The sequence below is a fragment of the Paenibacillus sp. GYB006 genome (assembly GCF_036577645.1).
Classification (GTDB): Bacteria; Bacillota; Bacilli; order Paenibacillales; family Paenibacillaceae; genus Paenibacillus.
The window spans coordinates 1-56,349 of sequence record NZ_JARBDA010000016.1; the positions used below are offsets into that span (position 1 = coordinate 1).

A 56,349-nucleotide genomic window follows, 5' to 3' on the forward strand; every position below is an offset into this window, starting at 1 on the left:
CACCCGTCCGCCGCTAAGTCTCAGAGAAGCAAGCTTCTCATTGACTCCGCTCGACTTGCATGTATTAGGCACGCCGCCAGCGTTCGTCCTGAGCCAGGATCAAACTCTCCAATAAAGTTATTGAAAATAGCGATAAGCTCATTTAGAAAATGCTGACGAGAACTTAAAATCCTCTATTCAATTTGTTATGACCAACAAATTGAATTTGTATTAATTCACTCACGAGTTTCACTTGCGTAAAACTCCTCGTTGTTCAGTTTTCAAAGATCAAATTCATTCGTTTAACTTCGTGTTCATCACCGTTTGTTAATTTCAGCGGCGACTTTTATAATATATCATGTTCTCTTCATTAATGCAAGACTTTTTTTCGAAGTTTTTTTTCGAAGTCTTTTCGACATCCTGTTGACCAGAATGTTTACTTGAAAGGAACGAGTTATAATTTATCATATTTTTGCTAACTGAGTCAATACCCTTTTATAAAAAAGTTTCATATTCTTTATCAAGTTCTCTTAACCCTTTATTACCAATAACAGCCCTCTCTAACCTGCCTCTATATAGTAGGATATATAAAACAAAATCCCCTTCCAATCCATTTAGAATAAATGGACCGAAGGGAGCATTTATATCCACATCATTATTTAAATTGTGAAATACGTGCATTTCTCGCATACTTAGATAGTTCTTTTGCAGGTGCAAATCTTGCATACATACGGAAGACTGTTTTATAACGGTTAGCTATAGCATATCGGATTTCACGATCCAGCCTAGAATCACCGAGATCAAGCAACATCTCATCGAGTTCTTTGCGAATCACATAATCTAGTTCTTTACATTCCTTTTCATTAAACAGCATTCCGAGCATCACAATACTCCTTCATCATGTTTTTTATCTGCCTTACAAGATGTTTTATTGTTATGCTCATGTTTTGCCAAAAATATGAATTAAATCTTAAATTACTTTACAAGCGCGAATGTTATCGTGCTTTCAATTATGGCAGCAATGAACAAGAGAATAACAATCCAAACTGAAGCCGTACCGGTTTGTCTTATAAAGGACCGTAAGTCTGTAGTTCGATTACGAGTTCTCTTCATTCCCTTGCCTAAGGATTTAATGATAAGTACGCCAAACTTTAGACCGAACGCACATGCAACGATAATAGCTGGAATTTCTATAATTCCGTGCGGCAGCAACCCTTTTACGACCACATCGTACATACTTACCCCCTGTTGCCATGATAAATGCAGTAAAAAGCCTAAAACTCCCCCGTTAATAACAAGAAAAATGACAGGGACCACCCCTGCTAGTGCTCCAGCAAATATTACAAGTACGGCCTTCGTAGCATTATTCCAAAATATAAACGTAAAAAAGTTCCACTGCACATTGTCCCCTTGCTGTAACTGCTCACTGATTTCTCTTAACCCGCTGATTTGCTGAATCATGATTTCTTGCAAAGCTCCCGTGCTAATCCAACCAAGGACTCCTCCAACCAGAAAAATGATGGCCGCTGCCCACACGTAATTTGATAACGATTTAAGATCTTTAATAAAGGTTTGTAAATGAAACATGTTGTCCCCCTCTTTCTATGATCAATGTAAGGCTTAGGTTGCTTGTCATATGTACAAGGTACGAGCATACATATAAAAGTAAACGAATTGGTAAATGGAAGGAGCATCGATTATGAATTCATACTTCTATGTCTTAAATGGCCGAAAGATCAAGAAATTTCTCATTGTTTTCGCTGCAGCAATCTTCACTCTTGGAATCATCTACGTGGAGACAGAAAATGTATCCGTATTCTCCGAAGGTGGAGGTTCTCCAACGGCGGTTTACAGTGTTCCCACAGAGAAAAAATTAATCGCCCTGACGTTTGATATCAGCTGGGGGGATAAACGCACTGAACCGATTCTAAAGGTACTTGAAGATAAAAAAGTACAAAAGGCTACTTTTTTCCTGTCCGCCCCTTGGTCAAAAACACACCCTGATATGGTTACAACAATTAGAGATGCAGGCTTTGAAATTGGCAGCCATGGATATAAACATGTGAATTACAGTAGTTTAACGGAAGAAGAAATCCAAAAGCAAATTACAACAGCCCACTCTATTTTAACCGATGTATCGGGAAAAGAACCGAACTTACTCCGTCTTCCAAACGGTGATTTTGATAAGCGAGTACTTCGCATTGCAGATAACCTTAATTATCAGGTTGTTCAGTGGGATACCGATTCCCTGGATTGGAAGAATCCTGGGGTTGATCAAATTGTGAATCGTGTTGTCAGTAAAGCTCATCCCGGTGATATTGTTCTTCTCCATGCCAGTGACTCTGTAAAACAAACTCATGAAGCATTACCTATTATTATTGATCAGCTTCGTCAAAAAGGATATGAGTTCGTGACTGTATCCGAATTAATTAATCAGTCTAATGTAAAAGGTACCGAAGTACGCGACCAAGCCTTTATAGACCAACAAATTGAAGATGCAGCGGGACTGTAAACAAAAAGAGCTAACGCTTAAGTTAGCTCTTTTGCTTTGGAATCCGTTCTTGATACAATTCGGTGAAGCATGAGAATCTGATATGTATTACAAGCAAGAAGCGGAATCACGGTAAATGTGGTAGCTGCATTTTCCCCAATATTTAAAACACCGATGGTCTCCACTATGGTTAAAGCAATCATGAAAAATAAAGTGGGTATTAGGGCATTACTATTCGTAGCTTTTACTTTAAAATATGCGGTTACAAGTGCGGTCGCTAAAATAATGAAACTAAGCAGCATATCAGTAAACCCTGTTTTACTATTATCCATAAATATACGGAAGAACATTAATTCCAGTAAGGCAAGAATCGTTAGAGCCAACTGAATGTAATTCCATGTTTTTATAGAAAATGTGCCTCTCCCCATATAATTAAGGATTAAGTAAGCGAAAAAGCCAAGCTGTGAGTAGACACTAATCATCATACCTGCTCCGAATAAAATAAGTAGATACAATAGGAAATCTGCTGTACTTGATGGCTTGTATTCCCCCGTGGTGAGTATAAGTCCTGTTAATAATGACGCGATCCCACCGATACATAGGGTTTGCCAAAATAAATTAAACCATTTCCTTAAATTCAAAACTTTTCCACCTCCAAGTGTTTATTTTACCAACGATCTCTAAAAAACACCATGGCTTTACAGACATAATTCCCTTACTTGCCCCACATACTACATTCAGTTATTGAGACAAAGGGGATGTGAAACAATTGAAGTGGCATAGCATTAAATGTTTATGTATTGCAGGAGGTCTGGCTTTATTTTTATCCGGTTGCGGGTCTGATAATCCAAGTTCTGCTCCGCAGGGGAGTTATAAAGAAACAAAGACAATGGTCATAGATATTCTAAAAAGTGATGAAGGTAAAAAAGCTCTGGAAGAAGCTCTTCTCGGAGAACGTAGTTCGGGTCAAAGTTCATCCAGCGAAGTAGGTTCGGGAAGTAATTCAAGTGTCTCAGGGAATACATCTAAAGGGTTAGGAATAAGAATGCTCACTTCACAGAGCTCTTCCGATGAAATCAGAGTGGCCGTTAAAGACACCTTGTCTTCTCCTGAGTATAAAAAGGTATTCGAGGAAATTATGAAAGATCCTAAATTTGCTGGGGATTTTGCTAAAGTAGTCAATTCCCAAAGTAAACAAATTCATATGGAACTTATTAAAGATCCCTCCTATCAAAAATCAATGGAAGATATCTTAAAATCGCCGGAAATGACTAAAATGTTATTACAACTAACCCAAACGGCAGATTATCGTAAACAGACCATGAGTGTTATGCAGGAAGCCATGCAAAATCCTATTTTTCGGATGGAAGTTATGGAGCTGCTAAAGTCAGTCGTCAAAGAAGAACTTCAGCCTAAACAAAGCGAAGGTGCTGGAGGAGATCAAGAAAAGAAAGACCAATCCAAGAACCAAGGCGGTAAAAAGGAAGAAGGCGGCAGTAGTAGTGGTGGTGGTGAGGGCAGTGGTAACGGCAGTTAACTAATCATTACTTCGATGTATTATTTAGAAAAAACAAGGCCAAGCGAAGCGCTTGGCCTTTTGAATATAATCGTACAATGATTTTCTGTAATTACCGAGAAATTTTAGCTTGTAATTAAATGTTTGGCCACTTCATCATATATCTTACCGATCTCTGTATTTTCCTTATACACTGAAGGCGAAAAATCCGGTTCAGATATATGATTATCCGGAGAACCCAATGGGATTTGAGCAAGGAGTTCCGTGTGCAAGCTTTCTGCTAGTCGGCCTCCTCCACCTCTTCCAAATACATAATCTTTTGTACCGCATGCACTGCACTCGTAGTAAGCCATATTTTCTATTACTCCAAGGAGTTCGTGATTGGTTTGGATGGCCATAGCCCCTGCTCTGGCAGCAACAAATGCGGCAGTGGCATGCGGTGTCGTTACTATAATTTCTTTACTTTGCGGAATCATTTGGTGTACGTCAAGCGCGACGTCGCCTGTACCAGGGGGCAAATCAAGGATCATATAATCTAAATCCCCCCAATTTACATCACTAAAAAACTGTCGCAGCATTTTGCCAAGCATCGGCCCTCTCCAAATGACAGGACTGTTCTCTTGTACGAAGAATCCCATAGACATTACCTTCACACCAAAGCGCTCAACCGGCTCAATTACTCCATCTATAAGTACAGGCGCATCTTCAATGCCCATCATATCTGGGACACTAAACCCGTAGATATCCGCATCTATGATTCCTACTTTTTTGCCTTGTCTCGCCAGGGCAACTGCCAAGTTAACAGTCACTGTTGATTTTCCTACTCCTCCTTTACCACTAGCGATAGCTATAAAGGTAACTCCGGATTCGGGATCAAGTAATTCATGAGACTCCATACCAGCCGCGTGTCCTTTTACAAGCACTTCATCATCGGTAGGTTCTGTTTCTCTTGTTGATTTCTGTTCAAAGCTTTGGAGTGACTCTTTTTCAGCATCTGATGCAAGGCGCATTCTTACGTGAACCTCTTTTACGCCTGCTTCCTGAAGAAGAGCTGTGACATTATTTTTTAAAATATTGCGAACGTTTTCATCATCGGTTAAACAAATCAAGGTTAAAGCCACTCTGTCCTCTTTTACCATGACATCCCGAATAAACTGCAAATCTGTAAATAACAGACCGCTAATAGGCTCCTGCAAGGTAGAAAGCACTTCTAGTACTTGATCTCTTGATAACATGATAATTGCACCTCAGCTTTATCTATTGGCATGTATTTCACTCAGATCTTTCTAATACATGTCCATTATATCACTCACCGAGGTGCAGATGGCCTACTTTTTCATTTTCTCACCAGATGTGTATCTTAGAATCCCTTTGTAGACCGAAGCCGCCACTTTGCGCTGATACTCCTCTTCTGCAAGGAGTCTGGATTCCTCGGGATGTGAAAGAAAACCAACTTCTACTAATACCGCTGGCATTTTTAGCGCTTGCAGCAAATATACAGTGTTCACTGTTTTGGCCATTCGGTCTGTGTTCTCGAGGTTTCTTCTAATCTCATCTTGAACAAGCGCAGCAAAATCTGCATTATCTTCATGATTAGGGTAGTAGAATACCTGAGCACCACTCCAGCGGTTTGAAGGAATGCTATTCATATGGATGGTAATAAAAAGATCTGCTTTTTTGTCACTAATCATCTTAACTCGCTGCTTTAAATCTTCCGTTTTCCGTCTTGAGTAAGATTTGGTCTCAGGGGGAGCCAGGTCTACATCTCTTTCTCTTGTCATCACCACTGTGGCACCTGCTTGCTGCAAATAATCACGTAAGTAGAGAGCCACTGCTAAATTGATATCTTTCTCAATAATTCCTTGTTTGCTGACAGCACCCCCATCAGGCCCTCCATGACCGGCATCGAGAGCTATGACCTTACCCGATAGCGGCAAGCTCCATGTACTCCATGTCTTCGATGCCGGGACCTCATACACAGCAATACAGATGAATAGTGCAAGTAAGAGAACACCCATCATCAGTTTTTTCATCGTGCTTACATGGATCCACACCATGAATTTGTTCGAACTCTGTTTATGCATAAAAAAGCCACCTCCGATCCCATAAATGACCATAATGATCTATATGGGACGAGGTGGACAAATATACCGTCGATATGGACAAACTTATGAAATCTAAGACGTAACGTGTTCCGCCATACCTTGAATCAATATTTGGGCCACTTCTGGACGTGTGAATTCAGGTGGCGGACACTTGCCCTCACGGAGAAGTGCTCTTACTTTGGTGCCAGACAAAGTCATATGGTCTTCTTTACTATGCGGGCATGTTTTGGCAGAAGCCATATTGCCACATTTTAAACAGAAAAAGCTATGTTCAAAGAAAAGAGGAGTAATCCCAAGTTCCTCAGATGTAAAGTTAGTAAATATCTCTTGTGCCTCATAGGTACCGTAGTAGTCTCCTACTCCAGCATGATCCCGACCAACGATAAAATGAGTACATCCATAGTTTTTGCGTACAATCGCGTGGAAAATAGCCTCTCTAGGGCCCGCATAACGCATTGCTGCTGGAAAGACACCTAAAAAGGTACGATCGGCAGGATAATAGTTCTCAAGAAGCGCTAGATAACTGTTCATACGGACATCAGCGGGAACGTCATCTGATTTTGTTTCACCTACCAGCGGATTAAGGAATAATGCATCTACAATCTCCATAGCGCTTTTTTGAATGTACTCATGGGCACGGTGAACAGGGTTGCGTGTTTGGAAACCAACAATCGTTTTCCATCCATTTTGTTGAAAAAGTTGTCGTGTTTGCTCGGGGTCAAAGTAGAACTCATTAAATTTAGCTGGTTGTTTACGGTTTAACAAGAAGATGGGACCGCCAATATAAAAGACAGAACGCTCAAACAATTTTTTTACCCCTGGATGTTCCTGATCATTTGTCTTATAAACATTCTTCGCTTCTTTATCATGATCAACTTCATAAATGCTCTCTATCGTGAGGGTACCGTATATAACATTGTCATCTTGACCTGTAAGTGCAATGGTCTCACCAACTTGGAGGGTTTGTGCCGTATCTCGATCAACGTCAAGTGTAATAGGTATACTCCAAACGGTGCCATCCGAAAGTCTCATTCCTTCAATCACTGACTGATAGTCTGCTTCATTCATAAAGCCCGTAAGCGGAGAAAAAGCTCCTACCCCTATGAGATCAAGATCAGAAATGGTCCAGTTGCTAATGGGTAATTGTCTTAATTTCTCAGCTTTTTGAAGTATTTCTTCCCGATTCCTATCTTCTACAATTCGATTCACTAATGTACCACCGTGAGGTAATATCGACGCCATGATCCCATCTCCCTATCGTCATATACACTTTAGCAATATAATAAATATTTATTTATGAAGTCCGCATTCGGTCTTATCATTGCCTGACCAGCGACCTGCGCGCGGGTCTTCCCCTGGCATTACTTGTCTAGTGCACTGCTCACAGCCGATACTAGGGTAGTTCTGATCATGCAATGCATTATAAATCAAATTGTTATCTTTAATGTAATTCCATACATCCTCATTCGTCCATCCAGCAATCGGGTTGAATTTCATAAGTCCAAATTTCGTGTCATACTCTACCTTCTTAGAGTTAGCACGAGTTGACGCTTGATCTCGGCGAATTCCAGTAATCCAAGCATCGTATTGAGATAAAATACGCGTAAGCGGTTCTACTTTGCGAATATTACAGCAAGCGTTAGGATCTGAATTCCATAGCTCTGGACTATGAGTAGCTGCTTGTTCCTCTGGTGTCAGCTTGGGAGAAACACGGACAAAATCAATATGATAGCGTGCTACAAGTCGATCCCTTGTTTCATATGTCTCTTTAAAGTGAAAGTCTGTATCAAGATAGAAGATATCGGTAGAAGGACTGATTTTTTGTATCATATCCACTAAAACAACATCTTCCGCACCAAAACTACATGCAAAAGTAATGTTCGGAAATGTCTCAACAGCATATCGAATAATCTCTTCAGGAGAAGCATCTTCCAGTTCAATTGCCTTGTCTCTTGCCAACTCTTCTTTTTCTAACAGATTCACAATGAAGACCTCCCACAAGGGTATATTTTTTACACTAAACCGATATATATGATATGAATTACAATTAAGTATAAATATTTCCAGTTATATGTCAATGCTATTTCCAAGGTAAACTGTCAGAATTAATATAAATGATTCATATTCCACTTATATTCCTACGATGTGAATCAAATTCATAACTCATGAAAACAGTAATTTGTAACTATATATAAACAAATAGAACCGTTTGGTCTATATATAGTCCTAATAAAAGCAACCAAAGAAAATATGAAATTGATTCTGTATACAACAAAAAAGCCCTCTCTTCCGAAGAAGAAAGGACTTTTGATCCGAACAGATTAACGTTTGGAGAACTGAGGTGCGCGACGAGCCGCTTTAAGACCGTATTTTTTACGTTCTTTCATACGTGGGTCACGTGTTAAGAAGCCAGCTTTTTTCAAGCTTCCACGGTACTCAGGATCTACTTTAAGAAGTGCACGGGCGATACCGTGACGAATTGCTCCTGCTTGACCAGTAATACCGCCACCGTGAGCAATAACGAGAATATCGTAGTTGCTAGTAGTTTCAGTCAGTTCAAGTGGTTGTTTAACGATCAGTTTGAGTGTTTCCAAACCGCCGAAATAATCGTTGATATCACGTTTGTTAATGACAATGCGTCCTTCACCCGGTACAAGGCGAACACGAGCTACCGAATGTTTACGACGACCTGTCCCATAGTATTGTACTTGTGCCATGAAACTGTCCTCCTTTTAATTATCCGCGAAGTTCGTAAACTTCAGGTTTTTGTGCTGCATGTGGATGTTCAGCGCCAGCATATGCTTTCAATCTAAGTTTCATTTGGTTACCCATACGAGTTTTAGGAAGCATGCCGTGTACAGCAAGTTCGATCATACGTTCAGGTTTGTTTTTCACCATGTCTTTTGCAACAGTGACTTTAAGGCCACCTGGGTGCATGGAATGACGATAGTATTTTTTGTTGTCCATTTTCTTACCTGTAAGAACAATTTTCTCAGCGTTGATGACAACAACGAAATCACCAGTGTCAACGTGTGGAGTAAATTGTGGCTTATGTTTACCGCGGATCAAAGCCGCAGCTTCGCTCGCCAAACGGCCAAGCGTTTTGCCTTCAGCGTCAATGATGTGCCAGTTACGCTCTACTTCATTAGGCTTAGCCATATAAGTGGTACGCATGAAAAGATCCTCCTTTAAATATCGCGTTCATAATACGCATAAATAGTTATCATTTATATTCGTTAAAAGTTGCTGTTAGTTTGATGGATTTACGTGTGTTGCATATCGTTTACTTAAATGGGGCTGTGGGAAAGCCATTAAGAAAACACAACTTATATATTACACGATTAAATGCTACTTCGCAAGACATTATCGCAGGTTTTTTTTAGGAGATGTTCATACTCTACATTCCATAACATTAAACCCTTGCTAACCGCTGTTGGGCCAGCAGCAGAACGGTCCTGTGCAGCTAGGATATGTTTCATATCCTCAGGCTGACGTTTCCCTTCTCCTATTTCCAGGAGCGTACCGATAATAATCCGCACCATATGCTGAAGAAAACCATTACCGGTCAAATAGATATGAATAATACCTTGATCTCGCGGATGATCCACTCTGCACATGGAAGTGTCGTGGTCCATTCGCGCTTCATATAAAGTCCTGACATGGGAATCCTTCGTTGAATGCCTAGATGCGAAAGAAGTAAAGTCGTGTGTACCTAGTAAGTACGGTAAACTTTCATTCATTGCCTTAATATCGAGCTTACCTGGATGGTGTAACTGTATCCGGCGATTAAATAAATCTGCAAATTGATTAGCATTAATTGTATAGCGATAAGTCTTTCTTTTGGCAGATCGCCGGGAATGAAATGAGAGTGGTACTTCGTATGCATCTGTTATAAGGATGTCGTCAGGAAGTCTTGTGTTAAGAGCCATGCACCAGCGCTCAAGAGGAATCTTGGACTCTGTGTGAAAGTGAAACACTTGCCCTCTTGCATGGACCCCAGCATCAGTACGTCCCGAGGCATGGATTTTGATTTCCTCTCCAGTCAGATAGTTAATCGATTTTTCGATGACATCCTGTATTGTGTTGCCTATGGGCTGTGTTTGGAAACCAAAGTAATCCGTTCCATCATAATTTACACGCATACAAATATTCCGCATTATTCTCACCTCATCATACCATACTAATCACAGCAACCACTCGTAATGACAGCATCACAATGAAAAAGAGCTCCTCTCGGAGCTCCTCCCCAAACTACAGCGCAGCACTAGCGAAAAAAAGGGGCAGTTCAGAACCTAGATCCTGTCCACCCTTCCTTCACTCTCGCCTAATATTACACGCGGTCTACTAATTCCAAGTAAACCATAGGTGCAGAATCACCGCGACGAGGTCCCAGTTTCATGATACGAGTGTATCCACCTGGACGCTCAGTGTAACGTGGTGCAATATCGCTGAACAGTTTTTGAATTGCATCCTGTTCACCATCAATTGTTTCACGGCGCACATATGCAGCAACTTGACGACGTGCGTGCAAATCACCTTTTTTAGCTTTAGTGATCAGTTTTTCAGCGATAGAACGAACTTCTTTCGCTTTCGCTTCCGTCGTTTGAATGCGCTCATACAAGAACAGATCCGTTACGAGGTCACGGAACAATGCTTTACGAGCACTGGAGTTACGACCCAACTTTTGGTATGCCATGTTTTCCCCTCCTTCACTTCAAGCAATCGTATTGCTATTCTTCTGTACGAAGACCCAAACCAAGCTCTTCGAGCTTCTCTTGCACTTCTTCTAAAGATTTACGACCCAGGTTACGTACCTTCATCATGTCCTCTTCAGTTTTCGTTGTAAGTTCTTGAACCGTGTTGATACCAGCACGTTTCAAGCAGTTATAGGATCGAACAGATAGATCGAGCTCTTCGATCGTCATTTCGAGTACTTTTTCTTTTTTGTCTTCCTCTTTTTCGACCATGATTTCTGCATCTTTCGCTTCGTCTGTTAGACCCACAAAGAGCAGTACATGTTCAGTCAAGATTTTAGCGCCAAGACTTACAGCTTCTTCTGGACGAATGCTGCCATCAGTCCAAATTTCAAGCGTAAGCTTATCGTAGTTTGTTACTTGACCTACACGCGTATTTTCAACACCGTAGTTGACACGCGCAATCGGGGTATAGATCGAATCCACAGGGATGACGCCGATCGGCTGATCATCGCGTTTATTCCGATCTGCCTGGACGTAGCCGCGACCGCGATTGGCATAAATACGCATGTGAAGTCTCGAACCTGGACCAAGAGTAGCGATATGAAGATCCGGATTAAGGATTTCAACATCACTATCCGCACGGATATCTCCGGCTGTAACAGCCCCTTCACCTTCAGCATCAATCTCAAGAATCTTCTCTTCATCAGAGTGAATCTTCAAAGACAAAGCTTTAAGGTTCAGAATGATTTCCGTAACGTCTTCCATTACGCCAGGAACTGTAGCAAACTCGTGCAACACTCCATCGATTTGCACCGATGTAACTGCCGCACCTGGAAGTGAGGAAAGCAAGATACGGCGAAGCGAGTTACCCAGCGTCGTACCATATCCGCGTTCCAGCGGTTCTACCACAAATTTGCCATAAGTGCCATCATCGTTGACGTCTACCGTCTCAATTTTTGGCTTTTCGATTTCTATCACTGCAATACCCCTCCTTCAAAACGTCGGTCCGATATGAAATATTTACCTTATCTAGTGTTACCATGTAGTATGCCTAAACAACCATTATTAACAGATTGTGCCGGATTATACCACACGAAGGGGGCAAATCTCATTAGACACGACGACGTTTTGGAGGACGGCATCCGTTATGTGGCACAGGAGTTACGTCTTTGATCAGGTTAACTTCAAGACCAGCAGCTTGCAAAGAGCGGATCGCTGCTTCACGGCCAGCACCTGGACCTTTAACCATAACTTCAACTGATTTCATGCCGTGTTCCATTGCTGCTTTAGCTGCAGTTTCTGCTGCCATTTGAGCTGCGAATGGAGTCGACTTACGGGAACCTCTAAATCCAAGACCGCCGGAGCTTGCCCAAGAGATAGCGTTACCGTGTGGATCCGTAATAGTAACAATTGTGTTATTGAACGTGGAACGAATATGAGCCACGCCAGATTCAATATTTTTACGGTCACGACGTTTAGTACGTACGACTTTTTTCGGTTTAGCCATTGTAGATTATCCTCCCTTCTTATTTCTTTTTGTTTGCTACAGTACGACGAGGACCTTTACGCGTACGAGCATTTGTTTTAGTACGTTGTCCACGAACTGGAAGTCCACGACGGTGACGAACACCACGGTAACATCCGATCTCAGTCAAACGTTTAATATTTAAAGAAATTTCTCGACGAAGGTCACCTTCTACCTTAACCGTTTTGTCGATACTTTCACGTAATTTGCTCACTTCATCTTCCGTAAGATCACGGACACGAGTATTCGGACTAATGCCTGTTTCGCTCAAAATTTTCTTGGAAGTCGTTGAACCGATTCCGAAAATATATGTCAAGGCGATCTCAACGCGTTTATCACGTGGCAAATCCACACCAGCTATACGAGCCATTTTACGCTACACCCCCTTCTATTAACCTTGTTTTTGTTTGTGTTTCGGATTTTCGCAGATGACCATTACATTACCTTTGCGGCGAATGACTTTGCATTTCTCGCAGATAGGTTTTACAGAAGGTCTTACCTTCATGTTGATTACCTCCTCAAAGTTTTACGATGAGTAAAACTGACTTCGAAAGCATGCTAACAGCCAGATAATACACAATCTATCTACATAGCGTACACTAGATTATGATACCATGCAAAGCTGATATAAACCTTCATCGTTATTTCAGAAAATAAGCCTTACTATTTACGATAAGTTATACGCCCTTTTGATAGGTCATAAGGCGATAACTGAACAACCACTTTATCTCCTGTCAGAATGCGGATAAAGTGCATCCGCAGTTTGCCGGAAACGTGAGCTAGAATTTGATGACCATTCTCAAGCTCTACTTTGAACGTTGCGTTGGGAAGCGGCTCAAGAACCGTTCCTTCCACTTCAATGACATCTTCTTTGGCCACAGTTAGTCTCCTTTCTCTTCAGCTTTGAACTTCGCCTACATTTAAGAACTGCTGAACTGCATAACGCAGTTTTCCGTTCGTTACCCGTCCAACTTCGTTTAAGCTGTTCACAACCTCGCTGCTAATCATCGGCTGGGGTTCCAGGTGAAGAAGGTTCTTCTTCTTTCGTCCGTCAAACTTACGTTTGTATCCGTCAGCAATATACACGAACCTGTTGTCCTCAACAGCAATGACTACTGCAATCTGACCGGCATCTCTGCCGCGAAGTATTTTTACGATCTGTCCGACTTGTGGGATCTTTTGATTCATCGTCTCATCACCTACGCATCTCGCTTTCGTAAAAATTACATCCTGTCTGGTTAAGAACAAAAGAAAGTTCTTGAGCACACAGCACATTGTCATACGACATTGTATACAGCCGAACATTGTTCGACGCTTCATGCACTCTTCGTTCATCGACTGAAGTACAAATACTGGCAGGAAAACCGTTATAACCTGTGAAAGACGGCACAGCCCCTTGACTGCGATTATGTTGATCAGTCATTTGGTCAAGTTCTCCGGACAAAACCCGAGCAATACCGTGAATTGCAGGATCAGCCTGCACTGATGTGCGAGTTAATCTTGCATCACAGTTTGATCCCAGTTCTGCATCGGACTTACAAATGATCATTACCATTAACCTCGCAGTAAGGATACGATCTCTTGCGACACCGCATGAATTTCCTGTTCCCCGTCGATTTGACGCAGAAGACCTTTGTTCTCATAAAACGTGAGGAGTGGTGCAGTTTTGTTGATATATTCGTCAAGACGTGTACCTACGCTCTCTTCATTATCATCAGAACGTTGATACAATTCGCCGCCGCATTTATCACAAATGCCTTCCTGTTTAGGAGGGTTAAAAACAACATGATACGTAGCACCGCAATTTTTACACAAGCGACGTCCTGTTAGACGAGCAAGAAGTTTGTCACGGTCTACTTTCAAGTTGATGACATGGTCCAAACCAGTATTAAGTCGATTTAGGATACCGTCAAGCGCTTCTGCTTGAGAAATAGTTCTTGGAAATCCATCCAATAGAAACCCTTTCTTGCAGTCAGGCTGCTGTAGGCGTTCTTCAACAATACCGATTGTTACATCGTCTGGTACAAGCAGTCCTTGATCCATGTATTCTTTAGCTTTCATCCCGATAGGAGTTCCCTGTTTGATCGCTAAGCGAAATGCATCGCCTGTTGAAATGTGAGGAATGCTGAATTCATTTACAATTGCTTCTGCTTGCGTCCCTTTCCCTGCCCCAGGAGGGCCCATGAATAAAATGTTCACGTTATGTCACTCCCTCCAAGACTATCCCTTCAACAAGAAACAGCACAATAGGTGCCGGTTCTGGCAACAATCAAACAAATGATTAGCTGCTTTCAATACCGGAACCTATGGCTACTTATTGATGAAACCTTTGTAATGGCGTTTAATCAATTGACTTTCGATTTGTTTGGTCGTATCCAGTGCTACACCGATTACGATCAGCATGGATGTACCTGCAAGTTGTGCAACTTGCGGCAAACCAGAAAGTGAACCTAAGAATACAGGTAGAACGGAGATGACAGCCAAGAACAAAGCTCCGGTCATAGTCAAACGAGTCATGACACGGGACAAGTATTTCTCAGTTGCTTTACCCGGGCGAATGCCTGGGATGTAACCACCATTCTTTTTCATGTTATCGGCCATTTGTTGCGGGTTCATCTGCACGAAAGTGTAGAAGAACGTAAAACCGATAATCATAAGTACATAGAGTACCATACCTAGCGGTTTGTCATAAGACAAATTAGCAGTTACCCAAGTAGCCCAGCCATAATTGGTCCAAAATGAAGCAATAATGACAGGGAACTGAAGAAGTGATACAGCAAAAATGACTGGGATAACACCTGCCGCATTGATCTTCAGCGGAATATGAGTGTTTTGTCCACCATACATTTTGTTACCTACAACACGTTTAGCATATTGAACCGGAATCTTCCGAATCGCCTGCTGGATGTAAATAACCCCTACTACTGTTAACAGGAGAACCAGTACCACAATGATCACTTTAAGTGCATTCATGAATACTTGATCAGCCTGGATAAATTCAGATTCAATTGTTGTACGGATTACATTCGGAATCGTTGAGACGATACCTGCGAAGATAATGATGGAAATCCCGTTACCAATACCTTTTTCAGTAATCTGCTCACCGAGCCACATGAGGAATGAAGTACCTGCAGTCAACACAATTGCAATGATAACATAGTCAATGAATGTCGCATTCGGTATCATTTCCTGTCCATACAACCGATTAAAACTGAGTGAAGTACCAAAAGCCTGGATTAACCCCAAAATTACTGTACCATAACGTGTAAGCTGCGCAAGTTTTTTCTTACCATGCTCACCTTGTTTAGCCCATTCCGCTAGTTTCGGAATAACATCCATCGACAGAAGCTGTACAATGATGGAAGCTGTAATATATGGCATAATCCCGAGCGCAAAAATCGAAAATTGGAACAACGCTCCGCCCGAGAATGTGTTCAGAAGACCAAACAATTCTCTGCCTTGCGAATCTGCCGCAGTGAATACTTCTTTGTTAACTCCGGGAACCGGAACAAAGGAGCCAATGCGATAGATTATCAGAACAAAGAGAGTGAATAAAATCCGTTTACGCAGATCTTCAACTCGCCATATATTCTTTAAGGATGTGAGCATTAGATCACCTCGGTTTTACCGCCGGCAGCCTCGATTTTCTCTACCGCAGATTGAGAGAACTTGTTAGCTTTAACTGTCAACTTCACAGTAATATCGCCATTACCCAGAATTTTGATTCCGGATTTTGTGTTTTTCACAATACCCGAATTAACCAAAATTTCTGGAGTTACTTCTGTACCTGCTTCAAAACTGTTCAGATCTTGAAGATTCACAACCGCATACTCTTTACGAGTAGGATTTGTGAAACCGCGTTTTGGCAGACGACGATACAATGGGTTTTGTCCACCCTCGAAGCCTGGACGTACACCACCGCCAGAGCGAGAGTTTTGACCTTTATGACCGCGACCTGAAGTTTTACCCATACCGCTGGAAGTACCGCGTCCAACGCGTTTGCGTTCTTTGCGGGATCCAGGTGCTGGAGAAAGTTCATGTAACTTCATCGTTCGTTGCACCTCCTTAATGATTTGTGGGACAAGTCCCTTACGTATTACTCTTGGATTTCTTTAACAGAAACCATGTGACTTACTTTGTTCACCATACCGCGGATAGCAGCATTATCGTTATGAACCACAGTTTGGTTGATCTTACGAAGACCGAGTGTGTTAACAGTCGCTCTTTGTGACTCATTACGTCCGATCAAACTGCGAACGAGGGTAATTTCCAATTTAGCCATGAGATTCCCTCCTTAGCCCCGAAGCTCTTCGACAGTTTTTCCACGCAATTTCGCTACATCTTCAGCGCGTTTCAAGCGGGACAAACCTTCCAAGGTCGCATTGACCATGTTCATGGAATTCGAAGAACCCAGTGATTTTGTCAAAATGTCACCTACACCAGCAAGTTCCAAAACGGCACGTACTGGTCCACCAGCGATAACTCCAGTACCTTCAGAAGCTGGTTTCAAAAGAACACGGCCAGCGCCGAACTTACCAGTGATCGTGTGAGGAATAGATGTTCCTACGATTGGCACATAAATCAGATTTTTCTTAGCATCATCAATACCTTTGCGAATCGCATCAGGTACTTCGCCAGCTTTACCAATACCAGCTCCAACCCAGCCGTTGCCATCGCCGACAACAACTAGTGCGCTGAAGCTGAAACGGCGTCCGCCTTTTACTACTTTAGCTACGCGATTAATATTTACAACTCTTTCAGTGAGTTCTAAAGTGTTAGGATCTACACGCAAGTCGTTAACCTCCTTTTAAAAATATCTTAGAATTCAAGCCCTGCTTCACGAGCAGTATCAGCTAATGCTTGAACACGTCCATGATAAAGGTAGCCACCACGATCGAAAACGATGTTAGTGTATCCTTTTTCTTTTGCACGTTTAGCAACGAGTTCGCCGACTTTACGAGCCGCTTCTACGTTACCACCGTTACTGATTTCGCCACTGATTGCTTTATCTACTGTTGATGCGGATACCAGGGTTACACCTGCTACATCATCGATCAATTGAGCGTAGATATGCTTGGATGAACGGAATACGTTCAAACGTGGACGTTCAGCTGTTCCAGAAATTTTACCACGAACACGGATATGTCTTTTCAGACGCACTTTGTTCTTATCTTGTTTAGTAATCATCTTCGTTTCACTCCCTTCAGTTTGCCTTTAACGCTTCATATTAAGACGCACAGGGTATATTAGAAACACGAGCATATCGCCACCATATAATAGGGACGAGGGAAAAACGGTAAGAAAACTTATTTCTTCTTACCGGCTTTACCTTCCTTACGGATAATGCGCTCGCCTTCATATTTAATCCCTTTACCTTTGTAAGGCTCAGGTTCGCGAACAGAACGGATCTCAGCTGCATATGCACCTACACGCTCTTTATTGATACCGCGAACGATGATTTTTGTGTTCGTAGGAACATCAAACTCAATGCCCGGCTCCGGAGTGATTTCTACCGGATGGGAGTAACCTACGTTCAGTACGATCTTATCTCCAGATTTGCTTGCACGATATCCGACCCCAACCAGCTCTAGAGATTTTTCGAAACCTTCAGTTACACCACTTACCATGTTACTAACTACGGAACGAGTAGTACCGTGTAGGGAACGATGGAGTTTGTTGTCAGAAGGACGAGTTACAAGAATTTCATTATTTTCAACAGTTACCTTCATATCTTTATGAAGTTCACGTGTGAGAGTACCTTTAGGACCTTTAACCGTAATAACGGTGTCATTCAAAGTGACTTCTACGCCACTTGGTACAGTAATTGGTTTGCGACCAATACGGGACATGTGTTGCACCTCCTTGTTTTGTGACTTATATTACCAAACGTAGCAGATAACTTCGCCGCCAGATTTTGCTTGGCGAGCTTCTTTATCTGTCATTACGCCTTTGGAAGTAGAAATGATCGCGATTCCGAGACCGCCAAGTACGCGAGGTACTTCATTGCTCTTCGTGTAAACACGTAGACCTGGTTTACTGATTCTTTTCAGACCAGTAATAACACGCTCGTTGTTTTGTCCGTATTTCAAGAAGATACGGATGATTCCTTGTTTGTTATCATCCACATATTCAGCATCACGGATGAAACCTTCACGCTTCAGGATTTCAGCGATTTGTTTTTTCATCGTCGAAGCAGGCATTTCTACCGTTTCGTGACGAACTGTGTTCGCATTACGAATGCGAGTAAGCATATCTGCAATTGGATCAGACATAGTCATTGTGTGTAACCTCCTTCCCGTTCAGGACTTTTTACCAGCTTGCTTTTTTCACGCCAGGGATCTGGCCTTTATAAGCTAATTCACGGAAACAAATTCTGCAAATTTTAAACTTCTGTAATACAGAATGTGGACGACCACAACGTTCGCAACGAGTATAAGCACGAACTTTAAACTTCGGAGCACGTTGTTGTTTAACTTTCATTGAAGTTTTTGCCACTTAGCCTGACACCTCCTAAATAATTTCGGAGAATTCGGGGTCTGTCAAAGACTCCCGGATACTTTAAATTCTTACTTTGCGAAAGGCATTCCGAGTTGAGTAAGCAATTCGCGAGACTCTTCATCGGTTTTAGCCGTAGTTACGATTACGATATCCATACCGCGGACTTTGTCCACTTTATCATACTCAATCTCAGGGAAGATGAGTTGCTCTTTAAGACCAAGTGTGTAGTTACCACGACCATCAAACGCTTTGTTTGATACCCCTTGGAAGTCACGTACACGAGGAAGAGTAATGTTGAACAATTTATCAAGGAAGTGGTACATACGCTCGCCGCGCAATGTCACTTTAACCCCGATTGGCATGTTCTCACGCAGTTTAAAACCAGCGATTGATTTTTTAGCTTTTGTAATTACTGGTTTTTGACCAGAAATCAGCTGCAAATCATTCACAGCGGAATCAAGCACTTTGGAGTTTTGGACAGCGTCACCCACCCCCATGTTGATAACCACTTTCTCGATTTTAGGAACTTGCATTACTGAGCTATATTCAAACTTCTGCACCAAAGCAGGAGTTATTTCATTTAGGAAACGTTCTTTCAATCTTGCCATGAATTATGGACCTCCTTTCTCATTCGGTTACATTAGTCGATCGATTCTCCGGAACGTTTAGCAACGCGTACTTTTTTGCCGTTGTCTAAAACTTTGTAACCAATACGGGTTACGTTTCCGCTCTTCGGATCAATATGCATCACGTTCGATACATGGATTGGAGCTTCTTTCTCGATGATGCCGCCTTGCGGATTAAGCTGGTTAGGCTTTTGGTGTTTTTTAACGAGGTTAACACCTTCTACAAGAACACGGTTTTCACGAGGGTAAGCTGCGATGACACGGCCTTTTTTGCCTTTGTCTTTACCGCTGATCACCATAACAGTGTCGTCTTTTTTGACGTGCAACTTGTTGTTATGAGATTCCAAGACCTTTTTCACTTTTGCCATTTCGTACACCTCCTATGACTTGCGTGAACAAGCTATAAATCAATCCTCAGAAGGATTAAGTTGTGATATTAGATAACTTCTGGAGCCAAGGAAACGATTTTCATGTAGTCTTTTTCGCGAAGTTCGCGAGCAACTGGTCCGAAAATACGAGTACCACGAGGGCTTCTGTCTTCTTTAACTACCACTGCTGCATTCTCATCAAATGCGATGTAAGATCCATCTTTACGACGAACAGAACGTTTTGTACGAACCACAACTGCTCTTACCACATCACCTTTTTTGACAACGCCGCCTGGTGTTGCTTGTTTGACAGAACAAACGATAAGGTCTCCGATTGAAGCTGTACGACTACGTCCCGTACCACCCAGTACGCGGATACACATCAGTTCCTTCGCACCAGAGTTGTCTGCTACAGTCAAACGTGTAAATGGTTGAATCATCTTGTTTTCCTCCTTTCAGCCAAGCTGAAAATCATTAAATGATAATCGCTTTTTCCACGACTTCAACAAGTCTCCAGTTCTTGTCTTTCGACAAAGGACGAGTTTCCATGATTTTAACAACATCACCAATTTTAGCAGTGTTATTTTCATCATGTGCTTTGAACTTTTTAGTGTACTTGATGCGTTTATGGTACAAATCATGCTTTTTGTAAGTTTCTACAGCAACCACAATTGTTTTATCCATTTTGTCACTAACCACTTTACCGACTTGCACTTTACGTGCGTTGCGTTCTTCGCTCATTGTTGGGCCTCCTTCCTCAATTAAAGACGGATTGTCCATCCGGTACTATATATTAGCTAATCCCAAGTTCTCTTTCACGGATGATCGTCTTAGCACGTGCAATTTCTCTACGTACGTCACGAATACGAGTTGGGTTATCAAGCTGACCGGTAGCGAGTTGAAAGCGGAGGTTAAAGAGTTCTTCTTTAAATCCGGCAATCTTTTGCTCAATTTCAGCAGTGGTTAGGTTGCGGAATTCACTAGCCTTCATTTACTTCACCACCCAATTCTTCACGTTTCACAAACTTCGTTTTGATTGGCAGCTTGTGAGCAGCCAGACGCATTGCTTCGCGAGCAACATCTTCTGGTACACCAGAAAGTTCAAACATGATCTTTCCTGGTTTAACTACAGCAACCCATTTCTCAACGTTACCTTTACCACTACCCATACGAACCTCTAGAGGCTTTTGAGTGATTGGTTTATCAGGGAAAATTTTAATCCAAACTTTACCACCACGTTTGATATAACGAGTCATCGCGATACGAGCAGCCTCGATCTGACGGTTCGTAATCCACGCTGGCTCAGTAGCTTGCAAGCCATATTCACCAAAGTTCAGTGTAGTACCGCCTTTAGCTTGGCCTTTCATGTGTCCGCGTTGTTGCTTGCGGTGTTTAACACGTTTTGGTACCAACATGATTAGTTGCCTCCTTCCTTAGCAGCTTTCTTAGCCGTAGGAAGAACCTCTCCACGATAGATCCATACTTTAACGCCCAGACGGCCGTAAGTAGTATGAGCTTCAGCTGTACCGTAGTCAATGTCGGCACGAAGCGTATGCAGTGGAACAGTTCCTTCGCTGTAGCCTTCAGAACGTGCGATCTCAGCTCCGCCAAGACGTCCGCCTACTTGTGTTTTAATTCCTTTTGCACCAGAGCGCATAGTTCTTTGAATTGCTTGTTTCAGAGCACGACGGAAAGAAACACGGCGTTCCAATTGTTGTGCAATGCTTTCAGCTACAAGAATTGCGTCAAGATCTGGTTGTTTAATTTCAGAAATGTTGATGTGAACTTTTTTACCGCCTGCAATCTTCGTGATTTGACCACGGAGAATTTCAACTTCGGATCCACCTTTACCGATAACCATTCCTGGTTTAGCAGTATGGATCGTTACATTGACACGGTTAGCCGCTCTCTCGATTTCAATACGAGATACTGCGGAGTCTTTCAATTTATTTTTCAGGTATTCACGAATTTTTACGTCTTCAAGCAAAAGATCACCGAAATCTTTGCCTGCGTACCATTTGGATTCCCAGTCACGGATAACTCCGATACGGAGCCCGATGGGATTTACCTTTTGTCCCACACGTTTTCCCTCCTTATTTTTCGGATACCACCAAAGTAATGTGGCTGGTGCGTTTATTGATACGACTTGCACGTCCCATTGCACGAGGGCGGAAACGTTTCATAGTCGGTCCTTGGTTTACATAAGCTTGTGAGATAACCAGATTGTTAATATCCAAAGAGTAATTGTGCTCTGCATTTGCAATAGCAGAGTTGAGCAATTTCTCAACTACTGGAGAAGCGGATTTTGGAGTGTGACGCAGAATTGCGATCGCCTCGCCCACTTGCTTACCACGAATTAAGTCAACAACAAGTTGAACTTTACGAGGAGCAATCCGAACAAACTTGGCATGTGCTTTTGCTTCCATTGTTTAACCTCCTCTCAAACATTAGCGCTTGATCATTTATCTTCTTGTTTTCTTATCGTCTGCTGCATGACCTTTGTAAGTACGCGTAGGAGCGAACTCACCCAGTTTGTGTCCAACCATATCTTCCGTTACATATACAGGAACGTGTTTACGGCCGTCATACACACCAAACGTATGTCCAATGAATTGCGGGAAAATTGTAGAGCGACGGGACCAAGTTTTGATCACTAGTTTCTTCCCGGACTCGTTCATATCTTCAACTTTTTTCATCAGGTGTCCATCAACAAATGGCCCTTTTTTTAGACTGCGACTCATGTGTAAATCCTCCCTTCATCCAATGTTCTCGTTCATTCACGATCGCGCGCGCGAAGTTATGCACAGTGATGTGTATTACTTCGTGCGGCGGCGAACGATGTATTTGTCAGAAGCTTTGTTTTTCTTACGTGTTTTGTATCCAAGAGTTGGTTTGCCCCAAGGAGACATTGGCGATTTACGACCGATTGGAGCTTTACCTTCACCACCACCGTGTGGGTGATCGTTAGGGTTCATTACTACCCCGCGAACTTCTGGACGTTTTCCGAGCCAGCGACTACGGCCTGCTTTACCGATTTTAATCAATTCGTGATCTTGGTTACCAACGGATCCGATCGTAGCGCGGCAAACTTTAAGAATGCGGCGAACTTCACCAGATGACAAACGAACAGTCACGTATTTTTCTTCTTTACCAAGAAGTTGTGCTTCTGTACCAGCTGCGCGAACCAATTGGCCACCTTTACCTGGTTGAAGCTCAATGTTATGAATAACAGTACCTACTGGGATATTTTCAAGAGGTAAAGCATTACCTGTTTTGATATCTGCAGTTGGTCCAGATTCGATTTGATCTCCTACTTTAAGTCCTTTTGGAGCGATGATGTAACGTTTCTCACCATCTGCGTAGTGGATCAGAGCAATATTTGAAGTCCGGTTAGGGTCGTACTCGATTGTAGCAACGCGGCCCGGTATTCCATCTTTAGTACGTTTAAAGTCAATAATACGATATTTACGTTTGTGTCCGCCGCCATGGTGACGAACCGTAATTTTACCTTGGTTGTTGCGGCCTGCTGTTTTGCTCAGCGGAGCAAGCAACGATTTCTCAGGCTGGTTAGTCGTAATTTCTTCGAAAGTGGATACGGACATATTACGTCTAGCCGGAGATGTCGGTTTGTACTTTTTAATTGGCACTGAATTTCCCTCCTTACTTTAGCAGTTTCTTATACAGATTCAAAGAACTCAAGTGCTTTGCTGTCTGGAGCGAGAGTTACGAAAGCTTTTTTCCACTCTGGAGTGTAGCCAGAGTAACGGCCGTAACGTTTCAACTTACCAGGCACGCGAAGTGTGTTCACGTTTTTCACTTTAACGTTGAAGATCTCTTCAACAGCAGCTTTGATTTCTGTTTTATTTGCACGAATATCTACTTCGAAAACATATTTCAAATCAGCCATCATATCAGCTGTACGCTCAGTAATTACTGGACGTTTAATGATATCACGAGGATTTTTCATTACGCAAGAACCTCCTCTACCATCTGTACTGCTTCTTTTGTAATGATCAGTTTGTCGTACGTAAGTACGTCAAGAACATTAATGCCGTCAGCCGCAACAAATTTCACACCAGGAATATTTCTCGCGGAAAGAGCAACATTATCATCATAGCCTGAACCAACGATCAAAGCTTTGCGATCTACTTTAAGATTGTTCAAAATAGCTGCAAATTCTTTAGTTTTCGGTGCGTTCAGCGTAAGAGCATCCAGAACGATGATTTCGTTGTCGATTACTTTAGAAGACAATGCGGATTTGATCGCCAGACGACGAACTTTTTTAGGTAGTTTGAAAGCGTAACTGCGCGGAGTTGGACCGAATACAGTACCACCACCTACCCATTGTGGTGCACGGATCGAACCTTGACGTGCGCGACCTGTACCTTTTTGTTTCCAAGGTTTACGTCCACCGCCACGTACTTCAGAACGTCCTTTTACTTTGTGTGTACCTTGACGAAGGGAAGCGCGTTGCATAACAACAGCATCATGAAGAACGTGAGTGTTCGGCTCAATTCCGAATACTGCGTCATTCAATTCAACTTCTCCTACTTGGCTACCACTGACATTATAAAGTGCTACTTTTGGCATTTTGTGTTCCTCCTTTCCTTAGGTGATTATTTCTTCACCGATTCTTTAATTTTAACGAAGCTGTTTTTCGGTCCAGGAATAGAACCTTTAACAAGCAATACATTACGTTCAGCGTCTACTTTAATTACTTCAAGACGTTGAATTGTAATTGTTTCGTGTCCCATGTGTCCTGGAAGGTGTTTACCTTTAGGTACACGGTTCGCTTGAATGGAACCCATGGAACCTGGTCCTCTGTGGTAACGGGAACCGTGAGACATTGGGCCTGTTCTTTGTCCCCAACGTTTGATAACACCGGCAAAACCTTTACCTTTAGAAATACCAGTTACGTCAACAAATTCGCCTTCTGCGAAGATGTCTGCTTTAATTTCTTGGCCAACCTCGAATCCCGCAAGATCAACACCGCGGAGTTCGCGAACGTAGCGCTTAGGAGCTGTATTAGCTTTTTTCGCATGTCCTGTTTCAGGTTTATTAGCATTTTTTTCTTTCTTATCGGCATAACCTAGTTGCACAGCTTCGTAGCCGTCGTTTTCCAGGTCTTTCTTTTGCAAGACAACAGATGGGCCTGCTTCGATAACCGTTACAGGAATTACGTTACCTTCTGGTGTAAATACTTGCGTCATGCCTAGTTTTTTACCTAAGATACCTTTCATGTTGACACCTCTTTTCCTTCATTAATACAAGTTTGATATTACAATTTAATTTCGATATCTACACCGGACGGTAGATCCAAGCGCATCAAGGCATCCACAGTTTGTGGAGTTGGGTTCACAATGTCGATCAAACGCTTATGTGTACGTTGTTCGAATTGTTCACGAGAATCCTTGTACTTGTGTACCGCACGAAGAATAGTAATGATTTGTTTTTCAGTTGGAAGCGGAATCGGACCGGATACACCTGCACCCGAACGTTTTGCCGTTTCTACAATTTTCTCAGCGGATTGATCAAGAATCCTGTGGTCGTAAGCTTTCAAACGAATACGAATTTTTTGCTTTGCCATTTTAGTCCCTCCTTTTATCGCCCAATTTAATATCGGACATACTCCGTGAAAATTTTCTAACCCACTCTCCCATGGCAAAGGGGCCGGGTGTGTCAGTAACCTCTCACATCATCGCAACGTCACAGAACAACATTCATTATTATATCGAAAACATAGACATAATGCAAGCATTTAAATAAAAGATTCTAAAACCAATCAATCTTATACTACTCTATATCTCGTTCGGCTTTATTCAAATTAATATTGCAGCCTACCCTACTATAGAAATAGAGATGTCTTGTTTCCTTAATCTGTTGTCCCCGAATCACAACTTTACCTATTATATATTAAATTATAAAAAAAGCAAAAGGAAAAAAATGAAAAAAGGACCCAGCCGGAGTTGGCAGGATCCTTTTTTTGCTGTCCAATACAATGTTACTCGTTCCAATACAATGTTGCTCTATTTTTAATTTGACTTAGGAGTCAAATTATTTTTGGATGGATGCTACTGCACCAGCACCAACAGTACGTCCGCCTTCACGGATCGCGAAGCGAGTACCCTCTTCAATAGCGATTGGAGAGATCAGTTGTACTGTAACTTCGATGTTGTCACCAGGCATAACCATTTCAGTACCTTCTGGAAGGTTGATGATACCAGTTACGTCAGTTGTACGGAAGTAGAACTGTGGACGGTATCCAGTGAAGAAAGGTTTGTGACGTCCGCCTTCTTCTTTAGTCAAAACGTATACTTGAGCAGTAAACTCAGTATGCGGATTAACGGAACCTGGTTTGGAAAGAACTTGTCCACGCTCGATTTGGGAGCGGTCTACACCACGAAGCAATGCTCCGATGTTGTCACCAGCTTGAGCGGAATCCAGAAGTTTACGGAACATTTCAACGCCCGTTACAACGGATTTTTTAGTTTCTTCGTGAATACCTACGATTTCGATTTCTTCGCCGACTTTGATAGTACCACGCTCTACACGACCTGTAGCAACAGTACCACGACCAGTGATGGAGAATACATCCTCAACAGGCATCAAGAAAGGTTTGTCAGTGTCGCGCTCTGGATCTGGGATGTAAGTATCGATTTCTTTAAACATCTCAACGATTTTTTGAGCCCACTCACCTTCTGGGTTTTGAAGTGCTTCACGAGCAGATCCACGAGTGATTGGAGTGTCATCACCTGGGAAGTCGTATTCGCTAAGAAGGTCGCGAACTTCCATTTCAACGAGTTCAAGAAGCTCTTCGTCTTCAACCATGTCGCATTTGTTCAAGAATACAACGATGTAAGGTACGCCTACTTGGCGGGACAGAAGGATGTGCTCACGAGTTTGCGGCATAGGGCCGTCAGCTGCGGATACAACCAGGATAGCTCCGTCCATTTGTGCAGCACCAGTGATCATGTTTTTAACATAGTCAGCGTGACCTGGGCAGTCAACGTGTGCATAGTGACGAGCATCAGTTTCATATTCAACGTGTGAAGTAGAGATTGTGATACCGCGTTCGCGCTCTTCTGGAGCTTTATCGATTTGATCGAAAGCGATCGCTGCGCCACCGTAAGTTTTACCCAATACAGTAGTGATTGCAGCAGTCAATGTAGTTTTACCATGGTCAACGTGACCGATAGTACCGATGTTAACGTGTGGTTTAGTACGTTCGAACTTAGCCTTTGCCATTTGAACGTGGCCTCCTTAGAATGGATAGTTTTATATGTTGGCACTGTGTGGATAAGCACCATTAGATTAACATTAACCTTTGGTGCTTTCACACATCAGTTAGTAAAAATTATTCTCCCTTAGTTTTAGCAACAATTTCTTCGGAAATTGTTCTAGGAACTTCTTCATAGTGAGAGAGTTCCATAGAGAACACACCGCGACCTTGTGTACCAGAACGGAGAGTTGTGGAGTAACCGAACATTTCAGAGAGAGGTACCTTAGCACGAATGATTTGCGTACCACCGCGAGAATCCATACCTTCGATTCTACCACGACGGGAATTCAGCATACCCATTACGTCGCCCATGTATTCCTCTGGAACGGTAACTTCAACTTTCATGATTGGCTCAAGCAGGACAGCTTTACACTTGTCTTTAGCTGCTTTAAGTGCCATGGATCCGGCAATTTTAAATGCCATTTCATTGGAATCGACATCATGGTATGAACCATCTACGATTGTAGCTTTAACGTCTACAAGCGGGAATCCTGCAAGGACACCGTTTTTCATAGCTTCTTCAATACCTTGTTGTGCAGGTCCAATGTACTCACGAGGTACGGATCCACCGACTACTTTACTATCAAATTGGTTACCGCTACCCGCTTCGAGCGGTTCGAATTCAACCCATACGTGTCCATATTGACCGCGGCCACCGGACTGACGTACGAATTTACCTTCAACACGCGCTGGTTGACGGAATGTTTCACGGTAAGCAACTTGTGGTTGACCAATGTTAGTATCCACTTTGAACTCACGACGCATACGGTCAATGATAATATCAAGGTGAAGTTCACCCATACCAGCCAAAATAGTTTGTCCTGTTTCTTCATCAGTATGAGCACGAAGAGTTGGATCCTCTTCAGTCAATTTACCTAGAGCAACAGACATCTTATCTTGGTCAGCTTTAGTTTTTGGTTCAACCGCGATTTGAATAACCGGATCTGGGAAGTTCATTGACTCCAAGATAATCGGATTTTTCTCATCACATAGTGTATCACCTGTACCGGTATCTTTCAAACCTACGGCAGACGCAATATCACCGGAGAATACTTCAGTGATTTCTTGACGGCTGTTCGCGTGCATTTGAAGAATACGTCCGATACGTTCGCGTTTTCCTTTTGTTGCATTCAATACGTAAGAACCGGATTGAAGTACACCAGAGTATACGCGGAAGAATGTAAGTTTACCAACATAAGGGTCAGTCATAATCTTAAACGCAAGAGCCGAGAACGCCTCTTCGTCAGAAGATTTACGAACCGCTTCTGTTCCATCTTCCAAATGACCTGTGATCGCAGGAACATCAACAGGAGATGGTAGGTAATCAAGAACAGCATCCAACATAAGTTGAACACCTTTGTTACGATAAGAAGATCCACAGATAACTGGGAAGATCTTAACTTCTACTACACCTTTACGAAGAGCTGCTTTAATCTCAGGAACAGAGATTTCTTCGCCCTCGAGGTATTTCATAGTCAAGTCTTCATCAAGTTCTGCTACTTTCTCGATCAGTTCCATACGAAGTTCTTCAACTTGGTCAGCAAATTCTGCTGGCACATCAGTTTCTTCAACTTCTTTACCAAGATCGTCTTTGAAGATATATGCTTTTTGCTCGATAATGTCAATAATACCAACAAAATCATTTTCAGCTCCGATAGGAAGTTGAATTGCAACAGCATTAGCTTGAAGACGCTCGCGCATATCTTTAACAACGTTAAGATAGTCTGCGCCAATGATATCCATTTTGTTTACATATGCGATACGAGGTACGCCGTAACGATCAGCCTGTCTCCATACAGTTTCAGACTGAGGCTCTACGCCTTCTTTCGCACTGAAAACACCTACTGCTCCGTCCAATACACGAAGGGAACGTTCAACTTCTACTGTGAAGTCAACGTGTCCCGGGGTATCAATGATATTAACGCGGTGACCTTTCCATTGAGCAGTCGTCGCAGCGGAAGTAATCGTGATACCGCGCTCCTGTTCTTGTTCCATCCAGTCCATAGTAGCGGAACCCTCATGGGTTTCACCAATCTTATGAGTACGTCCTGTGTAGAACAAAATCCGCTCAGTGGTAGTTGTCTTACCAGCGTCAATATGCGCCATGATCCCGATATTACGTGTATTTTGCAAGGAGAACTCTCTAGTAGCCATGACTTAGGTCTCCCTTCAAAATGAAGTATATTTTTAAGACTGAAATCCTACCAACGGTAGTGAGCAAATGCTTTATTTGCTTCAGCCATTTTGTGTGTGTCTTCACGTTTTTTAACGGAAGCACCAGTGTTGTTGGAAGCGTCGATAATCTCAGCTGCCAAACGCTCTTCCATTGTTTTCTCACCGCGGCTGCGGGAGTAGTTTACAAGCCAACGTAAACCAAGGGAAGTACGTCTTTCCGGTTTAACCTCGATAGGTACTTGATAGTTAGCACCACCAACACGGCGAGCTTTAACTTCCAGAACCGGCATAATATTTTTGATAGCTGCTTCAAAGACTTCCATAGGATCTTTACCAGTACGTTCTTGAATCAAGTTGAACGCATTGTACAAGATGCTTTGAGCAACACCACGTTTTCCATCAAGCATGATGCGGTTGATCAGGCGAGTTACAAGTTTGCTGTTGTAAACCGGATCAGGCAACACGTCTCTTTTGGTAACAGGACCTTTGCGTGGCATAGATATCCCCCTTTCTTATATGTTTATACTTTTGTTGTTGTTGTTGTTGTTCTGCGACCGAAGCGTCATGCTATCGGTTTACTGACACAATAAGATTAGAAACTAACCTTATGCTTTTTTAGCTTTAGGGCGTTTCGCACCGTATTTAGAACGGGCTTGCATCCGGTTAGCTACACCTGCTGTATCCAAAGCACCACGAACGATATGGTAACGAACCCCTGCAAGGTCCTTTACTTTACCTCCGCGAAGCAATACAACACTGTGCTCTTGTAAGTTATGTCCGATACCCGGGATATAAGCTGTTACCTCGAGACGGTTCGTCAAACGAACACGAGCATATTTACGGAGCGCTGAGTTTGGTTTACGTGGAGTCATTGTACCTACACGAGTACAAACACCACGTTTTTGTGGAGCACTAATGTTAGTGGATTCACGTTTAAGGGCATTATAGCCTTTTTGCAACGCTGGTGATTTAGACTTGTAGACTTTAGCTTGACGTCCTTTACGAACTAGCTGATTAATTGTTGGCATGTTGCCACCCCCTTCCTAGATTCGTCATTCTATTTATAAACCTCACTTTTTAAGTCCACAGACCCAGGCGGTTCATAAAAGAACAAATGAAAAGTTTTTGCCGTATTAGGAAGCTTGAGCATCCAGACAAAAACATCTTCTATAACCTATTGTTTCACAACGGCTACCATTGCCGCTCCTACTTCAATCCCACATGCCTTACCGAGTCGTTCCATCGTGTCAACTAGAGTTAGTTTCACTTGGTGTTTCTCACATAAAGCCTGGATCTTCGAAGTAATCCGCATATCAGCATCTTGCGCCACATAAACCTCAGCAGCAATTCCTGACTCAACCATCTTCATGGTCTGCTTGGTACCGATCTTGACATGAGCATCCTGCAAAAAGTTGTCGTTCGACATTTATCAATACCTCCGAAAAGACATGATAACATGTGACTACTCATGCACCTTTGCTATATTAGCACCTAGGGACATTCGTTGTCAAGAGATTCATATAAATTCTAAGCATTGGAATTGTTATATCCAGAGGAGATCCTAATCTCCTCTAGATATACAATTGGTACGGTCAAGCCGAATTTAGTGTCCTTTCAGACTCCAAAGTTGTGTTACTAGTCTACTGAAACTGTTTCAAGAGCTTCTAGGTTAGATTCGCCATCTTCCGGCTGTGCCAATTTCACACTGCGGTAACGATTCATACCAGTACCAGCAGGGATCAACTTACCAAGAATTACATTCTCTTTCAATCCAAGAAGTTGGTCGACTTTACCTTTAATAGCAGCATCAGTTAAGACACGTGTCGTCTCTTGGAAGGAAGCTGCAGACAAGAAGGAATCCGTTTCAAGGGACGCTTTGGTAATACCAAGAAGTACTGGTTTCGCCACAGCAGGTTCCTTGTCACTAAGAATTGCATCTTTATTAGCTGCTTCGTATTCATGTGTGTCTACAAAAGATCCTGGAAGCAGCGTTGTATCCCCTGCATCCACAATACGGATCTTGCGCAGCATTTGACGAATCATAACTTCAACGTGTTTGTCGTTAATTTCTACACCTTGGTTACGATATACACGTTGTACTTCTTGCAAGATGTAGTTTTGAACTCCACGAACACCTTTGATTCGAAGCATTTCTTTCGGGTCAATAGAACCGTCTGTAAGCTCATCGCCGGCTTCAATTTCCATACCTTCGCTCACGCGCAGGCGGGATCCATAGGTAACAGCATATACTTTCGTTTCTGCTTCCCCTTGGATTTCAATTTCACGGCGGTCTTTTGCTTCACGGATTTCTTTAACAACACCATCAATTTCACTGATTGTTGCTTGACCTTTAGGATTACGCGCCTCAAAGAGCTCTTGGATACGCGGAAGACCTTGTGTAATATCATCTCCGGCAACACCACCGGTATGGAACGTACGCATTGTAAGCTGTGTTCCTGGTTCACCGATGGATTGAGCAGCGATAATACCAACTGCTTCACCAATCTCCACATGTTTACCTGTTGCCAGGTTACGTCCGTAACACTTCTTGCAGACCCCATGACGTGCACGGCAGCTAAGCACAGAGCGAATCTGTAGCTTTTGAACACCGGCAGCAACAATAGCTTCTGCTTTATCCGAATCAATTAGCTCATTACGATTAGCGATAACTTCTCCCGTTTCTGGGTGACGAACCGTTTGGAAACAGTAACGGCCTTCGATACGATCGTATAGATCCTCGATAACCTCTTTACCATCTTGGATACGGCTAACCGTAAATCCTTTGTCCGTTCCACAGTCATCTTCTCGAACAATAACATCCTGTGCTACGTCTACCAGACGACGAGTCAGGTAACCGGAGTCAGCAGTACGAAGCGCTGTATCGGCAAGACCTTTACGCGCACCGTGAGTGGACAAGAAGTACTCGAGTACTGTCAGACCTTCACGGAAATTCGATTTGATTGGGAGCTCGATGATACGTCCAGATGGGTTGGCCATCAGTCCACGCATACCGCCCAGCTGAGTGATCTGTGATTTGTTACCACGTGCTTTAGAGTCCACCATAAGCATAATGGAGTTAAAGCGATCCATGGATTTCATAAGGATATCAGTAATTTCATCTTTTGCTTTGGACCAAATATCAATTACGCGGTCATAACGTTCTTCGTTCGTGATAAGTCCGCGACGATACTGATTCGTAACGACAGCAACTTTTTCATCAGATACACGAAGAATCTCATACTTCTCTTCAGGAATAATAACGTCGGATACACCAACAGTAACCCCTGCACGAGTGGAGTATGTGAAACCGAGTTGCTTGATTTTATCCAAAATAACAGATGTTCTTGTTGTATGATAAACCTCGAAACAACGTGCAATGATGTGACCAAGATACTCTTTACCAACACCATTGGTTTGAGGTGCATTCATGATTGCTTCCTGCAAGTTAGCACCTTTCTCATATACAAAGGAAAACTCAGGTGTACCTTGGATAAGGTTCGCACGAGTTGCATCATTAATATAAGGGAAGCTGCTAGGGAAAATCTCATTAAAGATAATCTTACCGATTGTTGTAATCATCATTGCTTCTTGTTGTTTTTCTGTAAAACTTGTTTTATTCAGAGCTTTAACTGGAATAGCAACACGAGCATGAAGACCAGCGGATCCACGTTGGTAAGCAGAGACTGCTTCGTTAACCGTACGCAGAATCATACCTGTTCCTTTTTCCTCTTTATTATCCATAGTCAGATAGAAAGAGCCCAGGACCATATCCTGAGATGGAGTTACAACCGGCTTACCATCTTTAGGGTTCAAGATGTTACCTGCTGCAAGCATCAAAAGACGTGCTTCAGCTTGCGCTTCAGCAGACAAAGGTACGTGAACGGCCATTTGGTCACCGTCAAAGTCGGCATTATAAGCCGTACATACGAGCGGATGCAAACGAATCGCTTTACCTTCTACAAGAATTGGTTCGAACGCTTGGATACCGAGTCTGTGAAGAGTCGGTGCACGGTTAAGTAATACTGGGTGTTCTTTAATTACTTCTTCAAGAACGTCCCATACTTCCGGACTTACACGCTCAACTTTACGTTTTGCACTCTTGATATTGTGAGCAAGACCTTTGTTCACGAGTTCTTTCATAACAAAAGGTTTAAACAATTCAAGTGCCATATCTTTTGGAAGACCACATTGATACATTTTCAGGTAAGGACCTACAACGATAACAGAACGACCAGAATAGTCAACACGTTTACCGAGCAAGTTCTGACGGAAACGACCTTGTTTACCTTTCAGCATATGGCTGAGAGATTTCAAAGGACGGTTACCAGGACCTGTTACCGGACGACCACGACGGCCATTATCGATAAGAGCATCCACTGCTTCTTGAAGCATCCGTTTTTCGTTTTGAACGATAATATCAGGAGCACCAAGATCCAAAAGGCGTTTCAAACGGTTATTACGGTTAATAACACGACGGTACAGATCATTCAAGTCTGACGTTGCAAAACGTCCACCATCGAGCTGAACCATTGGACGAAGCTCAGGAGGAATGACCGGAAGTACATCCATGATCATCCAGTCCGGCTTATTGCCAGAATTACGGAAAGCTTCAATGACTTCAAGGCGTTTAATCGCACGATTACGACGTTGTCCTTGAGCAGTACGAAGCTCTTCCTTCAAGAATTCAAGTTCTTTTTCAATATCAAGATCTTGAAGTAGTTTTTTTACTGCTTCTGCACCCATGCCTGCATGGAATCCGTAACCGTATTTTTCACGGTAGCTACGATATTCTTTTTCGGACAAAAGTTGTTTTCTTTCCAGAGGAGTTTCACCTGGATCAGTAACAACATATGATGCAAAATAGATGATCTCTTCCAAAGATCTCGGAGACATATCTAGAGCCAGACCCATACGGCTCGGAATGCCTTTGAAATACCAGATGTGTGAAACCGGAGCTGCCAGTTCAATATGCCCCATGCGTTCGCGACGCACTTTAGCGCGAGTTACTTCAACGCCACAACGATCACAAACTACGCCTTTATAACGTACACGTTTGTATTTACCACAGTGACATTCCCAGTCCTTTGTAGGACCAAAAATTTTCTCGCAGAACAGACCTTCTTTTTCCGGTTTCAACGTACGATAGTTAATCGTCTCCGGCTTTTTCACTTCTCCGCGGGACCAAGAGCGAATTTTTTCCGGCGATGCAAGCCCGATTTTCATATATTCGAAATTGTTTACGTCCAACAAGGAGCAACCCTCCTTAACCAAGTCCTAAATTCTAGGTTCTTTCCCCTCTAGCAATCCATAAGACCGCCAAAGGGGAGTAAGAGCCTGATGAAAATTCCGGTATTGAGACAAATGACAATGACTTATTAATAAATTACTCTGCGCCTACTTCTGAACCTTCAAGATTGAGGCTCAGCTTATCGCTCGCAGCATCGTCATCATCATCTGATTCTTTCAAATCAATTTCTTCTTCATCTTTAGTGAGCATCTTAACGTCCATACCAAGGCTTTGAAGCTCTTTAATAAGAACTTTAAAGGATTCTGGAATACCTGGTTCTGGTACATTCTCACCTTTAACGATGGATTCGTAAGTTTTCACACGACCAACCACATCATCTGATTTTACAGTAAGGATTTCTTGAAGCGTGTAGGCAGCACCGTATGCTTCAAGCGCCCATACCTCCATCTCCCCGAAACGTTGTCCACCAAACTGAGCTTTACCACCCAGCGGCTGTTGCGTAACGAGTGAGTAAGGACCTGTAGAACGAGCATGAATTTTATCGTCAACCATGTGGGCAAGTTTGATCATATGCATGACACCAACGGTAACTTCACGTTCGAAGCGATCACCCGTACGGCCATCATATAGAACTGTCTTACCGTTACGTTGCATTCCTGCTTCTTCCATCGTATCAAATACGTCATACTCCGTTGCACCGTCAAATACTGGTGTAGCAACATGAATACCTAGTTGCATTGCAGCCATACCCAAGTGAACTTCAAGAACCTGACCGATGTTCATACGGGATGGTACACCCAGCGGGTTCAGAACAACTTGAACTGGTGTTCCATCAGGAAGGAAAGGCATATCTTCTTCTGGAAGAATACGCGCCACGACCCCTTTGTTACCGTGACGTCCTGCCATTTTATCACCCTCGGAAATTTTCCGTTTTTGAGCGATATAGACACGAACGAGTTGATTCACACCTGGAGGGAGTTCATCACCATTCTCACGAGTAAACACCTTCACATCGACTACAATCCCGTCAGTACCATGAGGAACTCTCAGAGATGTATCACGAACTTCACGAGCCTTCTCACCAAAGATTGCATGAAGGAGACGTTCTTCCGCCGTAAGTTCAGTTACCCCTTTAGGTGTAACTTTACCTACCAAGATATCGCCTGCAGCGATCTCGGCACCGATACGGATAATTCCACGCTCATCCAGATTACGAAGAGCTTCTTCCCCGACATTCGGAATGTCGCGCGTGATTTCTTCTGGTCCAAGTTTCGTGTCACGAGCTTCGGACTCATACTCCTCGATATGGATCGATGTATAAACATCTTCTTTAACGAGTTTCTCACTAAGAAGGATCGCATCCTCATAGTTGTAACCTTCCCAAGTCATAAAGGCTACGACTACGTTACGACCAAGTGCTAGTTCACCCATTTCAGTAGATGGACCATCTGCCAAAATGTCGCCAACCTTAACGCGATCGCCAATTTTAGCAATTGGACGTTGGTTAATGCATGTTCCTTGGTTCGAACGCATAAATTTGTGTAATTTATGTTTAACAAGATCGCCTTTAACTTCTTTACCGTCTACCATTTCAATTTTACGAACCCAAATTTCATTGGCAGAAGATCTTTCAATAATCCCGTCATGTTTGGATACAATACATACACCAGAATCTTTCGCAGCCTTATGTTCCATTCCTGTACCTACTAGCGGTGCTTTAGGAATCAGAAGAGGAACAGCCTGCCGCTGCATGTTAGATCCCATGAGCGCACGGTTGGAGTCATCGTTCTCAAGGAACGGAATGAGCGCCGTTGCAACGGAAACTACTTGTTTAGGCGATACGTCCATATAGTCAACTCGATTATTAGGCATGGTTGTAATGTTATCAGACTGTTTATTATAACGTACAACAACCATATCCTCAGCAAATGAACCGTCATCATTCAGCTTCGCGTTTGCCTGAGCGATAACATAGTTATCTTCCTCGTCAGCTGTAACGTAGCGCACTTGATCAGTAACACGGCCCGTCTTAGGATCTACCCAACGATAAGGAGCCTCAATAAAACCATACTCATTAACGCGAGCAAATGTAGACAAGGAGTTGATCAAACCGATGTTTGGTCCCTCAGGAGTTTCAATTGGACACATACGGCCATAGTGAGATGGATGAACGTCACGCACTTCAAAGCCAGCGCGCTCACGAGTCAAACCACCTGGTCCGAGTGCGGATAAACGACGTTTGTGAGTAAGCTCTCCCAGCGGGTTCGTTTGATCCATAAATTGAGACAACTGAGAACTACCGAAGAATTCTTTAATCGATGCAATTACAGGGCGAATATTAATAAGCGCCTGCGGTGTAATTACATTCGCATCTTGGATAGACATTCTTTCACGAACTACACGTTCCATACGGGAAAGACCAATACGGAATTGATTCTGCAAGAGTTCACCCACAGAACGCAAACGACGGTTACCCAGGTGATCGATATCATCTGTATCACCGATGCCTTGCAGTAAGTTCAAGAAATAACTGATGGAAGAGATAATATCTGCTGGAGTTATGTTCTTCACAGATTTATCAATATTGCTGTTCGCTATCAACTTCACAACTTTTCCATCTTCATTTGGTGAGAATACATCAATCGTTTGAACAGGAATATCATTAGCATCAAGAACACCATTAGCTACATGATAAGTACGTGTTCCAACTCCGTTTTCACTTTCAAGGTAAGGAAGAATCTCATCTAGCAAACGGCGGTCAATAACTTGACCTGCTTCAGCGATGATTTCCCCTGTTGAAGTATCAATCAGAGACTCAGCTAGACGCTGATTGAACAAACGGTTTTTGATGTGAAGCTTTTTATTCATTTTGTAACGACCTACGTTAGCAAGGTCATAACGTTTTGGATCGAAGAAGCGAGCTACAAGCAAGCTCTTTGCATTATCCAATGTTGGCGGTTCGCCTGGACGAAGACGCTCATAAATTTCAATCAGCGCTTTCTCTGTCGAATCCGTATTGTCTTTATCCAGCGTATTTCGGATATACTCGTCATCGCCGAGTAGTTCCAAAATTTCTGCGTCTGTACCGAATCCAAGAGATCTAAGTAGTACGGTAACAGGGATTTTACGAGTACGATCGATACGAACATAGATAATATCCTTCGCATCCATCTCGAGTTCGAGCCATGCACCACGGTTCGGAATCACTGTTGCTGTATAAGATTTCTTTGCATTCTTATCTATTTTAGTGCTGAAATAGACGCTAGGGGAGCGAACCAACTGGCTGACAATAACCCGTTCCGCACCGTTAATGATAAACGTGCCTGTTTCCGTCATCAGCGGGAAATCCCCCATGAATACTTCCTGCTCTTTGACTTCGCCCGTTTCCTTATTAATGAGCCGGACCTTAACCCGAAGTGGTGCGGCATAAGTAACGTCGCGTTCCTTCGCGTCGTCTACCGTATATTTCGGTTCACCGAGACTGTAGTCGATAAATTCCAATACCAGATTACCGGTAAAATCCTGAATAGGCGAGATGTCCTGGAACATTTCGCGCAAACCTTCCTCCAAAAACCATTCGTAAGATTTTTGTTGGATTTCTATCAGGTTCGGAATTTCGAGTATCTCGTTAATTCGTGCATAACTGCGCCGAGTGCGTCGACCATACTGAACAAGATGTCCTGCCAACTTAAACTCACCCCTCAATGTCTACTCACTTTTAAAAATTTCGTTGCGAACCTCTGTTTGTAACCTTATAATGGAACTCATAACAAGATTATCTGATAACAGAGTTGCGTATCCACAAATAAAGAAAAGCCCTTAATTCGAATTTTTTCGATAAAAGAGCAACTTAATTAGTGGATGTCCTCTTCATCCCAGAAAAACCCACTTACGTATAGTTTGCCCAAAATGTACATATTATACGCCGATCTGCACAGAAATATGCCAAAAAAGGCGAAAAAAAGATTGACATTTTTACAAACTAAAGCTAAGTAGGGCATCTTAATACTGACATTCACTAAGAATACCATAACTGATTTGTCAAGTCAATAGTTCAATTGCATTTTTTTGCAATTATATACTTTCCATCTCTTGGTTATTTCTCCGCTCTGAAAATCCGATATCCTTTATCTTTGGTAACTTCCTCTACATATTTGAACATTGAAGAAAGCTTTTCTCTTGCTGAAGGCGCGCCCTGTTTCTTCTGAATCACAATCCACAAAGATCCTCCAACTCTAAGCTGCTCATACGCCTGTTCAAAAATAGAATGCACGATCTCTTTACCTGCTCGAATCGGTGGATTCGTTAGAATGACATCAAACAATTGATTCCGCACCGCTTCAAGACGATCGCTTTGTTTAATCACCGTATTACTACTCACTTGATTTTGAATGGCATTGTGTCTGGCAAGTTCAACAGCTCTTTCATTAATATCAAGCATTGTCACAATCGCATCCGGGACAAGTTTTGCTGCCGTAATACCAATTGGACCGTACCCACAACCAACATCAAGAATTGCTTTGGCACCTGTCAAATCCATTGCATTAATCAGGACCCGACTACCATAATCCACACCATTCTTCGAAAAAACTCCAGCATCACTTGTCAGTTTTAGCGAAAAACCTCTCAAATCTACTGCAAGCATCTGCCGATCATGAGCAGTTTCAGGCTTACTGGAATAGTAGTGATCGGACATGATACAAAACCCCTTCTCTACAAAGTACATTAGCATAATGAAAGATACCGAATATCTTCAATTATTACCAATCATGCCCCTTCATAACAACAAACCCCTTGATTGCTTCAAGGGGTTTGTATGTTAATTTTCCTATTCACTTAAATAGTGAAATGGACTATTTCAATTCAACAGAAGCGCCAACTTCTTCAAGTTTAGCTTTAACTGTTTCAGCTTCTTCTTTGCTTACTTTTTCTTTCAAAGCTTTAGGAGCGTTGTCTACTACTTCTTTAGCTTCTTTCAAGCCAAGACCAGTGATTTCGCGAACTGCTTTGATTACGTTGATTTTGGAAGCACCAGCAGATGTAAGGATTACATCAAATTCTGTTTGCTCAGCAGCTTCAGCACCGCCAGCAGCGCCACCCATAACAGCTACAGGAGCTGCAGCAGTTACGCCAAATTCTTCTTCGATTGCTTTAACAAGATCGTTCAGTTCCAATACAGTCATACCTTTGATTGCTTCCAAGATTTGCTCTTTACTCATGGTTGAACCTCCATTATTTTAATTAGTATTTTATATAGCTTGTTTATTCAAAAAATCAAGCGCCTTGCTCTTCTTTTTGTTCGCCAACTGCTTTAACCGCAAGGGCGAAGTTGCGTACAGGTGCTTGAAGCACGCTGAGGAGCATAGAAAGAAGACCTTCGCGTGAAGGAAGCTCTGCAAGTGCTTGAACTTCTTCAACACTAACTACACGACCTTCAACTACCCCACCTTTAATTTTCAAAGCTTCGTTTTTCTTAGCGAAGTCATTCAAAATTTTGGCTGGAGCAACAACATCATCAGTACTGAATGCAATTGCAGTAGGGCCAGTAAGAACTTCATCAAGCTCAGACAGCTCAGCAGCCGCAGTTGCACGGCGAAGCAATGTGTTTTTCAGTACTTGGAATTCGATTCCCGCATCACGAAGCTGTTTACGCAGCTCAGTTACTTGGGAAACGTTTAGACCACGATAGTCAGCTACAACAGTAGTTGCGCTTTCGCGCAATTTAGCTGTTACTACATCAACCGCTTCTTGTTTTGCTTGGATCACTTTTGCGTTTGCCAAATTGTACACCTCCTGATAGATTTCTTGCAGATCAGCCAAAAGACTGTCCTGCATCCAGCGCCTTCTCCATCATTGAAAGATCAGGGCTGTAAAAACCGCTTATTCGCGGAAGATTTTCCGTAAGATTCACGAATCGGGAAGCATTACGATTCCCGATTCATTTATCCATAAGAAAAGCCTCCGTAGAATCACGAAGGCTTGATAAAGTCATATTGAGCAAAACACTCAAATGATACGTTCTATCATCACACCTCGGTAGGAAATTAAGCTTGTTACAGCACCTACTGTCTACGGTAAGCATATTCGAATTTAATGGTCAGTCACAAGGACTAAACAACTTTATCAGAATAACAGATTCAGATGACATAAGTCAACTGGAATTTATTACTTGAAAGAAGCTGTGTTCACGCGCGCACCAGGTCCCATTGTAGAGGACATGCTGATGTTTTTCAGGTAAACACCTTTTGCAGCAGCTGGTTTTGCACGGTTAAGTGCTTCAACCAAAGCTTTCAGGTTTTCATTCAACTGCTCAGCAGTGAAAGAAGCTTTACCGATTGGCGCATGAATTTGTCCCGCACGATCCAGACGATACTCGATTTTACCAGCCTTAATTTCTTGAACAGCTTTAGTAACATCAAAAGTAACCGTACCAGCTTTCGGGTTAGGCATAAGACCTTTACCACCGAGCAGACGACCCAATTTACCTACTTCACTCATCATGTCAGGTGTAGCTACGCAGACATCAAACTCGAACCAACCTTGTTGGATTTTTGTGATCATATCTTGATCTCCAACGTAGTCTGCTCCAGCTGCTTCCGCCTCTTTCGCTTTTTCACCTTTTGCAAATACCAATACGCGTTGTGTTTTACCTGTACCATGTGGCAAGACAACAACACCACGAACGGCTTGGTCTTGTTTACGAGGGTCTACGCCCAAACGTACTGCAACTTCGATTGTTTCGTCGAATTTAGCAGTAGCTGCCTTTTTGACAAGCTCTACAGCTTCCAAAGGCTCGTAGCTTGCTTCGCTGTCAATCAGCTTAGCAGCTTCAACATATTTCTTACCATGTTTAGCCATGTTTTTTTCCTCCTTTGTGGTTTTAGCGGATATACCTCCCACAACACAGGCTGCGAATCAGCCTGTGCACGAACACTTGTAATTAGTCTTCGATGGTGATACCCATGCTGCGAGCAGTACCCTCTACCATGCGCATTGCGGACTCAACGTTCGCAGCGTTTAGGTCAGGCATTTTTTGCTCAGCAATTTGACGAACAACGTCACGTTTTACAGTTGCGACTTTTTTCGTGTTCGGCTCACCGGATCCTTTTTCAAGTTTAGCAGCTACTTTAAGCAATACTGCTGCCGGTGGAGTTTTAGTGATGAATGTGAAAGAACGATCTTCAAACACCGTAATTTCAACTGGAATGATCAAACCTGCTTGATCAGCAGTACGAGCATTAAATTCTTTACAGAATGCCATGATGTTGACACCTGCTTGACCCAATGCTGGACCTACTGGTGGTGCTGGGTTTGCTTTACCTGCAGGAATTTGCAGTTTTACCATTTTAATTACCTTTTTGGCCATGTAAGACACCTCCTTGCATCAATAGTGGTTAGCGAGCATGTAGCCCTCCCACAGAAACCATAAGCTTGCGCTCTATAATTTTTCCACTTGATCGTAATCGAGCTCAAGCGGGGTTTCCCGTCCAAACATGTTGACGTGAACTTTCAACTTACTCTTCTCAGCCAATATTTCTTCCACGGAGCCCACAAAATTCGCAAAAGGACCAACTTTAATTCGTACGGATTCCTTAATATCGAATTCAATCTTCGGTTTTGGCTCCACAACACCCATATGCTTCAGAATCTGTTCAACTTCATCCGGCAATAGTGGCGTGGGCTTCGAACCAGATCCTGTTGATCCAACAAAACCAGTAACTCCCGGAGTGTTGCGAACAACATACCAAGAATCATCAGTTTGAACCATCTCAACAAGGACATATCCGGGGTAAATTTTACGCATAACGGTTTTTTTCTTACCGTCTTTATTTACCACTTCTTCTTCCATTGGAACAAGAACACGGAATATTTTGTCCTCCATGCCCATGGACTCTACGCGTTTTTCCAAATTGGCTTTGACTTTGTTCTCATACCCTGAATAGGTATGAACGACATACCATCTTTTTTCCATATCAAGCCACCTGGGACCCTTCTTAAATTATCGCTTCAATCACAGCGGAAATACCGATGTCAAGCACCCAAAAATAAAGCGTAATAACAATAACCGTCCCCAAAACAATAAGGGTGTAGTTAGTTAACTCTTTACGATTAGGCCAGCGAACCTTTTTGAGCTCTGCCCAGCTTTCTGAGAAAAAGGAAAACAGAGACTTGAAACTACGTTTCACGCCGACTACACCTCCAAATAACTATCTGGTTTCGCGATGAGAAGTCTGCTCGTTACAAAACTTGCAAAATTTCTTCATCTCCATGCGGTCGGGGTGATTACGCTTGTTTTTAGTCGTTGTGTAATTTCTTTGTTTGCAATTAGTACAAGCCAAAGTAATAATTACCCGCATGATGTGCACCTCCCGAAGACATCCGAACATTATCAGAGTCTCTAAATTGGTTCCTAAAAAAAATAGCGCGAATTTAGGCCTACCTAAAACACTTTATCACAAGGGTATATTCATGTCAATCGAAGAATAGGCTTTAATCTCTGCCTAAAATACCCTTTTCTAGAGTTTCTTACTTCAAGTCTAACTTTTTCTCAGAAAGCTGTTCTTGACACCTCTTGCATATCAGACAGAAAAATGAATGAAATAGAATATATACATCCAATATCTCATGGTCGATAGCTTGGATCGAGCGTACAATCGAAAACGTCAATGTTTATCAGTATGAATCAATCCGCTTTTTTTAAACGCTCTTCCTCTTCTCCAACAAAAAAAGACTCGATCTAGTCTGAGTCCTTCTTCAGAAAACGAGTTAATCTAATTATCTCTTACTTCTAGATATTTCTCAAGTTTTCGTTTTACACGCTGCAATGCATTATCGATCGATTTCACATGACGATTAAGATCCACAGCTATTTCCTGGTAGGATCTTCCGTCCAGGTATAACATAAGCACTTTGCGTTCCAGGTCACTTAGAATCTCAGACATTTTGTCTTCTAATCCAGTAAATTCTTCCTGGTTAATAACAAGTTCTTCCGGATCACTTACTTGTGTGCCACAAATAACATCCATCAAAGTGCGGTCAGATTCTTCATCATAGATCGGTTTATCCAGAGAAATATACGAATTCAGTGGTATATGCTTCTGACGAGTCGCTGTTTTTATAGCCGTAATGATCTGCCTCGTTATACATAACTCAGCAAATGCTTTAAATGATGCCAGCTTGTCCCCTCTGAAATCACGTATCGCTTTGTACAGCCCAATCATTCCTTCTTGAATGATATCTTCTCTATCAGCACCAATTAAAAAGTAAGATCTTGCTTTGGCTCGTACAAAATTACGATACTTGTTGATCAAGTATTCTAGTGCCTCACTGTCGTTGTTATGAACGGCTTGGACAATATCCTCATCACTTAGATAATCAAACTTGGACAACATGATATCTTTGAGGTCAACACTCACTAACAATCCCTCCGGCTGCAACGCAAGGACCCCGTTACCTATCAAAATATAGCCCAAGTATATATGAACATACCTTCCAACGTCAACCACACTTCGCCTAAAAAAGAAAAGAATGATATAAATGTCAAGAGATTCATAATTCTATTGTTATACAAAATGGTAGATTTGATCTCAATCTCTTCTCCATTTTTCGAACATTTTGCGCACTTCGGGTGACAATTTCGAGTCTATTGTGTTTTTGGTTGATTTCTTCTGGTAATCATCTTTTATCTTTCGCCCAAGTTCCTTATCATTCTGTTCCAGCTCGATATAAAGTTCCCGGGCGGATAGACGGAGCGCACCTTGACCAAAAATAACATGCTGCTCCACCATATCACTTGTAGCCACATAGATCTGACGTCTCCGAGAACTAAGCTCACCTACAAGCCTTTCAATACACTCGTCAGCCGTCTCTTTTTCTTTAGTGAAATGCACCTGCACTTTACTCTCTGTGAAAGATTTGCCTAAACCTGGCACTCTATAAGCATCAAAAATGACAATCACTCTTATCCCCGAAAAACCCTGGTAATCGGCCAGCCGTACCAACAGCTTGTCCCGTGCATCCTGCAAATCGGTTCGGGCAAGGGCAGAGAGTTCTTTCCAAGCCCCTATCATGTTATAACCGTCCACGAGAAGCACATCACGGGTATCCTTCATTTTCAGCTAATCCTTATGACTTCCGGGATCTAAGCACTTCGTACATCACTACGCCTGCGGCAACAGAAGCATTCAGGGAGTTGATCTGGCCAGCCATTGGTAACTTCAAAAGAACATCACATTTTTCACGAATAAGCCTTCCCATACCTTTTCCTTCATTGCCGATTACGATAGCGACAGGTCCCGTAAATACACCGTTTCCGAAAACAGACTCTGTTGCTTGCAAGTCGGTTCCCACAACCCATACACCCGCTTCTTTCAGTTCATCAATGGTTTGTGCCAAATTACTTACTCTTGCTACAGGAACATACTCAGCTGCACCGGCAGAAGTTTTAGAAACAGTTGCTGTCACCTGAGCCGAGCGACGTTTCGGAACAATCACGCCATGAGCTCCCGTGCAGTCCGCAGTTCGTAAAATAGAACCTAGATTGTGGGGATCCTCAATCTCATCTAGCAAAACAAGAAAAGGATCTTCTCCTTTATCTCGCGCAGCAGCGAGTAGATCTTCCACATGTGCATATTCATAGGGAGCAGCCTGTGCCACAACACCTTGATGCTGTATGCCAGGAACCATTTGCTCTAACTTACGCTTGTCTACCTGTTGAATAATCACGCCCGCTTTTTTCGCCTCAGCATAGATCGGCAAGGTAAGATGCTTTTGTGCTTGCTCAGCAATCCATATTTTGTTTATCGTTCTTCCGGAACGCAGCGCCTCTATAACCGAGTGCTTACCGGCAATCCATTCTTCTTCCATTTCTCTATATCCTCCTAGCTTCGATACATCATACTTTGACTGTTTAGAAGCTCTATATTTCGTTATAATCGATTATTACTTTTGTGCTTTTCCTTCTTTTTTGGCTTGCTCCATTCTCTGAATGCCAAGAACAATAAGTTCACGGAGTCTTTCTTGATATCCACTCGTGTATAAATACCCGATCAGACATTCAAAAGCGGTAGCGTGTCTATATTCCAAAACATCTGCATTTTTCGGAACACTGGATTTGGCATTTCTACCTTGCCTCACAATATCCGCTTCGGCAGGTAACAATTCTTCCTCAATATACGACAAAATCCTGCTTTGTGCTTTCGCAGATACAAAACTTGTCGCATTTTGATGAAGATGATTGGGACGCAGATTAGATTTTGACAGCAAATATTGTCTGACAGCGACCTCATAAACCGCATCACCTATGTAGGCAAGAGCAATCGGGGGAATAAGTTCCGGCTTACGGGAAGGAGGGTAGGGAAATAACCACCCTTTCTCCCCTTCGCCTCCGTCATAATTCTTCAGTTGTTGGTTCTCACTCATTTGCGCCGCCATCTTACACCTTGTGGTGTATCTTCGATAACAATCCCCATATCTGCCAGCTCATCTCGAATCTCATCAGAACGAGCCCAATCCTTTGCCTTACGAGCTTCCGCACGCTCTTGAATCAGCTTCTCTATATCGGCATGAAGTTCATCTTGCTCTTCGGTATACAGGCGAAGTACCGCATTCATTTCCTCAAACAACGCAAGCATTGCTTCAAGTTCAGCACGGTTAACTACTTCTGCCTGAAGAAGCATATTCGCTTCATTTACCCATTCGAAAACGGCAGTAATCGCATCTGGTGTATTAAAATCATCCTGCATTTTTTCGTGGAATTGATCACGAATTTCTGCGATTTTTGCCTCCCGATCTTGCGGAATCGCTTCGTTAATTGTGACTGTATTCAGACGGTGTTTCATATTATTAACCGCATTGGCGATCCGATCCACACTATTTTCAGCCTGTTCCATAATATCTTCACTGAAATTAAGTGGATTTCGATAATGTGTCGAAAGCATGAAATATCGAATCGCTTCTCTTCTGTACTGCTCACGCAAATCTTTTACAAGGATACCGTTACCGAGTGATTTCGACATTTTCTCGTTATCAATACGGATAAAGCCGTTATGCATCCAGTAATTTGCGAGAGGTTTTCCTGTTAACACTTCGGATTGTGCTACTTCACATTCATGATGCGGGAATTGCAAATCTTGTCCTCCGCCGTGAATATCCAGTGTATCCCCCAAGATGTTACGGGCCATTGCAGAGCATTCAATATGCCAGCCTGGACGACCTTTCCCCCACGGACTATCCCAGAAAATTTCTCCTGGTTTTGCCGCTTTCCACAAAACAAAATCTTGCGGATGTTCTTTACGCTCATCGACTCCAATTCGAATTCCAAACTGAAGTTCATCCAGATTCTGTTTGGACAACTTACCGTAATCCGGGAATTTGTGAGTACGGTAATACACATCGCCGCCTTTTTCATAAGCGACCCCTTCATCCTCAAGTTGCTTAATAAAATCAATGATCAAATTCATATTCTCGGTTACACGAGGATTATGTGTTGCTCTCGGGATCCCTAGACCATCTAGATCTTCGTAGTAGGCTTGAATAAAACGATCCGCTACTTCCGGCACCGTCGTGCCAAGCTGGTCTGCTTTCTTAATCAATTTATCATCCACGTCGGTGAAGTTTACGACATAATTCACATCATTACCAATCACCTCAAGGTAACTGCGAACAACGTCGAAAAAAATCATCGGTCTTGCATTACCAATATGAATATAATCATACACAGTTGGTCCGCAGACGTACATTTTCACTTTCCCTGGTTCCTGAGGAACAAAGGTATCTTTATGCCTTGTGAGCGTATTATAAATTTGAAGCGTCATCAGTCACATTCCTTTCGATCTTTTCCATCATTATATTGTACCACGTTTACGCTTTGTTACCACGAACCACCGGTTCTTTTTCAAGGCAGTCCTGCTCTTGCAGAGATTTCAGCTTTTTCAGCTCTTCCCGCAGTTCATAGATCTCAAGCTGGAGTTCTCGCATGGAGTCAATAACAGGGTCAGGAAGCTGCTGACTTAAACGATCGATTCGTTTGCCATCCTGTTTTACTACTCGTCCTGGTATCCCTACCACTGTGCTATTTGGAGGAATTTCTTTCAGGACAACTGAATTGGCACCAATGTTACTGTAATCTCCTACTTTAAATGAACCAAGCACTTTAGATCCAGATGAAATTACGACATTATTCCCGATCGTCGGATGTCGTTTTCCTTTTTCTTTGCCTGTTCCCCCTAAAGTTACCCCCTGATAGATAACAACATCATCACCAATCTCGCAAGTCTCTCCGATCACCACGCCCATGCCATGATCTATAAAAAGCCTTTCTCCGATCGTAGCACCGGGGTGTATTTCAATCCCTGTCGTAAAACGACTCGCTTGAGAAATGGTTCTCGCCAAGGTAAACCATCCTCTTCGGTAAAAACGGTGAGCCAGTCGGTGAGCCCAGATCGCATGTAAGCCGGAATACGTAAAGATGACCTCAAACCAGCTTCTAGCTGCGGGATCGTTATCAAATACTGCCTGAATATCCGATTTCAATTTTCTAAACATGTCTGTTCCCCTCTTTGGCACCAAGCACCGTCTTAATTTCGAATTGCTTGCAGGTCTATGAAAAAAACGCCTCCGCAGCCCATATAGGCTGCAGAGGCGTCATAAGTCCGCGGTTCCACTCTGCTTAGTTATGTTCTTCATGAGTCCTATGACTAAGGAAGAACATAACTATCTTTGGACGTCCGATAACGAGGACGACGCGTCGCTACCTACCTGCCGTGCCTTGTTTATTGCATACAAGGGGCCAGGTTCGGAAGCGCAGCTCCCAGGCGCATTTCGATCGGCAGATTGTGAGATAACTTCCAGCCTCGAAGGCCCCGGGGCCTTACCTGGTTATCTTCTCTGGTTCACAACCACACCGCCTACTTCTCCTGATCACAGCTATTGAATAATCGTTACATTATTATTTCTTATATCTTAACGAAAAGAACTCATACTGACAAGAACAAGAAACATTCGTTTTGATTACTTTATTACTCTTGTTCTACAATCGTGCATTCAAACGAGAAAGAACCTTTTCACGACCTAGCAAATAAATGGTCTTGTTCAAATCCCGTCCATGCGTCTGACCCGTTAGAGCCACACGAATTGGCATAAAGAGTTGTTTCCCTTTAAAGCCTGTTTCTTTCTGAACCTCTTTAATAAGTGCAGCCATACGGGACGCTGAAAAGTCTTCCTCTACTGCTACTTTATCAGCAAAAGCACGAAGAACAACAGGAACTTGTTCCTCCTCCAGGATTGCAGCAGCATCGCCTTCATATTCCACTTCTTCTTTGAAGAACAAAGCAGATAATTCAACGATATCCGAGGCAGCCGTCATTTGCTCTTGATAGAGAGCTACTAATTCCTTGGCCCAGCTTTCTTGTTCTGGACTAAGTTCAGCAGGCAAGCGTTCTGCTATTTGCAAATGAGGGATGGCAAGTTTAGCAATCCGATCCGTGTCCGCATTTTTGATATACGTATTATTTAAATGAGCCAGTTTGTTTGTATCAAACACAGCCGGGGATTTCGAAAGACGGCTTGGATCAAAGATCTTAATCAGCTCATCTTTGCTGTAAATCTCCTCTTCACCTTCTGGGGACCAGCCTAATAAGGAGATGAAGTTAAACATCGCTTCCGGCAAGTATCCCAGTTTGTCGTACTGCTCAATAAATTGGATGATAGACTCATCCCGCTTACTGAGTTTTTTGTGATTCTCATTCACGATCAGTGTCATATGACCAAAGATCGGAGGTTCCCATCCAAGAGCTTCGTAAATCATGAGCTGTCTTGGTGTATTCGAGATATGATCTTCACCACGCAGAACATGAGAGATCTTCATTAAATAATCATCTACTACAACTGCAAAGTTATACGTAGGAATTCCATCTTTTTTGACAATAACAAAGTCGCCGGACTCTTTTGAATTAAAAGAGATCGTTCCTTTTACCATATCATCAAAAGTATAAACCTTCTCATCCGGTACACGGAAACGCACGCTTGGCACACGGCCTTCTGCTTCAAATGCCTTACGCTGTTCTTCCGTTAAATTCCGATGTTTACCAGAATAGCGCGGAGTTTCTCCACGGGCTGTTTGCTCTTCTCTCTCCTGCTCGAGTTCTTCCTCCGTACAGTAGCAGAAGTAAGCAAGACCACGGTCAATAAGATCCTGCCAGTATTTACGGTAAATATCGAGACGCTCCGTTTGACGGTAAGGACCGTATTCTCCCGGTACATCTACACTTTCATCCCAGTCCATACCGAGCCATTTCAGGTACTTGAGCTGACTTTCTTCTCCACCCTCCACGTTCCGTTTCACATCGGTATCTTCGATACGAATAATAAATTTTCCACCTTGGTTTCTAGCATACAAATAATTAAAAAGCGCCGTTCTGGCATTCCCAATATGTAAATGACCTGTTGGGCTTGGCGCGTAACGCACGCGGACTTCCGTGCTCATAATATCCCCTCCGAATTGTTTATCTCAAGATGATAGCACAGGTTGGATCAGGCAGACAACCGATTGCGCGGCGATTCCTTCTCCTCGTCCTGCAAAACCTAACTGTTCTGTTGTCGTTGCTTTTACATTCACTTGCGATACCTCAGCATGCAGTGCCTTAGCGATAATCTCCGCCATTTGCGGAATATAAGGAGCCATTTTGGGCTTTTGTGCAATAATAGTAGAATCAATATTTCCAAGCTTATAACCGCGTTCTTCTGCAAGTTCCCATACTCGCTCCAGCAACTTCAAGCTGTCAGCATCCTTAAATACAGGATCCGTATCAGGAAAATGTTTACCGATATCCCCCAAGCCTAGTGCGCCGAGGATTGCATCGCTGATCGCATGCAGTAATACATCGGCATCAGAATGACCAATTAAGCCTTTTTCATAAGGAATCGTTACACCGCCGATAATACATGGCCTGCCTTCCACCAACTGATGGACATCAAAACCTTGTCCTACTCGAATCATTGTTCTCTCTCCCCTTTTTGCATAAATGCAGCATAATCTAGATCTTCCGGTGTGGTAATCTTGATATTGGTATAACTGCCCTCTACAATCTTAACCTGTCTTCCCAGACGTTCAACCAGCATAGCATCATCTGTTCCTGCAAAACCTGATTCTATCGCCAGTTTATGCGCCTCTATTACATCCGAAAGACGAAAAGCCTGTGGGGTTTGAATGCTCCACAGACTGCTCCGATCGGGGGTCGCAGTTATCATTCCATCTGTACTTACCTGCTTAATGGTATCTTTGACAGGAACAGCAAGCACTGCAGCTCCAAATTGTTCTGCCGCCTTCATACATGCTTCAATGTGATCTGGCTGGACAAAAGGACGAACGCCATCGTGGATAAGTACATAATCCGTCTCAAGCTTCTGAAGACCCGCATAAACCGAATCTTGTCGTTCCTTCCCTCCTGCAACAACGAAAGTACGATGGTCACGAAGTCCAGATTGCTCAATCCATTCTTCACACCGTTTTACATCGGGCGCACCAGTTACCACAATGATATCTTTAATCATAGGTATGCGGTTAAACACTTCAAGTGTATGTATAAAAATGGGCTTGTCTTGCAGCAGCAGAAACTGTTTGCTCTCACTTGTCTTCATTCGTGAGCCTCTTCCTGCTGCGACAATGACTGCCCCCCATGATTTCGTCATGTACATTAACCCCTGCCTTGTCCGTCATCTGTCAGTATCCAGTGCATGGACACTTACTCTCCATCATAACGCTTTATTGCGCTTTTTCCAACAGTTTCGGCTTGGCAAAAATCATTCGTCCGGCAGAAGTCTGCAGTACACTCGTCACCAGGACTTCCATCATTGTACCGATATACTCGCGTCCGCCTTCAACAACAATCATCGTACCATCATCTAAGTAGGCTACACCTTGACCGTGTTCTTTTCCATCTTTAATAATCTGAACCATAATTTCCTCACCAGGAAGTACAACAGGCTTCACTGCATTAGCAAGATCATTGATATTAAGAACAGAAACACCTTGAAGTTCACATACTTTATTAAGATTAAAATCGTTCGTCACTACTTTTCCTTGCAGGACTTTCGCCAGTTTCACAAGCTTGCTGTCTACCTCAGAGATTTCTTCAAAATCCCCCTCATAGATCAGGACTTTAATCTCCAGTTCTTTCTGGATTTTATTCAAAATGTCGAGTCCTCGGCGGCCCCGATTTCTTTTCAGAAGATCAGAGGAATCCGCAATATGCTGCAGCTCTTCGAGTACAAATTCAGGAATTACAATGGTCCCTTCAATAAATCCGGTTTTACAAATATCAGCGATCCGGCCATCAATAATCACACTCGTATCGAGGATTTTATGTTCTTCAATGCGCCTCTCCTCATTCACTGTACCTGTATTCCATCTTCCTGAAGTCCAGAACGAACCTAAATCTTCTTTTTTGGCAAGACCAACCCGAAGCCCCATATAACCGAATACGAGCATAAGCGCCACTTGAAGTAAGTCCCCCGGTCTGCCAAGCCAGTTAAGCGAAGGATAAAGAAGTAACGAGAACAATAAACCTATACCAAGCCCCAGTGCTCCTGCTGCAAGTTCGCCCATCGGAACCCGTGCGAGTTTAGAGACCCCTTCTTCTACCCGTAGATCAAGAAGCGATCCAAGCATCCTGCTTAACAGAACAAAGAATACAGCACCAATTAACATAAATAATGTTAATGCCAAACCTACTCTGAATGTACTTGTCCCCTCACTTAACCAAGGGATCGTTTGTCCTACTGAATAATAAAGCGCATAACCAGACCATGCTCCGCAAAGCCCCGTGAATATAAAAATAAGCTTTCTCCACACGTCCCTACACCTCCTTAATTGCTTTTCTTTATCCAGTATGAACCAATTTTTTAGGTCCTAATCGTGGTAAGAAGGTATTTTTAACGGTAATTCTATGATTGTTTTTTTCTCTATTATGTAAATCATGGTTGAAAATGGTTTGTCTGCTGACTTATAATAAGTTCAACTGATAACCCGAGGTGAAAATAAAATATGAGCGCATCAAGTTTGCAAACTTTTCAGAACCAAGTATCCGAACTGTTGCTCCGCCACCGAAGTCTAATTGACGTTTTGTCCAAGAATGGACAAGCGGATGCTTCTGTTAACCGGGCTGTTTCTAAAGCCATTACAGACTGTGGTTGTATTGAACTCCATGCGACCAAGCAATCTTACGCTCATAATGGCGATCTAGAAGATGCCAAATCTTCGGTACAGACACATGTACATGGTGATCTGTGTGACCAGTGCAAAGAAGTCATCAGCTCAGAACTTGGACGTAATCTGTTCTACATGTCAGCACTATGCAATCTGCTTAATATTCAGTTAGAAGAAGTGCTTGAAAATGAAGCCAAAAAATGTTCTACACTAGGTATCTTCAACCTCTCCTAATCTCAGAAACCGCTTTTAATCATCACACAGACAATCAATTGACTCAAAGAGTGAATATAAAAAATTAAAAAAGCATTTATCTCTCCATACTAGGAAAGGTAAATGCTTTTTCTTATGATCATTTATTATGATTTCTATTTAAGCCTAAAGAGAAGTTTCATCTCTTTCTCTTTTCTTTTTCTTCTTGCGACTTCGGGCCAGAATAAGATCAATATTATGCGTCATACCATATATGGCATAAAGCACAAGAGGTATAAATACAAACATAGATAGTTGCTCTGAGAATAGTACCGCAAGTGCAATAGAAAAAAGAACAACCAGCGGAGCAATCCATACTGCTTTTTTAGGAAGACCCACTTTTTTCAGGTTAGGATATTTAAGCGAACTTATCATCAAATAAGCAAGCAATAAAGTTGCAATCATCATGAATGGAGCAGAAATGTCTTTACTGAATAAAGACAATGTCGCAAGTACACCGCCCGCAGCAGGAATAGGAAGCCCTGTAAAGTACCCAGGAATCCCAGGCCGTACATTAAAGCGAGCCAGCCTCAAGGCCCCGCATATCGGGAACAGGCACGTTACAATCCAAGCGAGAGCGATAGGAGCCTCCTGGAATGAAACGCTATACATTATATAAGCCGGCGCAGCTCCAAAAGAGATCATATCCGATAAGGAATCAAGCTCTTTACCAAAATCACTTTGAGCATTTAAAGCTCTAGCAATTCGACCATCCAGTCCATCCATCAGCATCGCTACAACAACCATAATCGCTGCTAAACTGTAACGACCCTCGGATGCCAGCAGAATGGCAATCATTCCGAGAGATAGATTACCTAAGGTAAACAAGTTCGGAATTGATTTTGTTATCATCACGTCACCTCGTAAGTGTAACTGTACAATTTTCTTCTAAATTTATAGCTAAACAACTTTACAATTCTACATTTGTCGATCAATAAACATTTGCTCTTGCAGACGCTTCAAGCCATCCTTGATCGTTCGAGCGCGAACTTCACCAATACCGTCCACTTCATCAAGCTCCTCAATCGTAGCCATAATCACATGTGGTAATCTTTCAAATTCTTCAACTAAATTATGAATAATGACATTAGGCAATCTTGGAATTTTGCTTAAAACTCGGTATCCTCTTGGAGCTACTGATTCTTCAGAAGCAGCCGCAGCAGCACCATATCCGAGAAGCCGGCCAATATGATGGGTATCAAGCAACTCATCATCTGTAGATCGTTTTAAGCCGTTAATAATGTCTTTGATCTTCTCATCACTGTTATCTTTGGCATAATCCTTATACAAAAGCCGAGCTTCCTCTTCTGTATTCGCAACAAGTTCTTCCATCTGCATGTTAATCAGACGTCCTTCATTGCCCAGTTCATTGATATAGCGTTTAATTTCCATCTTGATTCTTAGCACCATTTCCACGCGCTGTATTACGTTGATTACTTCAGGAATCGTAACCAATTCTTCAAACTCGGATGCACTCAGATTTGTGAGTGATTGGTTTAAGACTGCTTTATATTTTTCCAAAGTTTGAATCGCTTGATTGGCTTTTGTTAAAATAACTCCAATTTCCTTCAATGCATAACGCAGCGTTCCTTGGTAAAGAGTGATGATATTCCGTCTTTGCGAAATGGAAACAACCAGTTTTCCCGTCTGTTTTGCTACACGTTCTGCCGTACGGTGACGAATACCTGTTTCTGATGAAGAAATGGAGGAATCGGGAATTAACTGCGTATTTGCATACAATATCCGTTTCAAATCTTCGCTAAGAATAATAGCTCCATCCATCTTAGCAAGTTCATATAAATAGTTCGGTGAAAAATCGCAATTAATCGAAAATCCACCATCCACTACTTCCATGACTTCTGGACTGTAGCCGACAACAATCAATGCACCCGTTTTTGCACGCAGGACATTTTCAAGTCCTTCACGAAAAGGCGTTCCGGGTGCAACCAAACGTAACAACTCATTCATTTTATCCAGTTGGCTCGATTCTTTCATCTATTCAATGCCCCCTAATCTAAAGCAGCCGCTAGTGCATCTCCGACCGTATTAATACCGATCAGTTCTATTCCAACAGGATGCTTCCACCCCTTTAAGCTCTTCTCTGGCATAATTACCCGTTTAAACCCAAGTTTCTGCGCTTCTTTGGCTCTTTGTTCCGCTCTTGAAACGCCGCGCACTTCTCCAGTCAAGCCTACTTCTCCAAATATGACATCATAGGGTTTGGTTGGCAAATCGCGAAAACTGGAAGCAATACTTACTGCCATAGCCAAATCGGTTGCCGGTTCATCCAGTTTCACTCCCCCAGCTACATTTAGATAAGCATCTTGATTCTGGAGGAACATTCCTTGTCGCTTCTCAAGGACTGCAATAATCAGTGCCATACGGTTATAATCAACGCCGGTAGCCATTCGCCTAGGTGACGGGAATTGTGTAGCCGAGATCAGTGCCTGAAGTTCGACAAGCATAGGACGAGTTCCTTCCATACTCGCTACAACGGTGGAACCTGCCACTCCTAGCGGTCGCTCAGATAAGAACATTTCTGATGGATTAGCCACTTCTCTTAAGCCTGATTCTCCCATCTCGAAAATCCCGATTTCATTCGTCGAACCAAAACGATTCTTTACCGCACGAAGCAAACGATACGTATGATGACGCTCTCCTTCAAAATAAAGCACACAATCCACCATATGTTCCAGCATTCGAGGACCTGCAATAGAACCCTCTTTAGTAACATGCCCTACCAGAACCGTTGCAATGCCTAACCCTTTCGCAATCCGCATAAACCGTGATGTACATTCTCGTACCTGTGCAACACTTCCGGGAGCACTTGTTATTTCCGGTAAAAAAACGGTCTGAATTGAATCAATTACCAGAAAATGAGGGTCAACCTGACTTACCGCCTCTTCGATCCGTTCCATATTGGTTTCGCTAAGAACATATAGATCAGGAGACAATGCTTCAAGCCGATCGGCTCTTAGTTTGGTTTGTCTAACCGATTCCTCACCCGAAATATACAAGACGCGCAGCCCTGAAGCTGTCATGGCATGAGATGTCTGGAGCAAGAGCGTTGACTTACCAATACCCGGATCCCCACCAACAAGAATCAACGAACCTGGTACTACTCCTCCGCCAAGAACTCGATTCAGTTCCTGAATGCCAGTTAGAATACGCGGTTCTTGGTCACTTTCTATATTTATGATGGGAAGCGGTTTTTCTTTACTATCAAAAAGGGAAGAATTCCTCCCCTGTGTCTTCACAATACTTTCGGTTTCCTCCACCATGGAATTCCATGACTGGCAACCTGGACATTTACCGTACCATTTTGGCGATTCATAACCGCATTCTGTACAGTAAAACTTTGTTTTTACTTTAGCCACTTCACTTC

At 42.7% G+C, this 56,349-nt stretch carries 70 protein-coding genes, 1 rRNA gene, 2 pseudogenes and 1 other annotated feature; of the genes and pseudogenes, 3 read left to right on the forward strand and 70 right to left on the reverse strand.

The genetic code is table 11. The features are described from left to right. From PV403_RS21135 to PV403_RS21145, 3 genes are all read right to left on the reverse strand, one after another. Window positions 1-115, reverse strand: a 16S ribosomal RNA gene (locus PV403_RS21135); the annotation flags it as partial. A 519-nt stretch (window positions 116-634) separates the two neighbouring features. After that, complete coding sequence (locus PV403_RS21140; protein WP_160036639.1) at window positions 635-862, reverse strand: hypothetical protein; 228 nt, start codon at window positions 860-862, stop codon at window positions 635-637. A gap of 92 nt (window positions 863-954) precedes the next feature. Beyond that, window positions 955-1,566 (reverse strand): stage II sporulation protein M, encoded by a 612-nt coding sequence (locus PV403_RS21145; RefSeq protein WP_332085921.1) that lies wholly within the window; start codon window positions 1,564-1,566, stop codon window positions 955-957. 112 nt (window positions 1,567-1,678) lie between these two features. On the opposite strand from PV403_RS21145, the gene pdaB reads away from it, so the two are divergent. Beyond that, window positions 1,679-2,491, forward strand: a complete 813-nt coding sequence (pdaB, locus tag PV403_RS21150; RefSeq protein WP_213535581.1) for a polysaccharide deacetylase family sporulation protein PdaB — start codon at window positions 1,679-1,681, stop codon at window positions 2,489-2,491. Between the two features lie 17 nt (window positions 2,492-2,508). Here the strand turns inward: pdaB and PV403_RS21155 are convergent, their stop codons facing one another. Beyond that, window positions 2,509-3,111, reverse strand: coding sequence for a KinB-signaling pathway activation protein (locus PV403_RS21155; RefSeq protein ID WP_213535582.1), 603 nt, complete (start codon window positions 3,109-3,111; stop codon window positions 2,509-2,511). A gap of 128 nt (window positions 3,112-3,239) precedes the next feature. On the opposite strand from PV403_RS21155, the gene gerD reads away from it, so the two are divergent. Then, on the forward strand, window positions 3,240-4,007 hold the full coding sequence (gene gerD / locus PV403_RS21160) for a spore germination lipoprotein GerD (RefSeq protein ID WP_332085922.1): 768 nt from the start codon (window positions 3,240-3,242) through the stop codon (window positions 4,005-4,007). 104 nt (window positions 4,008-4,111) lie between these two features. Here the strand turns inward: gerD and PV403_RS21165 are convergent, their stop codons facing one another. From PV403_RS21165 to PV403_RS21475, 63 genes and pseudogenes are all read right to left on the reverse strand, one after another. Next, entirely contained in the window at window positions 4,112-5,221 is a 1,110-nt protein-coding gene (locus PV403_RS21165; RefSeq protein ID WP_213535583.1) for an Mrp/NBP35 family ATP-binding protein, read from the reverse strand. A 93-nt stretch (window positions 5,222-5,314) separates the two neighbouring features. Beyond that, window positions 5,315-6,070, reverse strand: a complete 756-nt coding sequence (gene cwlD / locus PV403_RS21170; protein WP_332085923.1) for an N-acetylmuramoyl-L-alanine amidase CwlD — start codon at window positions 6,068-6,070, stop codon at window positions 5,315-5,317. A gap of 93 nt (window positions 6,071-6,163) precedes the next feature. Continuing rightward, a complete protein-coding gene (sat, locus tag PV403_RS21175; protein ID WP_332085924.1) occupies window positions 6,164-7,333 on the reverse strand; it encodes a sulfate adenylyltransferase in 1,170 nt (389 codons plus the stop codon). A gap of 48 nt (window positions 7,334-7,381) precedes the next feature. Beyond that, window positions 7,382-8,074, reverse strand: coding sequence for a phosphoadenylyl-sulfate reductase (locus PV403_RS21180; RefSeq protein WP_332085925.1), 693 nt, complete (start codon window positions 8,072-8,074; stop codon window positions 7,382-7,384). A 338-nt stretch (window positions 8,075-8,412) separates the two neighbouring features. Next, entirely contained in the window at window positions 8,413-8,808 is a 396-nt protein-coding gene (gene rpsI, locus PV403_RS21185; RefSeq protein WP_160036631.1) for a 30S ribosomal protein S9, read from the reverse strand. A 19-nt stretch (window positions 8,809-8,827) separates the two neighbouring features. Next, on the reverse strand, window positions 8,828-9,265 hold the full coding sequence (gene rplM / locus PV403_RS21190) for a 50S ribosomal protein L13 (RefSeq protein WP_160036630.1): 438 nt from the start codon (window positions 9,263-9,265) through the stop codon (window positions 8,828-8,830). Between the two features lie 167 nt (window positions 9,266-9,432). Continuing rightward, window positions 9,433-10,248, reverse strand: coding sequence for a tRNA pseudouridine(38-40) synthase TruA (gene truA, locus PV403_RS21195; RefSeq protein WP_213535590.1), 816 nt, complete (start codon window positions 10,246-10,248; stop codon window positions 9,433-9,435). A 173-nt stretch (window positions 10,249-10,421) separates the two neighbouring features. Next, on the reverse strand, window positions 10,422-10,787 hold the full coding sequence (gene rplQ, locus PV403_RS21200) for a 50S ribosomal protein L17 (RefSeq protein WP_160036628.1): 366 nt from the start codon (window positions 10,785-10,787) through the stop codon (window positions 10,422-10,424). A gap of 34 nt (window positions 10,788-10,821) precedes the next feature. Then, the gene (locus PV403_RS21205) at window positions 10,822-11,766 is read right to left on the reverse strand and encodes a DNA-directed RNA polymerase subunit alpha (RefSeq protein WP_160036627.1); all 945 of its coding nucleotides are present in this window, start codon (window positions 11,764-11,766) and stop codon (window positions 10,822-10,824) included. 133 nt (window positions 11,767-11,899) lie between these two features. Further along, on the reverse strand, window positions 11,900-12,295 hold the full coding sequence (rpsK, locus tag PV403_RS21210; protein ID WP_068537278.1) for a 30S ribosomal protein S11: 396 nt from the start codon (window positions 12,293-12,295) through the stop codon (window positions 11,900-11,902). A gap of 19 nt (window positions 12,296-12,314) precedes the next feature. Further along, on the reverse strand, window positions 12,315-12,683 hold the full coding sequence (rpsM, locus tag PV403_RS21215) for a 30S ribosomal protein S13 (protein WP_160036626.1): 369 nt from the start codon (window positions 12,681-12,683) through the stop codon (window positions 12,315-12,317). 21 nt (window positions 12,684-12,704) lie between these two features. Further along, window positions 12,705-12,818, reverse strand: a complete 114-nt coding sequence (gene rpmJ, locus PV403_RS21220) for a 50S ribosomal protein L36 (protein WP_003333770.1) — start codon at window positions 12,816-12,818, stop codon at window positions 12,705-12,707. Window positions 12,819-12,976: 158 nt separating this feature from the next. Next, window positions 12,977-13,192 (reverse strand): translation initiation factor IF-1, encoded by a 216-nt coding sequence (gene infA / locus PV403_RS21225; protein ID WP_036652996.1) that lies wholly within the window; start codon window positions 13,190-13,192, stop codon window positions 12,977-12,979. Between the two features lie 2 nt (window positions 13,193-13,194). After that, a pseudogene (locus tag PV403_RS21230) lies at window positions 13,195-13,501 on the reverse strand (KOW motif-containing protein). 130 nt (window positions 13,502-13,631) lie between these two features. Beyond that, a pseudogene (locus PV403_RS21235) lies at window positions 13,632-13,862 on the reverse strand (hypothetical protein); the annotation flags it as partial. A 5-nt stretch (window positions 13,863-13,867) separates the two neighbouring features. Continuing rightward, window positions 13,868-14,512 carry an adenylate kinase gene (locus tag PV403_RS21240; protein WP_191804544.1) on the reverse strand — a complete coding sequence of 215 codons (645 nt, stop codon included), beginning with the start codon at window positions 14,510-14,512 and terminating at the stop codon, window positions 13,868-13,870. A gap of 111 nt (window positions 14,513-14,623) precedes the next feature. After that, on the reverse strand, window positions 14,624-15,922 hold the full coding sequence (gene secY, locus PV403_RS21245) for a preprotein translocase subunit SecY (RefSeq protein ID WP_213535592.1): 1,299 nt from the start codon (window positions 15,920-15,922) through the stop codon (window positions 14,624-14,626). Continuing rightward, window positions 15,922-16,362 carry a 50S ribosomal protein L15 gene (gene rplO, locus PV403_RS21250; protein ID WP_213535593.1) on the reverse strand — a complete coding sequence of 147 codons (441 nt, stop codon included), beginning with the start codon at window positions 16,360-16,362 and terminating at the stop codon, window positions 15,922-15,924. The genes secY and rplO overlap by 1 nt, the downstream gene beginning before the upstream one ends. A 47-nt stretch (window positions 16,363-16,409) precedes the next feature. Next, complete coding sequence (gene rpmD / locus PV403_RS21255; RefSeq protein ID WP_160036622.1) at window positions 16,410-16,595, reverse strand: 50S ribosomal protein L30; 186 nt, start codon at window positions 16,593-16,595, stop codon at window positions 16,410-16,412. A gap of 12 nt (window positions 16,596-16,607) precedes the next feature. Next, window positions 16,608-17,105 (reverse strand): 30S ribosomal protein S5, encoded by a 498-nt coding sequence (rpsE, locus tag PV403_RS21260; RefSeq protein ID WP_160036621.1) that lies wholly within the window; start codon window positions 17,103-17,105, stop codon window positions 16,608-16,610. Window positions 17,106-17,131: 26 nt separating this feature from the next. Then, the gene (gene rplR, locus PV403_RS21265) at window positions 17,132-17,500 is read right to left on the reverse strand and encodes a 50S ribosomal protein L18 (RefSeq protein ID WP_332085926.1); all 369 of its coding nucleotides are present in this window, start codon (window positions 17,498-17,500) and stop codon (window positions 17,132-17,134) included. A gap of 119 nt (window positions 17,501-17,619) precedes the next feature. Continuing rightward, a complete protein-coding gene (gene rplF / locus PV403_RS21270) occupies window positions 17,620-18,162 on the reverse strand; it encodes a 50S ribosomal protein L6 (protein ID WP_191804534.1) in 543 nt (180 codons plus the stop codon). A 30-nt stretch (window positions 18,163-18,192) separates the two neighbouring features. Continuing rightward, entirely contained in the window at window positions 18,193-18,591 is a 399-nt protein-coding gene (gene rpsH, locus PV403_RS21275) for a 30S ribosomal protein S8 (RefSeq protein WP_160036618.1), read from the reverse strand. Window positions 18,592-18,622: 31 nt separating this feature from the next. Then, the gene (locus tag PV403_RS21280) at window positions 18,623-18,808 is read right to left on the reverse strand and encodes a type Z 30S ribosomal protein S14 (RefSeq protein ID WP_010348808.1); all 186 of its coding nucleotides are present in this window, start codon (window positions 18,806-18,808) and stop codon (window positions 18,623-18,625) included. A gap of 71 nt (window positions 18,809-18,879) precedes the next feature. Then, complete coding sequence (rplE, locus tag PV403_RS21285; protein ID WP_191804532.1) at window positions 18,880-19,419, reverse strand: 50S ribosomal protein L5; 540 nt, start codon at window positions 19,417-19,419, stop codon at window positions 18,880-18,882. Between the two features lie 32 nt (window positions 19,420-19,451). Then, complete coding sequence (gene rplX / locus PV403_RS21290; RefSeq protein ID WP_076315706.1) at window positions 19,452-19,805, reverse strand: 50S ribosomal protein L24; 354 nt, start codon at window positions 19,803-19,805, stop codon at window positions 19,452-19,454. Window positions 19,806-19,873: 68 nt separating this feature from the next. Further along, a complete protein-coding gene (rplN, locus tag PV403_RS21295; RefSeq protein ID WP_160036616.1) occupies window positions 19,874-20,245 on the reverse strand; it encodes a 50S ribosomal protein L14 in 372 nt (123 codons plus the stop codon). A 34-nt stretch (window positions 20,246-20,279) separates the two neighbouring features. Further along, window positions 20,280-20,546, reverse strand: coding sequence for a 30S ribosomal protein S17 (rpsQ, locus tag PV403_RS21300; RefSeq protein ID WP_160036615.1), 267 nt, complete (start codon window positions 20,544-20,546; stop codon window positions 20,280-20,282). A gap of 52 nt (window positions 20,547-20,598) precedes the next feature. After that, window positions 20,599-20,796 carry a 50S ribosomal protein L29 gene (gene rpmC, locus PV403_RS21305; RefSeq protein WP_160036614.1) on the reverse strand — a complete coding sequence of 66 codons (198 nt, stop codon included), beginning with the start codon at window positions 20,794-20,796 and terminating at the stop codon, window positions 20,599-20,601. Further along, window positions 20,786-21,220: a 50S ribosomal protein L16 gene (rplP, locus tag PV403_RS21310; protein WP_160036613.1), complete on the reverse strand. Its 435-nt coding sequence runs from the start codon at window positions 21,218-21,220 to the stop codon at window positions 20,786-20,788. The genes rpmC and rplP overlap by 11 nt, the downstream gene beginning before the upstream one ends. A 2-nt stretch (window positions 21,221-21,222) precedes the next feature. Continuing rightward, window positions 21,223-21,885: a 30S ribosomal protein S3 gene (gene rpsC / locus PV403_RS21315; RefSeq protein ID WP_160036612.1), complete on the reverse strand. Its 663-nt coding sequence runs from the start codon at window positions 21,883-21,885 to the stop codon at window positions 21,223-21,225. Window positions 21,886-21,898: 13 nt separating this feature from the next. Beyond that, a complete protein-coding gene (gene rplV / locus PV403_RS21320; protein WP_160036611.1) occupies window positions 21,899-22,231 on the reverse strand; it encodes a 50S ribosomal protein L22 in 333 nt (110 codons plus the stop codon). Between the two features lie 36 nt (window positions 22,232-22,267). Beyond that, window positions 22,268-22,546, reverse strand: coding sequence for a 30S ribosomal protein S19 (gene rpsS / locus PV403_RS21325; RefSeq protein WP_160036610.1), 279 nt, complete (start codon window positions 22,544-22,546; stop codon window positions 22,268-22,270). A 75-nt stretch (window positions 22,547-22,621) separates the two neighbouring features. Then, window positions 22,622-23,452 (reverse strand): 50S ribosomal protein L2, encoded by an 831-nt coding sequence (gene rplB, locus PV403_RS21330; RefSeq protein ID WP_213535594.1) that lies wholly within the window; start codon window positions 23,450-23,452, stop codon window positions 22,622-22,624. A 29-nt stretch (window positions 23,453-23,481) separates the two neighbouring features. Beyond that, window positions 23,482-23,772, reverse strand: coding sequence for a 50S ribosomal protein L23 (gene rplW, locus PV403_RS21335; protein ID WP_191804522.1), 291 nt, complete (start codon window positions 23,770-23,772; stop codon window positions 23,482-23,484). Further along, complete coding sequence (gene rplD / locus PV403_RS21340) at window positions 23,772-24,395, reverse strand: 50S ribosomal protein L4 (RefSeq protein WP_160036607.1); 624 nt, start codon at window positions 24,393-24,395, stop codon at window positions 23,772-23,774. Before rplD ends, rplW begins: the two co-directional genes overlap by 1 nt. A gap of 26 nt (window positions 24,396-24,421) precedes the next feature. Continuing rightward, window positions 24,422-25,045: a 50S ribosomal protein L3 gene (gene rplC / locus PV403_RS21345; protein WP_160036606.1), complete on the reverse strand. Its 624-nt coding sequence runs from the start codon at window positions 25,043-25,045 to the stop codon at window positions 24,422-24,424. A 38-nt stretch (window positions 25,046-25,083) separates the two neighbouring features. Then, window positions 25,084-25,392, reverse strand: a complete 309-nt coding sequence (rpsJ, locus tag PV403_RS21350; RefSeq protein WP_017692074.1) for a 30S ribosomal protein S10 — start codon at window positions 25,390-25,392, stop codon at window positions 25,084-25,086. A gap of 467 nt (window positions 25,393-25,859) precedes the next feature. Beyond that, window positions 25,860-27,050 carry an elongation factor Tu gene (gene tuf / locus PV403_RS21355; protein ID WP_160036605.1) on the reverse strand — a complete coding sequence of 397 codons (1,191 nt, stop codon included), beginning with the start codon at window positions 27,048-27,050 and terminating at the stop codon, window positions 25,860-25,862. Between the two features lie 109 nt (window positions 27,051-27,159). Then, window positions 27,160-29,238: an elongation factor G gene (gene fusA / locus PV403_RS21360; protein WP_213535596.1), complete on the reverse strand. Its 2,079-nt coding sequence runs from the start codon at window positions 29,236-29,238 to the stop codon at window positions 27,160-27,162. A gap of 47 nt (window positions 29,239-29,285) precedes the next feature. Further along, a complete protein-coding gene (gene rpsG / locus PV403_RS21365; RefSeq protein WP_047914093.1) occupies window positions 29,286-29,756 on the reverse strand; it encodes a 30S ribosomal protein S7 in 471 nt (156 codons plus the stop codon). A gap of 108 nt (window positions 29,757-29,864) precedes the next feature. Continuing rightward, the gene (gene rpsL / locus PV403_RS21370; protein WP_160036603.1) at window positions 29,865-30,287 is read right to left on the reverse strand and encodes a 30S ribosomal protein S12; all 423 of its coding nucleotides are present in this window, start codon (window positions 30,285-30,287) and stop codon (window positions 29,865-29,867) included. Between the two features lie 146 nt (window positions 30,288-30,433). Beyond that, entirely contained in the window at window positions 30,434-30,685 is a 252-nt protein-coding gene (locus tag PV403_RS21375) for a ribosomal L7Ae/L30e/S12e/Gadd45 family protein (RefSeq protein WP_213535597.1), read from the reverse strand. A 209-nt stretch (window positions 30,686-30,894) separates the two neighbouring features. Beyond that, window positions 30,895-34,509: a DNA-directed RNA polymerase subunit beta' gene (gene rpoC / locus PV403_RS21380; protein WP_213535598.1), complete on the reverse strand. Its 3,615-nt coding sequence runs from the start codon at window positions 34,507-34,509 to the stop codon at window positions 30,895-30,897. Window positions 34,510-34,642: 133 nt separating this feature from the next. Then, on the reverse strand, window positions 34,643-38,194 hold the full coding sequence (rpoB, locus tag PV403_RS21385) for a DNA-directed RNA polymerase subunit beta (protein WP_213535599.1): 3,552 nt from the start codon (window positions 38,192-38,194) through the stop codon (window positions 34,643-34,645). 409 nt (window positions 38,195-38,603) lie between these two features. Further along, window positions 38,604-39,203, reverse strand: coding sequence for a class I SAM-dependent methyltransferase (locus PV403_RS21390; RefSeq protein WP_213535600.1), 600 nt, complete (start codon window positions 39,201-39,203; stop codon window positions 38,604-38,606). Window positions 39,204-39,360: 157 nt separating this feature from the next. Continuing rightward, the gene (rplL, locus tag PV403_RS21395; RefSeq protein WP_160036598.1) at window positions 39,361-39,726 is read right to left on the reverse strand and encodes a 50S ribosomal protein L7/L12; all 366 of its coding nucleotides are present in this window, start codon (window positions 39,724-39,726) and stop codon (window positions 39,361-39,363) included. Window positions 39,727-39,781: 55 nt separating this feature from the next. Further along, entirely contained in the window at window positions 39,782-40,288 is a 507-nt protein-coding gene (gene rplJ, locus PV403_RS21400; protein ID WP_249717793.1) for a 50S ribosomal protein L10, read from the reverse strand. A gap of 161 nt (window positions 40,289-40,449) precedes the next feature. Continuing rightward, window positions 40,450-40,600, reverse strand: a sequence feature (ribosomal protein L10 leader region). Between the two features lie 72 nt (window positions 40,601-40,672). Next, window positions 40,673-41,365, reverse strand: coding sequence for a 50S ribosomal protein L1 (gene rplA / locus PV403_RS21405; RefSeq protein ID WP_160036597.1), 693 nt, complete (start codon window positions 41,363-41,365; stop codon window positions 40,673-40,675). An 82-nt stretch (window positions 41,366-41,447) separates the two neighbouring features. Further along, window positions 41,448-41,873: a 50S ribosomal protein L11 gene (rplK, locus tag PV403_RS21410; RefSeq protein ID WP_213535602.1), complete on the reverse strand. Its 426-nt coding sequence runs from the start codon at window positions 41,871-41,873 to the stop codon at window positions 41,448-41,450. Between the two features lie 72 nt (window positions 41,874-41,945). Next, window positions 41,946-42,479: a transcription termination/antitermination protein NusG gene (gene nusG, locus PV403_RS21415; RefSeq protein ID WP_213535603.1), complete on the reverse strand. Its 534-nt coding sequence runs from the start codon at window positions 42,477-42,479 to the stop codon at window positions 41,946-41,948. A 22-nt stretch (window positions 42,480-42,501) separates the two neighbouring features. Continuing rightward, entirely contained in the window at window positions 42,502-42,693 is a 192-nt protein-coding gene (secE, locus tag PV403_RS21420; protein WP_160036594.1) for a preprotein translocase subunit SecE, read from the reverse strand. 21 nt (window positions 42,694-42,714) lie between these two features. Beyond that, a complete protein-coding gene (rpmG, locus tag PV403_RS21425; RefSeq protein WP_072735843.1) occupies window positions 42,715-42,864 on the reverse strand; it encodes a 50S ribosomal protein L33 in 150 nt (49 codons plus the stop codon). Window positions 42,865-43,278: 414 nt separating this feature from the next. Continuing rightward, window positions 43,279-43,923, reverse strand: a complete 645-nt coding sequence (gene sigH, locus PV403_RS21430; protein ID WP_213535604.1) for an RNA polymerase sporulation sigma factor SigH — start codon at window positions 43,921-43,923, stop codon at window positions 43,279-43,281. 171 nt (window positions 43,924-44,094) lie between these two features. Next, entirely contained in the window at window positions 44,095-44,619 is a 525-nt protein-coding gene (locus PV403_RS21435; protein WP_213535605.1) for an NYN domain-containing protein, read from the reverse strand. Between the two features lie 13 nt (window positions 44,620-44,632). After that, entirely contained in the window at window positions 44,633-45,373 is a 741-nt protein-coding gene (rlmB, locus tag PV403_RS21440) for a 23S rRNA (guanosine(2251)-2'-O)-methyltransferase RlmB (RefSeq protein WP_213535606.1), read from the reverse strand. 75 nt (window positions 45,374-45,448) lie between these two features. Then, window positions 45,449-45,928, reverse strand: coding sequence for a Mini-ribonuclease 3 (locus PV403_RS21445; RefSeq protein ID WP_249717791.1), 480 nt, complete (start codon window positions 45,926-45,928; stop codon window positions 45,449-45,451). Further along, complete coding sequence (gene cysS / locus PV403_RS21450; protein WP_332085927.1) at window positions 45,925-47,322, reverse strand: cysteine--tRNA ligase; 1,398 nt, start codon at window positions 47,320-47,322, stop codon at window positions 45,925-45,927. Before cysS ends, PV403_RS21445 begins: the two co-directional genes overlap by 4 nt. A gap of 46 nt (window positions 47,323-47,368) precedes the next feature. Then, a complete protein-coding gene (cysE, locus tag PV403_RS21455) occupies window positions 47,369-48,052 on the reverse strand; it encodes a serine O-acetyltransferase (protein WP_213535609.1) in 684 nt (227 codons plus the stop codon). 484 nt (window positions 48,053-48,536) lie between these two features. Continuing rightward, a complete protein-coding gene (gltX, locus tag PV403_RS21460; RefSeq protein ID WP_213535610.1) occupies window positions 48,537-49,991 on the reverse strand; it encodes a glutamate--tRNA ligase in 1,455 nt (484 codons plus the stop codon). 24 nt (window positions 49,992-50,015) lie between these two features. Beyond that, window positions 50,016-50,504: a 2-C-methyl-D-erythritol 2,4-cyclodiphosphate synthase gene (gene ispF / locus PV403_RS21465; RefSeq protein ID WP_213535611.1), complete on the reverse strand. Its 489-nt coding sequence runs from the start codon at window positions 50,502-50,504 to the stop codon at window positions 50,016-50,018. Further along, window positions 50,501-51,196 carry a 2-C-methyl-D-erythritol 4-phosphate cytidylyltransferase gene (gene ispD / locus PV403_RS21470; RefSeq protein WP_213535612.1) on the reverse strand — a complete coding sequence of 232 codons (696 nt, stop codon included), beginning with the start codon at window positions 51,194-51,196 and terminating at the stop codon, window positions 50,501-50,503. The genes ispF and ispD overlap by 4 nt, the downstream gene beginning before the upstream one ends. 73 nt (window positions 51,197-51,269) lie before the next feature. Then, on the reverse strand, window positions 51,270-52,358 hold the full coding sequence (locus tag PV403_RS21475) for a PIN/TRAM domain-containing protein (RefSeq protein WP_213535613.1): 1,089 nt from the start codon (window positions 52,356-52,358) through the stop codon (window positions 51,270-51,272). 192 nt (window positions 52,359-52,550) lie between these two features. Between PV403_RS21475 and PV403_RS21480 the strand changes: the two genes are divergently transcribed. After that, complete coding sequence (locus tag PV403_RS21480; protein ID WP_191804476.1) at window positions 52,551-52,946, forward strand: DUF1573 domain-containing protein; 396 nt, start codon at window positions 52,551-52,553, stop codon at window positions 52,944-52,946. A gap of 144 nt (window positions 52,947-53,090) precedes the next feature. On the opposite strand, the gene pssA is transcribed toward PV403_RS21480, so the two are convergent. The 3 genes from pssA to radA form a co-directional block, all read right to left on the reverse strand. Further along, on the reverse strand, window positions 53,091-53,816 hold the full coding sequence (gene pssA / locus PV403_RS21485; RefSeq protein ID WP_332085928.1) for a CDP-diacylglycerol--serine O-phosphatidyltransferase: 726 nt from the start codon (window positions 53,814-53,816) through the stop codon (window positions 53,091-53,093). A 66-nt stretch (window positions 53,817-53,882) separates the two neighbouring features. Continuing rightward, the gene (gene disA, locus PV403_RS21490) at window positions 53,883-54,959 is read right to left on the reverse strand and encodes a DNA integrity scanning diadenylate cyclase DisA (protein ID WP_332085929.1); all 1,077 of its coding nucleotides are present in this window, start codon (window positions 54,957-54,959) and stop codon (window positions 53,883-53,885) included. Between the two features lie 14 nt (window positions 54,960-54,973). Next, the gene (gene radA / locus PV403_RS21495) at window positions 54,974-56,341 is read right to left on the reverse strand and encodes a DNA repair protein RadA (protein ID WP_160036580.1); all 1,368 of its coding nucleotides are present in this window, start codon (window positions 56,339-56,341) and stop codon (window positions 54,974-54,976) included. Window positions 56,342-56,349: the final 8 nt, after the last annotated feature.

Excerpts from the sequence above, each read along its gene's own strand:
- PV403_RS21140 (WP_160036639.1), bottom strand. The coding sequence starts at position 862 with ATGCTCGGAATGCTGTTTAATGAAAAGGAATGTAAAGAACTAGATTAT.
- PV403_RS21145 (WP_332085921.1), bottom strand. The coding sequence starts at position 1,566 with ATGTTTCATTTACAAACCTTTATTAAAGATCTTAAATCGTTATCAAAT.
- pdaB (WP_213535581.1), top strand. The coding sequence starts at position 1,679 with ATGAATTCATACTTCTATGTCTTAAATGGCCGAAAGATCAAGAAATTT.
- PV403_RS21165 (WP_213535583.1), bottom strand. The coding sequence starts at position 5,221 with ATGTTATCAAGAGATCAAGTACTAGAAGTGCTTTCTACCTTGCAGGAG.
- cwlD (WP_332085923.1), bottom strand. The coding sequence starts at position 6,070 with ATGCATAAACAGAGTTCGAACAAATTCATGGTGTGGATCCATGTAAGC.
- sat (WP_332085924.1), bottom strand. The coding sequence starts at position 7,333 with ATGGCGTCGATATTACCTCACGGTGGTACATTAGTGAATCGAATTGTA.
- rpsI (WP_160036631.1), bottom strand. The coding sequence starts at position 8,808 with ATGGCACAAGTACAATACTATGGGACAGGTCGTCGTAAACATTCGGTA.
- rplM (WP_160036630.1), bottom strand. The coding sequence starts at position 9,265 with ATGCGTACCACTTATATGGCTAAGCCTAATGAAGTAGAGCGTAACTGG.
- truA (WP_213535590.1), bottom strand. The coding sequence starts at position 10,248 with ATGCGGAATATTTGTATGCGTGTAAATTATGATGGAACGGATTACTTT.
- rplQ (WP_160036628.1), bottom strand. The coding sequence starts at position 10,787 with ATGGCATACCAAAAGTTGGGTCGTAACTCCAGTGCTCGTAAAGCATTG.
- rpsK (WP_068537278.1), bottom strand. The coding sequence starts at position 12,295 with ATGGCTAAACCGAAAAAAGTCGTACGTACTAAACGTCGTGACCGTAAA.
- rpsM (WP_160036626.1), bottom strand. The coding sequence starts at position 12,683 with ATGGCTCGTATAGCTGGTGTGGATTTGCCACGTGATAAACGCGTTGAG.
- rpmJ (WP_003333770.1), bottom strand. The coding sequence starts at position 12,818 with ATGAAGGTAAGACCTTCTGTAAAACCTATCTGCGAGAAATGCAAAGTC.
- secY (WP_213535592.1), bottom strand. The coding sequence starts at position 15,922 with ATGCTCACATCCTTAAAGAATATATGGCGAGTTGAAGATCTGCGTAAA.
- rplO (WP_213535593.1), bottom strand. The coding sequence starts at position 16,362 with ATGAAGTTACATGAACTTTCTCCAGCACCTGGATCCCGCAAAGAACGC.
- rpmD (WP_160036622.1), bottom strand. The coding sequence starts at position 16,595 with ATGGCTAAATTGGAAATTACCCTCGTTCGCAGTTTGATCGGACGTAAT.
- rplR (WP_332085926.1), bottom strand. The coding sequence starts at position 17,500 with ATGATTACTAAACAAGATAAGAACAAAGTGCGTCTGAAAAGACATATC.
- rplF (WP_191804534.1), bottom strand. The coding sequence starts at position 18,162 with ATGTCCCGTATTGGTCGCAAACCAATTACTGTACCAAGTGGCGTAGAA.
- rpsH (WP_160036618.1), bottom strand. The coding sequence starts at position 18,591 with ATGACTATGTCTGATCCAATTGCAGATATGCTTACTCGCATTCGTAAT.
- rplE (WP_191804532.1), bottom strand. The coding sequence starts at position 19,419 with ATGGCAAGATTGAAAGAACGTTTCCTAAATGAAATAACTCCTGCTTTG.
- rplX (WP_076315706.1), bottom strand. The coding sequence starts at position 19,805 with ATGGCAAAAGTGAAAAAGGTCTTGGAATCTCATAACAACAAGTTGCAC.
- rplN (WP_160036616.1), bottom strand. The coding sequence starts at position 20,245 with ATGATTCAACCATTTACACGTTTGACTGTAGCAGACAACTCTGGTGCG.
- rpsQ (WP_160036615.1), bottom strand. The coding sequence starts at position 20,546 with ATGAGCGAAGAACGCAACGCACGTAAAGTGCAAGTCGGTAAAGTGGTT.
- rpmC (WP_160036614.1), bottom strand. The coding sequence starts at position 20,796 with ATGAAGGCTAGTGAATTCCGCAACCTAACCACTGCTGAAATTGAGCAA.
- rplP (WP_160036613.1), bottom strand. The coding sequence starts at position 21,220 with ATGTTGGTACCAAAACGTGTTAAACACCGCAAGCAACAACGCGGACAC.
- rplV (WP_160036611.1), bottom strand. The coding sequence starts at position 22,231 with ATGGAAGCAAAAGCACATGCCAAGTTTGTTCGGATTGCTCCTCGTAAA.
- rpsS (WP_160036610.1), bottom strand. The coding sequence starts at position 22,546 with ATGAGTCGCAGTCTAAAAAAAGGGCCATTTGTTGATGGACACCTGATG.
- rplW (WP_191804522.1), bottom strand. The coding sequence starts at position 23,772 with ATGAAAAATCCTCGTGATATCATTAAACGTCCAGTAATTACTGAGCGT.
- rplD (WP_160036607.1), bottom strand. The coding sequence starts at position 24,395 with ATGCCAAAAGTAGCACTTTATAATGTCAGTGGTAGCCAAGTAGGAGAA.
- rplC (WP_160036606.1), bottom strand. The coding sequence starts at position 25,045 with ATGAAAGGTATCTTAGGTAAAAAACTAGGCATGACGCAAGTATTTACA.
- rpsJ (WP_017692074.1), bottom strand. The coding sequence starts at position 25,392 with ATGGCAAAGCAAAAAATTCGTATTCGTTTGAAAGCTTACGACCACAGG.
- tuf (WP_160036605.1), bottom strand. The coding sequence starts at position 27,050 with ATGGCAAAGGCTAAGTTCGAACGTACTAAACCACACGTTAACATCGGT.
- fusA (WP_213535596.1), bottom strand. The coding sequence starts at position 29,238 with ATGGCTACTAGAGAGTTCTCCTTGCAAAATACACGTAATATCGGGATC.
- rpsG (WP_047914093.1), bottom strand. The coding sequence starts at position 29,756 with ATGCCACGCAAAGGTCCTGTTACCAAAAGAGACGTGTTGCCTGATCCG.
- rpsL (WP_160036603.1), bottom strand. The coding sequence starts at position 30,287 with ATGCCAACAATTAATCAGCTAGTTCGTAAAGGACGTCAAGCTAAAGTC.
- PV403_RS21375 (WP_213535597.1), bottom strand. The coding sequence starts at position 30,685 with ATGTCGAACGACAACTTTTTGCAGGATGCTCATGTCAAGATCGGTACC.
- PV403_RS21390 (WP_213535600.1), bottom strand. The coding sequence starts at position 39,203 with ATGTCCGATCACTACTATTCCAGTAAGCCTGAAACTGCTCATGATCGG.
- rplL (WP_160036598.1), bottom strand. The coding sequence starts at position 39,726 with ATGAGTAAAGAGCAAATCTTGGAAGCAATCAAAGGTATGACTGTATTG.
- rplA (WP_160036597.1), bottom strand. The coding sequence starts at position 41,365 with ATGGCTAAACATGGTAAGAAATATGTTGAAGCTGCTAAGCTGATTGAC.
- rplK (WP_213535602.1), bottom strand. The coding sequence starts at position 41,873 with ATGGCCAAAAAGGTAATTAAAATGGTAAAACTGCAAATTCCTGCAGGT.
- nusG (WP_213535603.1), bottom strand. The coding sequence starts at position 42,479 with ATGGAAAAAAGATGGTATGTCGTTCATACCTATTCAGGGTATGAGAAC.
- rpmG (WP_072735843.1), bottom strand. The coding sequence starts at position 42,864 with ATGCGGGTAATTATTACTTTGGCTTGTACTAATTGCAAACAAAGAAAT.
- PV403_RS21435 (WP_213535605.1), bottom strand. The coding sequence starts at position 44,619 with ATGAAGGATACCCGTGATGTGCTTCTCGTGGACGGTTATAACATGATA.
- rlmB (WP_213535606.1), bottom strand. The coding sequence starts at position 45,373 with ATGGAAGAAGAATGGATTGCCGGTAAGCACTCGGTTATAGAGGCGCTG.
- PV403_RS21445 (WP_249717791.1), bottom strand. The coding sequence starts at position 45,928 with ATGAGTGAGAACCAACAACTGAAGAATTATGACGGAGGCGAAGGGGAG.
- cysS (WP_332085927.1), bottom strand. The coding sequence starts at position 47,322 with ATGACGCTTCAAATTTATAATACGCTCACAAGGCATAAAGATACCTTT.
- cysE (WP_213535609.1), bottom strand. The coding sequence starts at position 48,052 with ATGTTTAGAAAATTGAAATCGGATATTCAGGCAGTATTTGATAACGAT.
- gltX (WP_213535610.1), bottom strand. The coding sequence starts at position 49,991 with ATGAGCACGGAAGTCCGCGTGCGTTACGCGCCAAGCCCAACAGGTCAT.
- ispF (WP_213535611.1), bottom strand. The coding sequence starts at position 50,504 with ATGATTCGAGTAGGACAAGGTTTTGATGTCCATCAGTTGGTGGAAGGC.
- ispD (WP_213535612.1), bottom strand. The coding sequence starts at position 51,196 with ATGACGAAATCATGGGGGGCAGTCATTGTCGCAGCAGGAAGAGGCTCA.
- PV403_RS21480 (WP_191804476.1), top strand. The coding sequence starts at position 52,551 with ATGAGCGCATCAAGTTTGCAAACTTTTCAGAACCAAGTATCCGAACTG.
- pssA (WP_332085928.1), bottom strand. The coding sequence starts at position 53,816 with ATGATAACAAAATCAATTCCGAACTTGTTTACCTTAGGTAATCTATCT.
- disA (WP_332085929.1), bottom strand. The coding sequence starts at position 54,959 with ATGAAAGAATCGAGCCAACTGGATAAAATGAATGAGTTGTTACGTTTG.